We start from the raw sequence: 57,208 nt of genomic DNA, 5'->3' as shown, positions 1-57,208 counted from the left end.
GGGACGGCCTTTGGAAGACCACCGACGGCGGCCGCACCTGGCAGCTGATGGGGCTGCGCGAGACGCGGCACATCGCCCGCGTGCGCGTGCATCCGACCAATCCGGACATCGTCTACGTCGGCGCGCTGGGCCATGCGTTCGGCAACAATCCGGAGCGCGGCGTCTACAAGAGCGTGGACGGCGGCAAGAACTGGCAGCGCATTCTTTACCGCAACGACTCGACGGGCATCAGCGACCTGATCATGGATCCGAATGACCCGAACACGCTGTATGCGGCGTTCTGGCACGCGTATCGGCGGCCGTGGATGCTCAATTCGGGCGGCCCGGGCGGCGGCATCATGAAGACCACCGATGGCGGCGCGACGTGGACCGAGCTCACGGCGAACCGCGGCCTGCCGCGCGGCGTGTGGGGCAAGGTCGGGCTCGCGGTGTCGCCGGCCAACTCGCGGCGCGTGTGGGCCATCATCGAGAACGACTCGGGTGGCGTGTACCGCTCCGACGACGGTGGCCAAACGTGGGAATGGCTGAACCGCGACCGCTCGCTGCGGCAGCGCGCGTGGTACTACAGCAAGATCTACGCGGATCCCAAGGACACGAACGTCGTCTACGGCTTGAACGTGCAGTTCTTCCGCAGCACCGACGGTGGCCGCACGTTCCGGCAGCAGATCCAGGTGCCGCATGGTGACAACCACGACATGTGGATCGCGCCGAACGATCCGATGCGCATGGTGCAGGCGAACGACGGCGGCGCGAACGTGAGCTTCACGGGCGGCCGCACGTGGACCGACCAGGAGTTCGCCACGGCGCAGATGTACCACGTGTCGACGACGAACCACTTCCCGTACTGGGTCTGCGGCGCGCAGCAGGACAACTCGACGCTCTGCGGACCGAGCCGGAAGGAAGGCAACATCACGATCGCCGACTGGCAGGATGCGGGCGGTGGCGAGTCGGGCTACGTGACGGCGAACCCGGCGAATCCGGACATCATCTTCGCGGGCTCGTACTCGGGCTATCTGACGCGCAAGGACATGCGCACGGGCCTCGAGCGAAACATCAATGCCTGGCCGCTCAATCCGATGGGCCACAGCTCGGAAGACATCCAGTACCGCTTCCAGTGGACTTTCCCGATCGTGGTCTCGCAGCACGACCCGTCGGTGCTCTACGTCGGCGGCAGCCGGCTCTTCAAGAGCACGAACGAAGGCCAGAGCTTCACGATGATCTCGCCGGAGCTCGCGCGTCGCGATCCGCGTACGATGGGTGCGTCGGGCGGTCCGATCACGAAGGACCAGACGGGTGTCGAGACCTACGGTACGATCTTCACACTGGCCGAGTCGCCGAAGAACCGGAGCATCCTCTGGGCCGGCACCGATGATGGATACATTTGGATCACCCGCGACGCCGGCGCCAACTGGACGAACATCACGCCGCGCGACATCGGCGACTTCGCGCGCGTGAGCATCATCGATGCGTCGTCGTTCGACGAAGGCACGGCCTACGTCGCGGCGAACCGATTCCAGCTCGACGACTTCCGCCCGTCGCTCTGGAAGACCACGGACTTCGGCGCGACGTGGACGAAGATCGTCACGGGCATCGACGCCGAGCACTTCACGCGCGTCATCCGCCACGACCCCGAGCGCCGCGGCTTGCTCTACGCCGGCACGGAGCGCGGCGTGTACGTGAGCTTCAATGACGGCGCGATCTGGCAGCCGCTGCAGCTCAACCTGCCGCCGGTGCCCGTGCACGACCTCGTCGTGAAGGAAGGCGATCTCGTGGCGGGCACGCACGGCCGCTCGTTCTGGATCCTCGACGACCTGTCGGCGATCCGGCAGTACACGCCGCAGATCGCGGCGAAGCCGGCGCATCTGTTCCAGCCGCGCGATGCCTACCGCATCAACTGGGGCGGCGGGGGCTTCGGCGGCGGCGGCAACCAGCAGGCGGCGGCGAGCCGGCCCGGGCAGAATCCGCCGAGCGGCGTCGTGGTCTATTACCACATCAAGGACGCGAACCAGCCAGTGAAGCTGGAGTTCCTCGCGGCGAATGGCAGCGTGATCAAGAGCTACGAGAACGACGGCCAGCCCGTGCGTCCCGCCGAGGGTGCGCCTGCCGGACCGGGCGGTGGTCGCGGCGGGCCCGCCGCGGCGCAGCGCCCGGGCAATGCCGTGGGCCTCAACCAGTTCGTCTGGAACATGCGCTACCCCGATGCCGTGACCTTCCCGGGCATGATCATGTGGGCGGGCAGCACGACGGGGCCGGTGGCTCCGGCGGGCACGTACACGGTGCGCCTCACCGTCGGCAGCGAGACGCAGACGGCGCGCGTGAACTTGCTCAACGATCCGCGCACCACGGCGACGGCGGCCGACCTGCAGGCGCAGTTCGACTTCCTCATCCAGGTGCGCGACAAGACCTCCGAGGCGAACAACGCCGTGCGCACGATCCGTAACGTACGCGCGCAGATCGAGGCGCGCGTCGCGGCCGTGCCGCGCCTGCGGCGCAACGCCGACGAGCTGCTGCGCTCGCTCGCGGCGATCGAAGAGGAGATCTACCAGGTCCGGAACCAGAGCTCGCAGGATCCGCTCAACTTCCCGATCCGCATCAACAACAAGATCGCGGCCCTCGCCGGCGTCGCGGGCTCCGGCCCGTACCGCCCGACGGACCAGACCATCGCCGTCTACAACGAAGTCTCGGCGATGCTCAAGGTGCAGACGGACCGGCTCGACAAGGTCCTGCGCGAGGATCTCGAGCGCTTCAACCGCCAGCTGCGTTCGGCGCGCCAGGAGCCGATTGTCCCGAGCACGGACTTGCCGGAGCCGGCGCGCGGACCGGTGGCGGACGATGACATCGTGATGGACGACGACCATGCGGAGGCGGCGGCCGCGTGAGCGGGTTCGCGCTGAGACCTGGCACCGCCGCCGATGCGGCGGCGGTGCTGGCCCTCAACAACGCGAGCGTGCCGCACGTCAACGAACTCAGCGCCGACACGCTGGCGCAGATCGTCGCGATGAGTGCGCACTACACGGTGGCCGAGGATGCCGAGGGCATCCTCGGCTTCGTGATTTGCATCCCCTCCGGCCGCTCGTATTGGAGCGACAATTACAACTGGTTCGGCGAACGCTTCGACGCGTTCCTGTATCTGGACCGGGTGGCGGTGGCCGCGCGCGCGCAGCGGCGCGGGATCGGGCGGGCGCTGTATGATGACCTGCACGCCCGGGCGGCAGAACGATGGCCGCGCATCGCCCTGGAGGTGAATCTCCGGCCGCCGAATCCCGGGTCCGTGGCATTTCACGCCGCCATGGGGTACAGCGGAGTTGGGCTGCGCGAGTACAACGACGGCGACAACGCCGTCGAGATGTTCACCAAGGAGCTGCGATGACCGAGCAGGAGTTGTTCACGAGGTTCTGGACGCACGAGACCAAGACCACGTTGCGCGTCATCTCGCGGATCCCGGAGGGCTCGACGTACCGGCCCGATCCGAAGTCGCGTACCGCGCAGGAGATCGCGTGGCAGATCGTGAACGAGGAGCGGATGATCATCGACGGTGTCGAGACCGGCGTGATGAAGCCGCCAAGCGCGCCGGCCGTCCCGGCAACGATGCGCGAGGTGATTGCTGCGTACGAGGAGCTGGCGAACACCTTGCCCACGCGCTGGGCGCAGGTGCCGGCGGATCGCTGGAACGGCGAGATCGATTTTTTCGGTCGCAAGCGCCCGGCGTCGCCGATGGCCTGGAGCTTCCTGTTCGACCTCGTGCATCACCGCGGGCAGATCACGACGTACTTGCGGCCGATGGGATCGACGGTGCCGCAGATCTATGGCCCGAGTGGCGACGAGCCCTGACGGCAAGGGCGGGCGCCGGGCGCTCCCGTCGTCCGCGCTGCTGCTGGCGCTGGCCTGTGCGCTCTCGGCCGCGCAGCCGCGCGTTGCGACGTCGCAGCGCGCGCCGACGGCACCTGACTCGGTGCTGACGGCGGGGCCGCGCGACACGGCGTTCACGCAGTGGCGCGCCGAGGTACGTGAGCATGGGCGCTTCGGCTCGTCGTTCCTGTTGATGGGACAGCGGTATCAAGTGCTCGTCGTGACCCCGATGGCCTTGGACGTGCTGGCGCCGGACAGCTTGGTGGTGCGGCATGCGCGCGGATGCCAACCCGTGCTGCAGTACCCCGATGCGGTCATCGATTCGGCGGCGGCAATGCGCCCATGGGCAGCGTTCGACTCCGCCGCCGCCGCGCGACCCACGGTCGCTTTCACGATCCTCCCCGCCGATCCGGTGCGCATCGACTGCGCGCGCGGGCAGCTCGCGCGCTTCGCGGCCATCACGCGCGGTGCGGTGTTCGGCGTGCCGCCGGCGTACAATCCGGTCTACGATGCCACGCGCGCGGAACTCCGGCGCGACGGCGAGCTGATTCCCGAGGTACTTCTGGGCAGCGCGCCGGTCCGGAAGCACGCCATCGGTGCCGTGGTTGAGGACGACACGCGCCAGGTTCGGCTGTATGTGCCGGTCGACGCATTCGCGCCGTACGATGACGGTCGCACGGCCGATCTCTCGCTGTTCGTGTCGAGTCCCGTGGACGATGCCCCGGATATCCTGCGCGTCCCGCCGGAACTCGCCCGCGCGGTATGGGCACAGTTCCAACCGTGGCGTGCGCGTCAGCTCGGACATGACGGCGCGCGGCCGCTCGATGCGCTGACGCTCGAGTTCCCCGAGCCGCGCGATACCGTGCTGCGTCGTGCGCACGCGGAGTTTCGCGCGGGCGCGTGGGGGCTCGCGACGTCAACCGTGCTCGGTCGACTCGCGCGCACGCCGCTGCCGCGCGCGCCGGAGGTGCGGGATGGCATGGTGCTCGGCGCCGCGACCTTCGTGGCCTACGGCTACGACGAAGACGCCACGGCCTTGTTGACGGATGTGGCCGCGTTCTATCCCTGCCTCCGCATGACGGCCGGTGCGCCGGACGAGATGCACCGCATCCTCGATCGCGTACGGCCGCAGGCGCGCTGCACGTCGCTGCGCTTGCCGCTTGTTGCCGCCGCGGGTCTGGTGCCGGGCGGCGGCCAGATCATCACGCCCGGTCGCCGCGCCTTCGGGCAGACCTTGCTGCTGGCGACGGTCGGCGCGTTCGCGGCAGCGCAGGGCCTGCATGCGTACTCGCGCAGCGCCTACGACGACTACCTCGCGAACACCGGCTCGACGAGCACCCCGGCCGCGGCCGACTACCGCCGGGCAGACCTCACGCGCAACATCGGCAACGCCATGACGATCGGCGCCATCTCGGTCTGGAGCTACGCGGCCATTGAAGGCGTGTTCATGGAATGGCGCCACAAGCGTCGCATCGCGGACGTCCAGGACGTCGGCGCGCGTCGGAGGTCGCGGTGATGCGCCCGATGCTGCGACGTCTTGCGTTGCTGGTCGTCCTCTCGGCCTGCACGCTCGAACCGCCGTTCGAGCGCAGCAATCCCTTCGATCCGGGATCGCCGTACCCGATGCGGCTGGTCGGCGTCCCGGACACCGTCTTCGCCATCGGCCAGCGGTTCCAGGCCACCATTGAGCGCGATCCGCCGATCGACCAATCCACGCTGTCGATCCAATGGCGCGTGACGGACCCCAACGACATTCTCGCGCCCGCCACGCAGCTCCAACACCTCTTCAACGGCGAGTTCCTCGCGACCAACGCGATGTCGGCGGAGCTCAAGACCCTCGCCGTCGGCGCGCGCTTCAACGAGGAAGTCGTCGTTGGCCGCAGCATCGTGGTGGGGCAGCTCGTGGACACGCTGCGCCTCTCCTGCGGCAGTGTTGCGGCGCCGGTGGCCTGCAGCGCGGTGCCGCTGGCGGTCGGCGCAACCCTCAATGTGCGGAGCGCGTCGCGCGATGCGCGCGGGTTCGCCGTGCAGGGCCTGCAGCATGCGATGGCCCGCGCCACAGTCACGCTTCGAACGCCGGGTGTGCTGAGCAGCACCTTCACGCCGAACACGACGGGCACGTATACCTTTGCAGCGGTCGCCGCGGGCAGCACGTGGCTGGTGATCCGCTCCGACCGGGCCGTCGATTCCGTGCAGGTGACCGTCACTCCGTAGCGGGGGTCGTCCGATGCTGCGTCCGTCCGTGGTTGCGTGGCTGCTCGTGTTGGGCGTCTCGACAGCACTCGCGGCCCAGCGGCCGCAGCCGGCGGCCGGTCAGCGCGGACTCGTGCTTGGCGACCTCACGTGGCTGGAAGCCGAGCAGGTGCTCACGCGCGACGCGATCGTCGTGATCCCGCTTGGCGCCGAGGCCAAGGAGCACGGTCCGCACCTGCGGCTGGACAACGACCGGACGTTGGCAGAGTACTATCGCCGGCGCGTCCTCGCCGCCGCAGACGTGATCGTCGCGCCGACCGTGAACTACCACTTCTATCCATCGTTCGTGGAGTATCCGGGATCGACGACGCTGCGCTTCGAAACGGCGCGCGATGTCATCGTCGATATCGTGCGCAGCCTCGCCGCGTACGGCCCGCGCAAGTTCTACGTGCTCAACACCGGGGTCTCGACGCTGCGTCCGCTCGCCGCCTCGGCGGAGATCCTGCGGGCCGAGGGCATCCTGTTCGAGTACACGAACATCATCGAGGTCGCGGGGGAAGCCGAGGCACGCGTGAGCCAGCAGCTGCGCGGGACGCATGCCGACGAGTCGGAGACGTCGGCGATCCTATACATGGCGCCGGAACGGGTGGACATGCGGAAGGCCGTGAAGGATGACTCGCCGCGCGGTGAAGGCGGATTGACGCGCAATCCGAGCGGACGCGGCACCTATTCCGCGAGCGGCGTGTGGGGCGACGCGACGCTCGCGACGGTCGAGAAGGGGCGGGTGATCGTCGAGGCCAGCGTGGCTGGCATGCTGCGGGAGATCGAGGCGCTGCGCGCGCGCGAGGTGCCGCGCTGATCGACGGGCGCTCGCTCGACTACCGCTTGAGCCAGATGATGATGCCCCCTGGTTCCGGCGGGCAGGAGCAGCCCGTGCTCGGGGGGAAGCGCTGGCACATGGTGCGGGAGTTCTCGCTGCCGGGCTCGTAGAGCTCGACCATCTCGACCTCGTTGGCCCGGAAGTGGTTCAGCCATCCGCCGGCACGTGACGTTGGCAGGCCGGCGGCCCCTCCCCCGGAAACGCCCGCTGGTTCGATCGACGTCGGCGTCCGGCTCATCGACTGCGCACTCACGAACCCCGAACCGGCGGTCTGCGTGACAAGTGGCTCGTAGCCGTTCAAGAGCAGGCAGGCCGTCGGTAGGTTCTGGAGCATGAGGGCCGCGCGGCTGCCGCCCAAGGCGACCCCGAGCGGCGCGGTATCCCAGCGCTCGAGCTCGTCGCGGCCGATGACCATCGAGAGCGCACCGCGAAACCCGATGCGCTGGTTCGTCTCCAGCGCGACCTGCGCCGCGACTTCGGGCGAGAACCGATCGCCACGTTCGAGAGGACGTAGCTTGATGGTGATGTCGCGGTCGATCTGCGGCACCATGCGCAGGGCGTACTGCGAGACGCGGTAGCCGCTCAGGCGGAACTGCAGGATGTACGAACCCGGATTGAGGTCCGTGAGCAGGAAACGTCCGTCCTCATTCGTCGTGATGCGGCGATTCAATCCGAGGACGTCCACGAGCACGCCGGGAATCGGCTGTCCCGCGTCGGTGGTGACGAGGCCGGCCACTTGGTTCAGGATGGCCTCCCGAATGACCACGGCATCCAGGCGCTCCGCCGTGGGCACGAGTGCGATGCCGAGGTTGAGCGTGCGCTCGGCCGGTACCGTGACCGTGGCGATGGCGGGGCGGTAGCCGAGAAAGCGCACGACGACGTCGACGCTGCGCGCCGGGAGGCCCGCGAGCACGAAGCGTCCGGCCGAGTCCGTGCGCGTCTGTATGGCCAGCGCTTCGATGCCGACGCGGGCGTCGGCGATCGGCTGGCCACGTTCGTCGCGCACAACGCCGGCGATGGCCCCGCGCGGTATGGAATCGCGCGGGGCAGGCGTCTCCTGCGCCTCGGCGACGGCCGAGACCGCGAGGAGCGCGAGAGGGAACAGCAAGCGCTGCAGTTCACCGAGTGTCATGCGTGAGTCTCCAGATGCTGACGATACCCCGTAGGGCACGGAATGTCACGGAAGGGTTTGCGTCAGCGTTGCAGCCACAGCACGATGCCGGACGGCTCCGGCGGACACGAGCAGCCGGAGCTCGGCGGGAAGCGTCCGCAGAGCGTCCGCGAGTTCTCACTGCCTTCCGGGTACAGCTCGATCAGCGCGACCTCGTCGGCGCGAAAGAAGCCGAGCCAGCCACCTGCATTGAAGAGGTTGCCGGACCCGGGCGATTGCCGCGACGACTGTCGACTCGCACTGCCGATGGTCAGCGGTTCCGAGCCATTCAAGAGGATGCAGCTTCCGCCGACTTGATTGAAGACGAGCGCGGCTTCGGTTCCCGCCAGCGCGACGCCGAGCGGTGCGCTACCGTGGCGCTCCAGCTGCTCGCGCCCGATGATCACGGCGCGCCCTCCGCGAAGTCCGAGCCGCCGATTCGCCTCGTTCGCGACTTCGACCGCGCGCGGAATCTGCAGTTCGTCCTCGAGGGACGCGGTACGCAACCGGAACGTGAGGTCGCGCTCCATCTGCGGCAGCATGCGGAGGCCGAACTGCGCCACGCGGTACCCGAGCGCGCGAATCTGGAGCACATAGTTGCCCGGCGCGAGGTCCACCAGGAGAAAACGGCCTTGGTCCTGCGTCTCGGTCTTCACGCCCAATCCGACGATTTCGATGACTGCGCCGGGAATCGGGCGTTCATAGACGTCCGTGACCAGTCCCGAGAGTTCGTTGAGCACGTAAGCCTGCACCACGACAGGGTCGAGCTCGACGGCCAGGCGGCGGAGGTCGATGCGCAGGTTCAACGTGCGATCGGCCTCGACGTCGATGTCGGTGACCGCGGGGCGGAAACCGATCTGCCGCACGAAGAGCTGGTGCCGGCCGGAGGCGATGCCGCGCAGGAGGAAGAACCCCTCGGCGTCCGTCGTGGCGCGCGCGGCGGCGGTGGGGATGACGACGGGGACGCCCTCGAGCGGGCGCCCATCGGTGTCGACCACGTATCCGGCGACGCTTCCGAGGCGCGGCACGATGCGGACGGAGCTCTGCGCAGAGACCGTCGGTGCAGGCGTGAGGGAAAGCACGCCAAGCAGCATCGCCAGCATCGGGTGGAGTCGCATCGTCACCTCCCGACATAGGCTACACCGCGGACACGCGGATGTCACGGCTTCGGATTACACTTCGGCGTGCAGCGTCGCGACGGACTGGACCTTGTCCTGCTCGGTGCCCTGTGGGGTGCCGCGTTCCTCTTCATCCGCATCGCGGTCCCGGAGTTCGGACCGATTGCGCTGGTGGAGGTGCGCGTGCTCATCGCCGCGGCGCTGTTGCTTGGCTGGATGGCGGCACGCGGCGAGCTCAGCGCCTTCCGCGGGCGCTGGCGGCAGCTGTTCATGATCGGCGCCATCAACACGGCCGTGCCGTTCGCGCTGTTCGCCTATGCGACGCGCACGGTGCCCGCGGGATTCGCGGCGGTGCTTAACGCCACGGTGCCGCTCTGGGGCGCGTTGATCGGGCGGGTCGTGTTCGGCGAGAAGCTGGGCATCGATCGCGGCGTGGGGCTCTTCGTCGGATTCGTCGGCGTCGTCATCCTTGTGGCGCCGAAGCTCAGTGTCGGCGGCGAGACGCTCGCCATCGCCGCTGCCTTGACCGGCTCAACCCTCTACGCGCTCTCGGCGCATCTCACGCGGCGCCTGCTGCCGGGCATGAGTTCGCTGGCGATCTCGGGCGGGTCGTTGCTCGCGTCGGTGGTCTTGCTTGCCATCCCGACGCTCATGTTGCGTCCGACGACGATGCCGAGTGCAGCGGCGTGGGGCAGCGTCCTCGCGCTGGCGGTGGGCGGCACGGCGCTGGGCTACGTGCTGTACTTTCGCCTCCTCGCCAATGCCGGGCCGACGAGCGCGATGGCCGTGACCTACCTGATCCCGCTGTTCGGGATGATCTGGGGCTGGCTCTTCCTCGACGAATCCGCGACCGCGACCATGCTCGTAGGCTGCGGGTTCATCCTCGGCGGCGTGGCCGTGGCGACGGGCATCGTGCGGAACTGGATGCCGGCCCGTCGCCTCGGCGATTGATCTGCGTTAGGCGCCGAATGTCGGTACGGTGGCGCCATCCACCGCCATGCCCATGGAGTGGTAGCCCTTGTCGACATACACCGTCGCGCCGGTGATGCCGCTCGCGAGCGGTGAGCACAGGAAGGCCGTCGCGTGGCCCACCTCGACGGCTTCCAACACCTCGGGCAACGGCGTGTTCGTCTGGCAGTACTTCACCATGTTGTCGATGATGCCGATCGCGCTCGCGGCGCGCGACGCGTAGGGGCCCGCCGAGACGGTGTTGATGCGGATGCCGTACTTGCGCCCCGCTTCGAACGCGAGCACGCGCGTGTCGCTCTCGAGCGCGGCCTTCGCCGAGCTCATGCCGCCGCCGTAGCCGGGAATCGCGCGCTCGCTGGCCATGTACGTGAGCGACGCGACGCTGCCCCCGCGGCGCATCAGTGGCCCGAAGTGCCGCACCATCGAGACCAGCGAGTAGGCGCTGGCGCTGACCGCCGCGAGGTAGCCCGCGCGCGAGGTCTCCATGAGCGGCTTCTTCACTTCCGGGCCGTTGGCCAGCGAATGCACGAGGATGTCGAGCGGCTGCGCCCCGAAGTCCGCCTGCACGCGTGCGGCGAGTCCGGCGATGGAGAAGTCCCCGACGTCCTTGTAGCGCTTGCTCTCGCGCAGCTCCTGCGGTGCGTCCTCGAGCGTGTCGAAGACGGCGTCGAGCGGATAGATCTTCTCGAAGTTGAGCAGCGTGCCGTCCTTGAGCTTGCGCGACTCATCCATCTTCCCGCGCTCGAGCAGGTTGAGGAAGATGTTGAGCGCCGGCGGCCAGGTGGCGACGCAGACGGTCGCGCCCGCTTCGATGAGCGCCTTGGCGATGGCAAAGCCGAAGCCGCCGTCATCGGCGACCCCGGCGACGAGGGCACGCTTGCCCGTGAGATCGAGAGTCAGCATACCCTAGAAACTACATGGGATGGGCCGCGCGTGTGAGGCGATCGCGGAGGGCCTCCCACGCGGGCTCGTCCGGCAGGTCTTCGACCAGCAACAGCGTGCAGCCCGCGGCGTCGGCGTCGTGCAGGGCGTCGTACAATGCCGCCGCATAGCCCTCGGGCGCGTCTGGCATGCGTCGTGCGAAGGCGAGACCCGCCGGCACGGCATGCGAGTGCACGAGGCAACCAATCGCTGCCGCGCCGCCGGCCTGCCGCGCTGCATCAAGCGCGGCCTGCATACGACCGATGGCCACGCGTTCGACGCGCGCGCGCGGCGCGTAGTGCCGTGCAATCATGCCCGGCGCCGGGCGTGCCGCATCGTCGCGACCGCCGCCGCGGTGGCGCGACACCGGACCGACGATGGCCTCGATCTCCTGCTGCGTGATCATCCCGGGGCGCAGCAACACGGGCCGACCACCGCTCACATCGACGACCGTGCTCTCGATGCCCACGCGCGTGTGTCCGGCGTCGAGGATCATGTCTACCGCGGAGCTGAGTCCCCGCGCGACCTGTGCGGCCGTGACGGGCGAGACTTCCGTGAAGCGATTCGCACTCGGCGCCGCGAGCGGCACGCCAGCGGCACGGATCAGGGCCAACGCGACCGGGTGATCCGGCACGCGCACGCCGAAGGTGTCGAGCCCGGCCGTTAGCTCCGACGGGACGATGGCCTTTCGACGCACCACCAACGTGAGGGGGCCCGGCCAGAACTTCGCGGCCAACGCGCGCGCCATCTCGGGCCACTCCGCGGCCAGCGTCTGGGCCTGTGCGGCGTCGGCCACATGGGCGATCAGCGGATTGTACGCGGGACGCCCCTTCGCCGCATAGATGCGCGCGATGCTTGCGGGATCGAGTGCGTTACCCGCGAGGCCATAGACGGTCTCCGTCGGCATGGCGACCAAGCCACCGGCGCGGATGATGGCCGCTGCGCTCGCGATGGCTTCCGGCGACGCGGCGACGATCATGCTGCGGAATGCAGGGCTGCGCTGGCGCGGCGCGCGCTCTCTGCCAGCACCGCCGACGCGAGCAGCAACGAGTCCTCGTCGGGATTGAAGCGCGGCGTGTGCACGCCATGCCGCTCACGGCCCTCTCGCCAGGTGCCGATGCGCATGAAGCAGCCTTCGATGCGCTCCGTGTAGAACGCAAAATCCTCGCCGCCCATGTTGGCCAGCGGCAGCTTCCGCAGCGCGTCGTCCCCGAGGAGCTCGCGTACCGCGTCCTGCGCCCACTCGGCGGCGCGCGGGCTGTTCATCAACGGCGGCGTACCCTGCGTGACCTGCACGGTCGCCGTCAGGCGATGCGCCGCGGCGACGGCATGCGCGAGGCGTTCGATCTCGGCAACGAGCAGCGCGCGCGACTCCGGTGTCGTGGCGCGGATGGTCCCGCCGCACGTCGCGGTTTCCGGAATGACGTTCGGCGCCGAGCCTGCGTGCAACATGCCGACCGTGACGACGCCGGGCAGCGCCGGATCGAGCCGGCGCGAAACGATGGTTTGGACGTCGCTGACGAAGGCCGCCATGCCGACGATGGGGTCGTGCGTGTCCTGCGGGCGCGCGCCGTGGCCACCCTTGCCGTGGAACGTGATCTCGAAGGTGTCCGTGCTCGCCGCGAGCGGCCCGGGCGTTGCGACCACCTGGCCGACCTCGAAGCGCCAGTCGACGTGGCCGCCGAAGATCGCCCCGACGCCCTCGAGTGCGCCGTCAGTGAGTACGCGCGGTGCGCCTTCCCCCAGCTCCTCGGCGGGCTGAAGCAGAACCCGGACCTCGCCCACCGCGGGCTGCTTGGCGATCAACAGGCCCGCGCCCACGGCCCACGCCGCGTGCATGTCGTGTCCGCAGGCGTGCATCACGCCGGCGTGCATCGACGTGAACGGCAGTCCGGTCTCTTCCTGGATCGGCAGGGCATCGATGTCCCCGCGGATGGCGACCGCCGGGCCGGATACCGAGCGACCGGGGATGTGCGCGACGAGCCCGGTGCTTGCCGTCTCACGGATGTCCGTGATGCCGATGTCGAGCAGCGCTTCGCGCAGGCGCGCCTGCGTCTGCGACTCCTTCCAGGAGAGTTCGGGTCGGCGGTGCAGCGAGCGGCGCAGTTCGATCAGCAGCGTTCGCTCGGCATCGGTGAACTGCGAGGTGATGGATTCCGGCAGGGCAGGGGTCACGCGCGAAGCTCCTCCGTGCGCACGGTCAGTGCGCGGATGCGGGCGTCGTCCACGGCGACACCGAGTCCCGGGGCGTCAAGCGGGACACGCACCATTCCGTGGGCGTCCATGGTCCATTCGGGTGTGACGACGTCCTGCGTCCAGTAGCGAGCGCTGGGTGAGAGATCGCCCGGCAGGGTGAAGTTGGGCAGTGAGGCCAGCGCAACGTTGTACGCGCGGCCGATGCCGCTCTCGAGCATGCCGCCGCACCACACGGGGATGCCGTGTTCCTCGCAGAAATCATGGATGGCGACGCTCTGCGCGAAGCCGCCGACGCGGCCCGGCTTGATGTTCACGATGCGCCCCGCCCGCAGCGTGTGCATGTCCTGCGCACGCTCGAGCGAGGTGATGGATTCGTCGAGGCAGAGCGGCGTGCGGAGCCGGCGCTGCAGCTCCGCATGCCGCACGAGGTCGTCGTGGGCCAGCGGTTGTTCGATCATCATCAGGTGCAGCGCATCCAGCTGCGCGAGCCGGTCGGCATCGGCGAGCGTGTAGGCGTTGTTGGCGTCGGCCATGAGATGCGCATCGTCACCGACGGCGTGGCGCACCGCGGCCACCCACTCGACGTCGCGGCCGGGCGCAATCTTGATCTTCACCTTCTGGTACCCCGCAGCCAGCGATTCGGTCGCCTTGGCCACGAGCGTGTGGATGTCGCGCTGGATGCCGAGCGAAATGCCGGTGGCGATCTCCGTGCGCGTGCCGCCGAGGAGGCGCGCGAGTGGCAGGCCGGCCTCCAGCGCCGCGAGATTCCAACAGCCCATCTCGAGGGCGGCCTTGGCCATGTTGTGCCCACGCACGTCGCGCTCGAGCAGCGCGTGCACGTCGGTGTGCGCGACCGATGCGCCGAGGAGCCGCGGCGCGAGCCAGCGCACGATCGTCGGCCACGCGGTGTCGATGGTTTCCGACGAGTAGTTGGGCGCGTCATCCACGACGCATTCGGCCCATGCATGTGCACCGGCAGCGTCAAAGAGTTCGAGCAGCAAGATCCGACGCTCGCGCATCTCGCCGGACGAGATGCGGAACGGCTCGCGCAGCGGCAGCCGGATTTCGCGGAGGACGATGCGGTCGAGTCGGATCACGGGGCCGTCCGGGAAATCAGGTAACTGCCGCCGTCATCATCGGCGACGAAGCCGGCCACGTGATAGCCGTGGCCGAGGTAGTGCTGAAAGGCAGCGCGCGTGCCGAAGCGCCAACGCCGCGCGGCGTCGAGATCGGTGGCGGCGAGTGCGGTGATGTCGCGCGGGGCGCGCACGACGACGTGCGTTGCGTCCGGCCACGCGGCGGCGGGATTGCCGGCGGCATCGACGGCTTGCACGGCCTCCGCAGGCAGGCCATGGAGCGGCGCCGCCGCATCGACGGGATCCACTGCCCAAGCCACCACGAAACGGTCGGTCGGCATGTCGCCCTGCAGCGGCGAGTTCGTGCCTTCGCCATACATGGCCGGCACGAACTCGCGCACGCGTGCGCCCATGCGCGCGAGGTTCAGGTGCGCGTTGCGTGCGACGAGCGGATCATACGTCCAATAGATGTGCTTGATGCCCAGCGCGCGGCAGTGGTCGCGCTGGAAGGCCTTAAGCTGCTCGCCGAGGTGCTGGCCGCGGGCGTCGGGATGCACCGCCAGCATGTCGGACCAATGCATGAGCTCCCCGTCCTGCACACCGGTGACGCCGAACACGAAGCCGAGCATGCGTCCGTCGGCGTCGAAGGCGCCGGCGCAGACGCCGCCCGTCTTCTGCGCGACGAGCAGCATGGCGGCGGGAATCTTCTCGGTGAAGCCCTGGCCCCAGGTGAGTTCCTGCAACGCCACGCACTGGGCGCGGTCGGTGTGCGATGCGAACGGACGGATGGTGTACGGGGATGGCACATAGCTAAACTAGGCAACGTGAATCGCCTCCGCCTCCTGCTCGCCCTCGTCTGGCCGCTGAGTGCCGCTGCCCTCGGTGCCCAAGCCGCTCCTGCGGATTCCGCGCCGCGCCCTTCACCGGCGTTCGGGGCGCCGGAGCTCCGTGGCTTTGCGGTGGCGTTCGCCGCGGGCGGGCTGGCGTACTTCGCCGACCAATCGGCGCGCGACGCGGTGCGCGGCAGCGGACCGCAGGGGTCCGCTGTGCTCGACGGCATCGCCGGCTTCGGGAATCCCTATGGCTCGCCGGGCGTGATGGCATTGAGCGCCGCGCTCTACGGCGGCGGGTTGCTGGCAAAGCGTCCCGTGATCGCGGCGAGCGGTTTCCGCGGGCTCGAGGCCATCGGCGTGAGCGGCCTCGTGACGGCCACGATCAAGGGCCTCGCGGGCCGCAAGCGTCCGGAGATCTCGCCGGACGACCCGGCGAGCTTCGCATGGCTGCGCGGCATGCGGGAGGGTGGGGACTATCAGTCCGTACCGTCGGGGCACGCGACGGCGGCGTTCGCGTTCGCCACGGCTGTGCACCTCGAAGTGAGGCGTCGCGCCCCGCAGCACGCGCGCCTCGTCGGCATCTTGGTCTACAGCGGCGCCGTGGCGACCGCGTACGGCCGCATGCACGACGACCGGCACTGGCTCAGCGACGTCGTCACGGGGGCCGGCATCGGCAGCGTGACGGCCGCGGCAATCCATCGCTGGCATGCGACGCGCGCGGCGGATCCCATCGACGGGTTCTTTCTCAAGCCCGTGCTCTCGTCGCGGCAGGGCGGCGTCGGCGTGGGGTTCTCGGCCAGCTTCCGGTGAACGGGATCTTCATCACGACGGAGCTGGAAGGCGCGCTCGCCGAGCGCGTGCACGCGCTGCAAATGGAATTCGACCCGAAGATGGCGCGGGCGTTGCCGCCGCACATCACGCTCACAGGATCCTCAGGAGCCGGGCCGTTGCCGCCGGATACGCCGGTGGCGCTGATGCGCGAGAAGCTCGAGCCGGTGGCCGCGCGCACCGCGCCGATCACGCTGAGCTTCGGGCCGCCGGAGCGCTTCATCGGGCGCAACATCGTGTCGCTGCGCCTCGATCCGCACGGCCCGCTGCGGGCGCTGCACGAGGCCATCAAGCAGTGCGGGTTGCCGTTCCAACCGGCGCGCTGGCCGTTCACGCCGCACTGCACGCTGAACCTGTATCCCGAGCTGACGCAGGAGAAGTTGCGCAAGATGATGGCCGTGCGGATCGACGAGCCATTCACGGTGCGCACGCTCAAGGTGTATCACACGCGGGAGCCGCAGCCGCCGACGCTACTGTTCCAGCTGCTCCTGCGCGGCTGACGGCACGGGCAACGGCTGCCACAGAGGCACGGAGACACAGAGGTTGCACGGAGAACGGCAACTACTCCTCATCGCGGAGACAGGAAACGCGACTGAAAAGCTTCAGGGGGCCGCGCCGATGGCTCGGTGCGGACCCCCTGTTCTTACGGTGCTGTTCTCTGTGAAGAACTCTGTGCCTCTGTGCCTCTGTGGCAAGGTAGTTCGACGGCTTACCGAACCACCGATGCCAGCGCCCGCGCGATGTCCTGATCGCCGCCCACGCCGCCGTAGACGACCTTGCCGTCCTTGTCGAGGATGACCACGTAGCTCGTCGCCGGCACGTCGTAGTTGGTCACCGCCTGGCCGCGCCGGTCGTAGAAATGCGTGAAGCCGCGCAGATGCTCGGTCACGTAGCGCTTCACGCGCTCCGACGACTGGTTCACGCTGACCGCGACGCCGACGAAGCGCACTTGGTTGCCGTAGCGCCGCTGCGCGGCATCGAGCGCCGGTTCGAGCTGGCGGCAGTTCGGGCACCACGTGGCCCAGAACTCGATCAGCGTCGGCTTGCCGCCGCCGACCACGCTGCTGAGGTTGGCGGCGGTGCCGTCCAGCGTCTCCAGCGCGGCGGCCGGGCCGACCGTGCCGATCGGAAGGCCGGTGTCCTGCGCGGCGACGGACGACGCGCCAAGCAGCAGAAGCGCGCCGAGGGCGCGACGGAACATCGAGAGCGTACGCATCAGAACACCAATTTCCCCATTTCGATGAGATAGTACTCGGCCACCGCGATCATCACGACGCCGAACCCCTTCTTGATCCAATTCATCCAGTTGCCCGCGCGCGGGAGGCGCGCCAGCGCACCGCTCGAGAGACCCACGACCACGAGCAGCGTGCACATCCCGAGCGAGAACACCAAGAGATACACGAAACCGAGCGCCGGGCTCCCTTGGCTGCCGACCCAGGTGAGAATGGCCGCCATCACCGGCGCGCCGCAGGGTGCCGCCACCAAGCCCGACATGGCGCCCATGATGAGCGCGCCTCCCACGCGGCCCGCCGTGCCCGCCGTCGCCGCTCGCGCCTGCAGCGATGCGGGAATCGGCACGGGCAGCACGTCGAACATCATCAAGGCCGAGAGGATCAGCACGTTGGCCATGGCGAAGTACAGCCACGGGTTCGTGCTGATCGTGCCGAACATCGTGCCGGTCACGCCCGCGATGATGCCGAGCGTGGAGTACACCGCCGCGAGCCCGACCACATACGCCATCGTCAGCAGCAGCGTGCGGAAGCGCGGCGGCTTCGTCTCGCCCAATGTCTGCCCCCCGACGATCGCCGCCGTGATCGGGATCATCGGATAGATGCAGGGATTCAGGCTCGTCAACACGCCGGCCAGGAACACGAGCCCGACCGCAGTGAGCGGGCTCGAGGACAGCTGGGCGGAGAGGCCGGTGAAGTCCATCAAGGACGAGGTGGCGGGACGGGATGTGGTGCGACGGCAGCAATGATGAGCGCGGTGCCGGCTGTCACGTCGCCCGCCTTCCGCTGATGTAACACTAACCCGGCCTCGGCGGCACGGATCGGCTGACGCTCGCCAGTAGAACTCGTGAACTGGCCCAAGAGTTCGTCGGCGGCGACGCCGGCCCCCGGCGCGACGGCCGGTTCCCAGCGCCCGGCCGCGGGCGCGATGCTGACGGCACGCCGGGCGAAGAGCCGGGAGGGCGCGGCGGTGGCGGGGGCCGGCGGGCCGACCACGGCCCCCACGCCGCTGTCGGCGCCGAGGACGCCGAGGCTGCGGAGGGTGGCGAGGGAACCGCGCACGAAAGCCGCCGTGGCGGCGCTGTCTTCGCGCGTGGCGCCCGCCTCGAACACGGTGATGGCCGGTACGCCGCTCAGGTGTGCCGCGGTCTGCAGGAACCGGGCTTCGGCCAAGGTCCGCGGGCCGGCGTCGTCCCAGACGATGACTGGCGTGCCCCAGGCCTCGGCCAACGCCTTGGCCGCGCTGTCGACCCGTGGATCCACGCCTGGCCGCGCCGCATAGGCGAAGCGTCCGACCGCCTCGTCGCCGTCCGATCCGTGCAGGTCCACGAGATAGTCGCTTCGCGATACTATATCGCGCATGATCTTCGCGGCCAGCGCCTCCGTCGGGCGGCCGTCGGCACGGCCGGGGAACACGCGATTCAGGTTCAGCGAGTCGTGCGGGGAGATCTGCGCGAGGCCCGCGAGGTACCCCGCCATGTTCGCCGGGCCGACCAGCAGCACGCGGCCGCGGAGGAGGCGGCCGGTCAGCTCCCCGCGCAGCACGTCGAGCGCGTGGATGGCGGCCACCTTGCCGCCGTGCACACCGGCGACCAGGGCCACCGTCGCGCCCGGCGTCGCGGATGTGACCTCGGACACAGCCAACGTCGGTTGGAAGCGGTACGCTGCACTGTCTTGGCGCGCCTGGGCGCCGGCGGGCAGCCCGAGCGTGACCGAGAGGGCGAGCAGTGGGGTAGCACAAGGAAACCAAAGGCGCCCCCTGCGCGTCTTTGCCATGTACGTCGTCACGTCCCTTCTCAGGAGCCGACCCGTGTTCAGCCGCATCCGTGGAATCTATGACGCGTTGACCAGCACCCTCGAAGCGGCCTGGATGCCGCTCGCGGTTGGGCTCGCGGCCATCGTTCTCCTGGCACGCGTGGTCTGACGGGGGCACGGGTCGCCGCCCTCGGCGACCCGCGGGAGGGCACTATCTTTCACGGCTGGATGCGCGGGTGCGCATCCAGCCGTTTGGTTTTTCCCGATCAGGAGACGCTCCGCGTGGCCCCGCAGTTCATCTATGTGATGAAGGCGCTGAAGAAGGTGATCCCGCCTTCGCGCATCATCCTCGACGATATCTGGCTTTCGTTCTATCCCGGCGCCAAGATCGGCGTCCTCGGCCCCAACGGCGCGGGTAAGTCCTCGCTGCTGCGCATCATGGCCGGGGTCGACACGGAATTCCAAGGCGAAGCCTGGGCGCACAAGGGCACGCGCATCGGGTACCTGCCGCAGGAGCCTGAGCTGGACCCCAAGCTCGACGTGCGCGGCAACGTGGAGCTCGCCGTGAAGGCGCAGCGCGACGCGCTGAACGAGTTCAATGAGATCTCCGCGAAGTTTGCCGAGCCCGATGCGGACTTCGACAAGTTGATGGACCGGCAGGCGAAGCTGCAGGAGTACATCGACCAGCACGACCTCTGGAATCTCGACAACAAGATCGACGTGGCCATGGACGCGCTGCGCCTGCCGCCGTCCGATTCGCCCGTGACGAACCTCTCGGGCGGCGAGAAGCGTCGCGTGGCCCTCTGCAAGGTGCTGCTCGAAGAGCCCGATATGCTGCTGCTGGACGAGCCGACGAACCACCTCGATGCGGAGAGCGTGGCGTGGCTGGAGCACTTCCTCGAGACGTTCCCGGGCACGGTCGTGGCGATCACGCACGATCGCTACTTCCTGGATAACGTCGCGAAGTGGATCCTCGAGCTCGACCGCGGCAAGGGCGTGCCCTACGAGGGCAACTATTCCGGCTGGCTTGAGCAGAAGCAGCAGCGGCTGGCGCTGGAGGAGAAGCAGGCCAGCGCGCGGCAGAAGACGCTGCAGAAGGAGCTCGAGTGGGTGCGCATGTCGCCGAAGGCACGGCAGGCCAAGAGCAAGGCGCGTTTGCAGGCCTATGAGCAGCTGGCCAGCGAGGCGCAGAACGATCGCGTGATGCAGAACGAGATCGTGATTCCACCGGCACCGCGCCTCGGCAACGACGTGGTGCGCGCCAAGGGCCTCAAGAAGGCCTTCGGCGACAAGCTGCTGTTCGACAACCTGAACTTCGACTTGCCGCGCGCGGGCATCGTCGGCATCATCGGCCCCAACGGTGCCGGCAAGACGACGCTGTTCCGCATGATCAACGGCCTCGAGAAGCCCGACGGCGGCGAGCTCACGATCGGCGAGACGGTGGTGATCTCGTACCAGGACCAGCACCGCACGTTGGAAGGCAAGCGCACGCTGTGGGAAGAGATCTCCGGCGGCCGCGAGTTGATCACGGTCGGCAAGAAGGAGCTCAACAGCCGCGCCTATGCGTCGAGCTTCAACTTCAAGGGCGCCGACCAGCAGAAGCTCGTCGCGAACCTCTCGGGCGGCGAGCGGAATCGCCTGCACCTCGCCAAGACGGTGATGCAGGGCGGCAACCTGCTCCTGCTCGACGAACCCACCAACGACCTCGACGTCGATACGCTGCGTGCGCTGGAGGAAGCGCTGCTCGATTTCTCCGGCTGCGCGGTGATCATCTCGCACGACCGCTGGTTCCTCGACCGCGTGGCCACGCACATCCTCGCCTTCGAGGGCGACTCGGAAGTGGTGTGGTACGAGGGCAACTACCAGAGCTACATCGAGGATCTCAAGCGTCGGAAGGGGCCGGATGCGGACCAGCCGCATCGGCTCAAGTACAAGCCGTTGGTGCGTTGAGCTAGTGCCCGTGCATCCCGGTCATCGTGCCGTTGGCGATGCCCAGGTGATGCGGCGCGTGGTGGTCGCCGAGCGCCACGACCCCGATGAACCCCAGCCCACGGATGCGCGCGACCGCGCGCGCATCCGTCGGGTTGCCGGCTAGCGCGACGAAGCGCACACCGCCGTCCACGTCGCTCACGCTCATTCGCACCGAGCCGTCCGCCGTGCCGGTCGCCGCGCGCGAGCGCGTCATGCGGCGGATGGCCTCCAATGTGCGCCCGCTGCCCGTGACAATGAATGCCGCGCCGCCCTGGACCTCCTCGGCGCGCACGTCTGCCCGCATCGTCACCTCATCCATGTCGATGAGATGCTGCCGCAGCGCCTCGACGTTCACCTTGCTCCAGTCGGTACGCGGATCGGCGTCGAGCAGCCTCACGATTTCGGCGATGGCGGCGAACGCCGCCTGACCGCCCTCCTTGGGCTGCGGACCCGCCGCCGGATGCTGCATCCCGGGCGTGTGCTGGTGATCCTGGGCCGCGAGATTGGGCGCCAACAGCGCGAGAACCGGGAGAACCGCAAGGACCGCGAAACGACGCATGGAACTCTCCGTAGGGGATTCGCCGGGTGCTGTCGCCAGCACGCCGCATGGTGCAACTTAGCACCCCCACCCCAACGGACCTGACGCACATGTTCCGCCGTACCGCTGTCGTCGTCGCTTCCTTGCTGCTGACCGCCACCGCTTCGGTCGCGCAGGAGATCACGCTCACCACCGACGTCCTCGATCGCTACGTGACGTCGTACGACAAGGAGCGCGAGGAGATCGCCGCGCTCGACCCCAAGCTCCGCGAGATCGACCAGCGCATCCGCCGCTTCCGCGAGTGCAAGATCGCGTTCGAAGCCGCCGGTTCCGCGACGCGTAGCCGCCTCGGTGCACTCGCCGCCCGCGCCGGCATCCGCGCGCGCTGCGGCGCCAATAACGAATCGGACATCGAACGCGAGAAGACCGCGCTGCGCGAGCAGGCCACGCGCACCGCGGCGCAGGCCGGCAACTTCACCGTGCCGCAGTTCCAGCGCCTCGGCATCCGGCTCGAGCGCATCTACGCCTACGGCGACCGCGCGGGCCTCTCGGCACCGGAGGTCGAAGCCGTGAACGCGCGTCGCGAACGCTTCGGCAGCATCTACGGCGTGAATGCCGCGGCGCTCGAAGCCGCGCTCGGCGGCCTTGGGCGCGGTACCGGCGGCGTCCCCGCCGCCGGGCAGTGGACGGCCGACTACACCTGGCTCTACATCGGCCAGCTCTGGGGCATGATGTATGGCACCGGCGCCAACGTCTTCGACGAAGACTACCAGCCCGGCCAGTGGACGCGCTGGGAGCTCGGCGGCAACGACGATGACGACAAGGCGATCGTCGAGCGCGCCTTCCTCAGCAAGGACGAGGAAGGGAAGGAGTGGTGGCGCTACAAGTCGGTGATGGGCGGCGATACGATCGTGCTCGAAGGCCTCTTCAAGGATGCCGGCGACGGCCTGCAGGAACTGGTCCGCATGCGTGGCCGCATGCCCGGCGAGAAGGAACCCAACGAGATGATGGTGCCCGAGAACATGACGATGCTGCAGGCCTGGGGCATGTTCCGCTCGCGCCCGACGAAGGAGAGCGTGGACGGCGCGACGGTCGGCACCGAGAACGTGACGACGCCTGCCGGGACGTTCAGCGCCAAGCGCGTGCACTTCGGCAGCACGGGCGGGCGCCAAGAGTGGTGGCTGAGCCCAACCGTTCCGGGTGGCTGGGTGCAGTACACGGTGAACGCCGAGGACAAGGAGGACGGCTTCCGCATGCGTCTCATCGCCCACGGCAGCGGCGCCACCAGCGAACTCGGCTCGCGCTGAGCGCTCGACATCGCCGGAGGCCCGAGCGACATTCGCTGCATGCGAATCGTCGCTCGGGCCTTCGGCCTTCTCGGACTCTGCGTCTCTGCCATCGGCGCGCAAGACACCAAGCTCGTCGTCCTCGGCACCGGCACGCCGAACGCCGATCCGGAACGCAGCGGGCCCGCGCTGGCCGTGGTGCGAGGGACGCGCTCGTATCTGATCGATGCGGGTCCAGGTATCGTGCGTCGCGCGAGCGCTGCCGCCGCGCGCCACGGACTTTCGGCCCTAGAACCGCCGCAGCTACGCACGCTGTTTCTGACGCACCTGCACTCAGATCACACCGTGGGACTGCCCGATGTGATCCTGAGCGCGTGGACGCTGGAGCGCAACGTGCCGCTCGTCGTGTACGGACCGCCGGGGACGAAGGCGATGGTCGAGCACCTCCAGGCGGCGTATGCGGCAGACATCCGCAATCGCATCGATGGGCTGGAGCCGGCGAACACCGAGGGTTGGAAGGTCACGGTGCATGAGATCGCGCCGGGGCTCGTGTTGGATGATGGCAACCTGCGCGTGACGGCGTTCGCCGTGCCGCATGGCGATTGGGAGGTGGCGTTCGGCTATCGCTTCGATGCCCCGGATCGGTCCATCGTCATCTCCGGCGACACGCGCGCGAGCGATGCGGTGGTGACCGCCTGTAACGGCTGCGACCTGCTCGTGCACGAGGTGTACTCCGCCGAACGGCTCCGCACGCGGCCGCCTGAGTGGCAGCGGTACCACCGGAACGCACACACGTCGACGGAAGAGCTGGCGCTGCTCGCGACGCGGGCGCGACCGACGCAGTTGCTGCTTTACCACCAGCTCTACTGGGGCACGGATGATGTGGGGCTACTCGCCGAGTTGCGGCAGGCGGGCTATGCCGGCCGCGCGCGGTCGGCGCGCGACCTCGAGGTGCACTGACGCGCTAGGGCCGCTGCGTCCACACCCACGAGAGCACAAGCGTGTGATTGAACTCGTGCGTCTCGCGCGGCGTGATGCGATTCCATTGGTGCAGATAGCCGAACTCGATGCGTTGCCGGTCATCGAGCGGCAGGCCAAGCCCGAGTTGCGCGCGATTCTGCAGGCGGCGCTGCGCGCCTTCGGAGTGGCCGACGGGCAGGAAGAACTCATTGGCCGCAAAGCCATAGGTTCGCACGCCAACCGGCCGCTGCGCCCGCACGGCGTAGCGGAGGCGCTGCTGGTAGCGAAGGGGGCCGAGGTCGTCGTCGGCGAGAACAGGTGCGCTCCACCGCTGTTCCACTCGGAGGCGGTGCGACAGCGAAAGGTTGAGCAACGTGTGTGACGCGGAGACCTGCTGCCAGAGGCGGTGCTCGCGCACGGGCCGCGGGTTGGGCGACTCGCCGTAGGGCGCGGTGGCGATATAGGCATAACCACCGCCCGCCCGGACGCGCGGCGAGAGCGTGACCTGCACGCCGGGCCGGAGCAGGACTTGCTGCGGTGGCCCCCCGAGATCCATGCGCCGCCAGTGCCCATCGAACCAGAGGGCGGCCCGATCGCTGACGGCGTGGTCGACGAAGGTGTTCACCCACAGGGCCGACTGCTGCACGACCTGCCAGTCTTCCTGCGCCGCTGCGAGTCCAGGAATCCCGAGCAGCGCCGCGCAGGCGAGGCGATGGACAAGGCAAAGAGAATCCGCGAGATTCGCGCGCATGCGCCGCTTCCTTGCTCCCTTGGTGTTCAGTGCCGTCGCGTGCTCGGATCCTGTGACCCAGGGCGCGACGCAGGTCAAGATGCTCGACAACGCCTACAACGCACCAGTCGTGCGGATTCCGGTGGGGGCCGGCGTCGCGTTCACGAACGCCGGGCGCAATCCGCACAACATCGTGCCGATCGATGCCACGAAGTGGCCGGCGATCGATACCTCCGCCGTCGCGCCGGGCAGCAAGCTGGCCGTGACGCTCGCCGCGGCCGGCGTCTACGAATTCTACTGCTCGTACCACGGCACCAAGGATGGGTTCGGCATGGCCGGTGCCGTGGTCGTGGGAGACGCGGAGTACACGGGAGGCAAGCGGGGCCAGCTGCAGGCGGTGGCACAGGCCAGCGGAACGGTGCGCCGCGTGCCGGAGCAACACGCGAGCATTCAGGCCGCCGTGGATGCGGCGGTTCCCGGGGATCTCATCCTCATCGCGCCCGGCATCTACAGAGAAGAGGTCACCGTCACCACGCCGTCGCTGGTGATCCGGGGCCTCGACCGCAACACGACGATCGTCGACGGCGAGTTCATCCGGCCCAACGGGTTCAACGTCTTGGCCGATGGCGTGGCACTCGAGAACCTCACCGCGCGCAACGCGACGCTCAATGGGTTCTTCTGGACGGGCGTCACGGGCTACCGCGGCCGCTTCCTCACCGCCTACAACAACGGTGACTACGGCATCTACGCCTTCGATTCGAAGGACGGATTGTTCGAGGACTCCTACGCCAGCGGATCGCCCGACGCCGGGTTCTACATCGGCCAGTGCTTTCCCTGCCGCGCGCTGGTGCGCCGCGTCATCAGCGAGCACAACGCCGTGGGTTACTCGGGCACCAACGCAGGCGACGAGCTGTACATCGTGAACTCGATCTGGCGCAACAACCGCGGTGGACTCGTGCCGAACACCCTCGACACCGAGTTGTATCCGCCGCAGCGCGCGACGACCATCCGCCGCAACCTCATTCACGACAACTCGAGCCGCAGCGGACCGGGCAAGGGCCTCTCGCCGCTCGCCTGGGGCAACGGAATCGTGCTCGGCGGCGGGCGCGAGAACGTGGTCGAGGACAACATCATCTTTCACCACGCGGGTCACGGTGTCATCGTCGCGCCGTTGGCCGACGCGAACTTCTGGCCTGCGAAAGGGAATCGCGTCGCCGACAACCGCATCACGGCGAGCGGGCGGGCGGACGTGTCCGTCGGCGGGCCGATGAGCGAAGGCAACTGCATCGCCGCTCAGCGCGGTGACGTGTCACTGGCGCCAGCGTCGCTGCGCTGCACAAGCGGGCGCGCTGGTGGTGAGGAGAACGACCTGACCCCGACGCTCGCGCTCGCGTTGCGTATCTGGCGCCTCAACAGTGTGACGTATCCGGACTGGAAGACGCAGCCGATTCCCCCGCCGCAGCCGACCATGCCGGCGCCTGAGTCGGCTCCAGCGGTACCGGCCGTCGGCGAGTTCGATCGCGTACGCGCCGACACGGCCGGCGTGCCGATGCCCGCCGCGTGGGATTCGCTGTTCGCCGCCGCGCAGGCGCTGCCGCTGCCGGGCCCCGCGCCGCGATTGGCGCGCGTGCAAGCGCTGCTGCCGCTCTCGCCGCTGCGCCTGCTGGCATTCGCAGTGCTCGTGCTGGCGGCCGCGCTGACGTTGCGGCGCGCGCGCCGCACGAACGCTCCCACCGCACGCGCGCGGCTGGCGCTGCGCAGCCTGCTGGCGGTCGCGGCGCTCTGGGTAGGTCTCGCCGTCACGATTGCGAGTCTCTACAGCGGCATCTGATGCCGACGCGGCGGGAGTGGTTGTTCGGCGTGGGCGGGGCCGCGGGCGCACTCGCGGTCAGCGCAATGCTCTCGCGTCGGAGCTCCCGGAACGCCGCACGTCACGACGCGTCGCTCGACGACGCAACCATGCTGCACGGGCCGTACGGCCACAGCGTCGAACCTCCTGCGACGCTCGGACCGACCGCGCTCGATGACCTCACGATTCCGCCGCTCGCGCGCGCCGGCCGCGTCGCGCGCACGATCACCATCACGCAGCAGCGTGTGCAGGTGGGTGCCGGCCGCGAAATGGACGCGTGGACCTTCGACGGGCGCATACCCGGACAGATCCTCCGCGTGCGAGAGGGCGACACCCTCGCGCTCACCGTGCGCAATCTCACGCCGCATCCGCACAACCTGCACACGCATGGCGCGCACGCGCCGACGCAGGACGGCTGGGAGCCGATTCCGCCCGGCGAAACGCGCACGTACGAGTTCGCGCCGCGGCCTGCGGGTCTGTATCCGTATCATTGCGATCTGCTGCCCAGCGCCCAGCATCTCGGGCGCGGGCTCTACGGAGCGCTGATCGTCGATCCCGTGCTGCCGCGCCCGAGCGCCGAGGAGCGCGTCCTCATCCTCGGCGGCTTCGACACTGATGACGACGGTCGCTCCGACCTCTATGGATGGAACGGCGTCGCGGGATTCTTCGCGCGCCATCCACTCAAGGTGCCGGTCGGAGCGCTCGTGCGACTGCACGTGCTGAATCTCGTCCCCGACGAGCCGGTTGCGACCTTCCACCTGCACGCGCAGACCTTCGATGTGTTCCGCTCGGGCACGCGGCGCGTTCCGGATGAACACTCGGACGTCGTGCCGCTCACGCTTGGCGAGCGCGCGATGCTCGAGATGCGCTTCGATGCGCCGGGGCGGTACATGTTCCATCCGCACCAGCCGCGGCTGGCGGAGCGCGGCGCGATGGGGTGGATCGTCGCCGTCTGAGCTTCAGGTAGCGGCGACGGTCGCCGAGAGAATGGCGTACTCGAGCAGTCCGCGGCGGCGCAGTGCCCTGATGCTTGCCTTGGCGATGCGCAGCTGCAGCCCGCGCGCTGGCGCGTGCGCGGCGAAGCCGTCGAGGACGGACCGGCCGCACGGTTCCAGCCGAACATCCGAGCGCATCACCTCACGCAGCGCCTGCTGCAGCACAGACGTCGGCACGAGATTCTCGGTTGGAATGCCCATCATCCGCGCGAGCGAACGGCCAAGCACTCCCACATGACGGCCATTGGCGATGCAGAGGTCACTGCAGGCGATGCGCGCGCCCGGTGGCAGGTCGGCGCCCAGCATGCGCCACCATGCAAGGCGCGAGCGGAAGTGATACGCCGCATCCACGGAGACCACGGCGGTGACGTCGGCAGCAGCCGCACGCGGCGGCAGCGCCTCGGCGCGCGAGCTCACCACGGACACGCGGTCCTGCAGACCCCAGCGGGCAACGCGCGCGCGGACAGTCTCGCACACGGCGGGATCGGGTTCGACGCCGACTACCCGCCGCACGCCGAAGTGGTCAACCCAAAGGCGCAGCGAATCCCCGAAGCCGCAGGCATAGTCCACCACCACATCGCCGGCGCGCAGGGCCGCCGCGGCGCCAACGTGCGTGGCCAGGGCACGTGCCGCGCTGCCGTAGTCGCGGGACGCCTGCCAATCGCCAAGGTTCGTCCACATCGCATCGGTCGCCCCTGCGTTGAGCAGGGTGGGATCGACCGGTGGACGTGGGTGCGAGCGCGACACGATGCCACTAACTTCGCGATATCACCCTCGGGGAGCCATCCTGTGCGCCGCCTGATCGTCATCGCGAGTGTCCTGTTGGTCGCCGCCTGCGGCGGCAAATCCGAAGAACCCGCGCCCACGCGCACCAAGGAGCAGCAGCGGGCGGTCGATAGCACCGTCGGCGCGTCCGCGCTCGCTGGTGCCCGCGGCGTGCAGGGGGCCATGAAGGCCGCCGACTCGGCGGCCGCGCGCAACCGCGAGCTCGATTCGCTGTCGAAGCTGCCTTGAGCTTCACGCGGTACGTCGCCATCGGCGACTCATCCACCGAAGGGCTGGAGGATCCCGGCGAAGGCGGCCGGCACCGCGGCTGGGCGGATCGGCTGGCGCTGCACGTGGCGCAGGCGCAGGGCGCGCCGTTGCTGTATGCCAATCTCGCGATTCGCGGTCGCAAGACCCGTCAGGTCCGCGAGGAGCAGCTCGCGCCAGCTCTCGCCATGCAGCCGGACCTCGCGTCGGTCTTTGCCGGCACCAACGACATCATCCGCAGCAAGTACGACGCGGGGCAGGTGATGGACGACCTCCGCGCCATGCACGTAGCCTTGCGATCGGCAGGCGCGACGGTCGTGACGATCACCATGCCCGACCTGAGTGAAGTCGCACCGTTTGCCGCACGCGCACGGCCGCGCCTGCTCGCATTCAACGAATCCGTGCGTGCGCTCTGCCGCGAGACCGGTAGCGTGTTGCTCGACGTCGCGCAGTTTCCGGCGGCCTGCGACCCGCGCCTGTGGCACGAAGACCGCCTGCACGCGAACGCCGAGGGACATCGGCGCATCGCGGCGGGGCTGGCGTCTCGGCTCGGGTTGCCGGGTTTCGATGATTCGTGGGCTGCGCCACTGCCGCCGCGGCCGGCACCGACGCTGTGGGAACGCGCACGCACCGAGGCACACTGGATCGCGACGTATCTCACGCCCTGGCTGTGGCGGCGGCTGACGCGCCGTTCCTCCGGCGACGACGTCACCGCTAAGCGTCCAGCGCTCACGCCGATCGGGCCGTGAAGCTGCCACTGGCAGACTGCGGGGTAACCTGACAGCATTCGACATGAGCACGATCTACGAGATTCCCGTCCCGACCATGGACGGCCGCGAGGAAACGCTGGCCGCCTACCGCGGTCAGGTGATGCTCATCGTGAACACGGCGAGCCAGTGCGGGTTCACGCCGCAGTACAAGGGACTGGAAGCGCTGCACCGCGAGCTCGGTCCGAAAGGGTTCGCCGTGCTGGGATTCCCCTGCAACCAATTCGGCGCGCAGGAGCCCGGCGACGCCGACGAGATCAAGCAGTTCTGCTCACTCACCTACGACGTGACCTTCCCGCTCTACGCGAAGGTCGAGGTGAATGGCCTGCACTCGCACCCGCTGTGGGCGCATCTCAAGAAGGAGAAGCGCGGCGTCCTCGGCACCGAGGCCATCAAGTGGAACTTCACCAAGTTCCTGGTTGCGCGGGACGGCACCGTGCTCAAGCGCTTCGCACCCAACGACACGCCGGAAGAGATTCGCGGCGAAGTCGAATCAGCGCTAAGCTGAGTACTAGCGCACGACCACGGTAGTCGACACCGTCGTCATCGAATCGGCTGATACCACACTGCCACCGATTGAGCTGACGCGGCCTCGAACGACAATAGTGCCAATCCCAGCATTAGCGAATGAGACACGTGCGGTGCGCGGAAGGCGGACTATGGCCATAGTGCACACGCGGCCACCATCATCACCCGACTCATCATAGGGTGTAATCTCAATTGTCATACCGCTCGTTGATTCGCGATACCCGGCTGCGCGCCAGCAGCCGTTGTTGCCAAATGTTCGGACGATCGCATCAAAAGCAACTCCCGCTGTGACGGTATCGGGCACCTCGAGAACCGGCGAACTCCCGCAACACCCGTCAACCGATGTGCCGACTTCGGGTAGCTGGTGCGAAACGCTAGCGATCGGCAAAGGGCTGTCCACGAACGCGATAATACCTACTCGCGAGTCGCCGTTACCCACCTCAAGTAGCGAGCATCCCGTGGCCAGTGCGAGGGAGGCCGTGAGGGAAACGATAGAAGCGCGCATTGGACTGACCCCTCGGTAGGAAGAATGCTGGTGTCGACGAGCGAGGGACACCTAGTTCAGCAGCTAAATGTTCCGCTGCCACTGACTGTAACGGGAAGCACAGCGAAGCCGACCCGCCCATCCGCATCGGTCAGTGTCAGCTCGAGAGAAAAGCCTGCCGTGCCCGTATCGAAAGTCGAATAGTTCGCGCCGGACGAAACCGGAATGCCGTTGACCGCCCAGTTGAGTGAGATCGGCTGAGTCCATCCCGATGCAGTGTGGCTCCATGAGCAAGAGACGTTTTCGTGAACCAGGTCAGGCCCAACAATGCTCACGCGCGGCACGAAGAATGAGTGCAGTAAGCGATTGGGGGAGCCCGCGCCAATGTTCGTCAGTACATTCGGCGTGGCATTGACGACGAGCGCCGCTGCGGCGTCACCAGGCGGATTGTTCTCCGAAATACTGATCCTGGCCAACGCCGATTGAGATGCCAGGCGCAAAGAGGTCCACGCAGCCGCCGTAGCTGCTCGCCCACAAAGAATTACTCACTCGTGAGTCGTTTGGGTCTGAAGCACCGACGGCGAGCGATGCGAAACTCGCCGGGTAGTGATCGCAAGCGTCAGATCCGTCGTTGCCGGCCGAAGCGATCACCGGCACTCCGCGACTCTTCGCGTAATTTACCGCGTCCTGCAGCGAAGAGGCACACCACGGATAGTACCAAGGACACTGGCCACCGAAGCTAGCATTGATAATGGCTGGCTTCGGTGAGTAGTCCGCAATGAAGTAAATGGCACTGGCGGCAGCTGCGCTGCTCATCGCGCCGGAGTTACAGTCGTCCGATACGCGGGCAACATTGATAGTCGCACCTTTTGCTACACCATATGTGGTGCCAGCGGCGACAACAGCCGCTGGGGTCCCGTGCCAGAAGCACGGCGCGAACGGATCTGTCCAGTTGTAGGTGAAGTAGTAGAGTTGGTCCACGCGACCGACCAAGTCCGGATGCGAAGGGTCCACACCGGTGTCAACAATCCAGATGCGCACACCGGCCCCGGTGTATCGATAAGAGTACACTCCATTGGGACTTTGCTGCTGCTGGTCGATGCGATCTAAGTGCCATGCGTTGGCTGGCACGTTCTGATGCTGGACAGCGGCATCGGGTAGTAAGCGAACGCTTTGCTCGACATAGCGGACCGAAGCGTTCCGAAGCGCACGTCCAAGTGCCACGGAGTCCAATCGAGCGACGAACCCCCTGTTGCCGCCCAAGCTTGCGATGACCCGGCCGTGAGAGTCCCTCAAAATTTCGCGCTCGACGACTGTTTCGTCTTCGGCACCGTCCCGCAGCCGGACAATGAACTCGCCTGGAATGCCGGCTTCACGGTCGGCTAGCCGCAACTCCGCGAGCTGCGGTCCCTCCGCTAGCCGAGCCGGCGGGGGGGGGGGGCATTGAGATCGACACAGCCGCCGACCGCCAGTGCGAGAAAGAAAACGGTGCCGGCGCGAGAATGAGACTTCATGAGCTCTTGTCCCCGATTGTGAAAGGTTCGAGCCAGCACCTCACCGGCTACGGTTAAGACGAGGTGCGGAGACCTGTCAAGTGGGGGACGTAACGAAGCAAACAATAATCGAGTGGTTTGTCACGTGCCGGTGACAATACTGATCCGTAGCCGCACCTTCATCACGTCTCCCCATGATCTGCGTGATGCAGTGCGAACCGCACGCGCGAACGGCGGAATAGTCGCGTGCGATTTGATTAGCGCATGCCGGCCCTCACGTCGGGCACGGTCCGCAGGCCGTCCACCGTCGGCCCCGGCCGCTGTCGCGGCCACTGCTCGGCCAAGGTCATGCCGTCATAGAGACGGCCGTTCTTCATCACGCCGCTGATGCTGTTGGTGTTGCGCAGGTCGGCGATCGGATCGCGATCGAGAATGACCAGATCCGCGAGCTTGCCCGGCTCGAGCGAGCCCAGCTGACGGCCGAGTCCGATGGCATCCGCGCCGACGATGGTGGCGGCGCGCAGCACGTCGTGATTGGACCAGCCGCCTTCCTTGAGCAGCCACATCTCCCAGTGGTAGCCGAGCCCCTGGAACTGGCCGTGGCTGCCGATGCCGACGCGACCGCCTGCCTTGAAGATTTCGTAGGCGTCGGCGGCATGCTTGGGGAAGGCGTACTCATCGTCGGAGAACCAACCGCCCGGCGTGCCGTCGGTCGGGCGCCGCGCGACGCGGCGGCGCGTGTTCGCGGCGAGTTCCTGGTACGGCATCCAGCGCCGCACCTTGGGATCCTCATACGGCTTCTCGCGCGTGTAGAACCAGTTCTCGCCCCAGGGGCCGCCGTAGTTCACGACCAGCGTCGGCGTGTAGGCGATGCCGGTCCACGCAAAGAAGCCCGTGACATCGCGGTAGAGCGGCGTCACGGGAATGTTGTGCTCCTGGCCGCTGTAGCCGTCCTGCGCCATCGAGAGGTTGAGGCGGATGTCGAGCGAGCCTTCGGTGGTCGGCATGATCTCCTGCTCGCGCGCGGCCTGGATGATCCACTGCCGCTGCTCGCGATTGCCGGCCACGTACATCTTGATGGTCTTGGTGTCGTAGTAGCTGCTGTAGCGGCGCAGCACGCGGCGCGCGTCCTCGAGGTTGCGGACGTTCTCTTCCCAGAACACGCCGGGGCCGGTGCTGTACACGCGCGGACCCATCGAGAGGCCGCTCTCGACCATGTCGCCGTAGGTCAGCACGTCGGTGGTCGCCGTCTGCGGGTCGCGCGTGGTGGTCACGCCGTACGCCAGGTTGGCGAGATACATCCACGGCTGTGCCTTGTGGATGCCCCACGAGGGCCACATGTGCGCGTGCGTGTCGACGAACCCGGGCACCACGGTGCGACCGGAGATGTCGCGGATCGTCGCGCCTGCCGGAACCTCGACGCTACCGCGCGCGCCGATGGAGCGGATGCGGTTGTTGACGATGACGATGTCGGCGTTCTCGATGATCTCCGTACCGCGCATCGTGACGGCGCGGCCGCCGCGCAGCACGATGGCGCCTTGCGGAACGTCGCGGGCGATGCGCACGGTCACTCGCCGTTCGTCGGGCGTGTAGGGCTTGGGCTTGAGCGTGGTATCGTTGCGCCACGAGGCCGTGTCGCGCAGCGCGAGTTCGCGCGTGCGTGCGGAGTCGAGGTCGAACTGCACGACGGCGTTGCCGATGCCCCAGAGCACGGCGCGGCCGCTGGCCACCCACGAGGGGAACTGCCCGCCGATGTCGGTGAGCTTACGCGAGGGGAACGCGGCGTTGTCGGCGTTCGCCACGGAGATCGTGACGGCCTCACCGCTCACCTTCGGCACGGTGACCACGTAGAGATGGTTGCCGACCGCGGCCAACGCCTGGTCGCCGCGCGGCGCCATCACGGTCAGCGCGGCGGGCGGCGGCGGATTGTCCTCGCGCGGATCGTCGCTCTCCGCCTCGCAGTACACGTGCGACTCGATGCACTCGATGCTCGAGCCCGGCGCGACGGGACCCGTCACCCGCACGATGCGCCGCTCGTCGGTGCCGTCCCAACGGATTGACGACAGCCCCTGGCCGCTGGAGAGTAAGATGCGGTCGTTGTCCTGCGTGAAGTGCGGACGCGTGCGGCCCTGCGTCTCGGCGATCACCGTCGCCGCGCCGCCCGTAGCGGGGACCCACACAAACTCTGTCGCAGCGCCAGGCGCGCCCTGCGCGGTCGCGTCGGCGAAGGCGCGTGCCGGTCCGCGGATGGCGACGATGCGGCGACCGTCGGGCGACCACGCTGGCTGCTGGTAGAACGCGGGCTCGGGCGTGAGTGCAGCGGGTGACGCCGTGCGCTGGTCGAGTGCGATGCGCATCAGGCGACCGACGCTTCCTTCCCAAGTGACATACGCAAGCTGACGGCCATCGGGCGACCACGCCGGCTGCGCTTCGACCACATCGGCATTGGTGACGCGACGCGGCGTGCCGGCCGGCCAATCCATCACGTACAGGCGGTCCAGCACGGTGAAGGCAAGTCGACGCCCATCCGGCGACAGCACGGGATCGCGCAGCTGCCGCGCGACGAAGGTCGAGGAATCCGACACGGCGTACTCGAACTGCACGCGCGGACCCGCCGCGACCGTTGCCTCAACGCGGAACGGAATCTCCGCCTGGCCGGAGCCGTCTACGGCGATGCGCCAGAGCTTGCCACCGTACGACGCGAGCAGGTGCCGCCCGTCCGGCGTGAACGCCATGCCCGGCAGGGCATCGAGCGCGGCACGCGACTCCATGTCATCGCGCTGCGTGGGGAAGGCGAGCCAGCGATCGTCACCCGTGCTCAGATCGCGGATGCGCAGGCCGGTCTGCGCCTCGAAGCGCGAGCCGTAGACCACATAGCGATTGTCGGGCGAGAGCGTCGGGCGCGCGGCGGACCCGTAGGCGAAGGTCTGCGTCACGCTGCGCCCGGTCTCGCGGTCATAGCGCACCAGCTGATACTGCGGGAAGTTCGCGTTGTAGTGCCAGGCGCCGTTGCGCTCGGCGAACCACACGTAGCGGCCGTCGCGGCTGACGACGGGACCCGCGTGTGCCTGCGTGGAGGCCGTGCCGGGTGTCGCGATCAGCTGCGTACCGTTGCCGCCATCGCGGTGATAGATCCAGAGCTTGGTCGTGCCGCCGCGGAACGGCGCCCGCGCCGCGACGAGGTACTGGCCGTCGGGCGTCCAGGTGGGCGATACGTAGCGATTCGTCTTGCCGCGCGTGAGCTGCGTCTTCTTGCCTGAGGCGACTTCGAGGAGCCAGAGGTTGTCGCCGCCGTCCTCGTCGCTCACGTACACGATGTGTCGGCCGTCGGGCGAGAAGCGCGGTTGGGCGTCGAAGGGCATGCCACTCGTCAGCGCCCGCGCCGCGCCGCCGGCGATCGGCATGCTGTAGAGGTCGCCGAGCATGTCGAAGACGATGGTCTGCCCGTCGGGCGACACATCGACCGACATCCACGAGGCTTCCGTGGTCGAGAGCGACCACGAACGGGTGGCCTCGAGCGGCAGGCCCGTGCGACGAGCCGGGCGTGTGCCGCTGCTGTCCTGTGCGGCGAGACTCAGGGGCAACAGCGCGAGTGCAGTGAAGACGCAGATACGAACAAAAGCGGGAACACGCATGACGAGCGCTCCAATAGGATGTGTGCCTGGCGCCGAGTGCGGGACGCGGCGCGGCAGAGAACTTCTCTCCCCGACGCCGGATTGTCCACTCGTGAGCGACCTCAGCCAACCTCCCGTCCCCTCGAGCGTGCAGCGACTGCGCAAGCATCTCACGGTCGCGAACGTGCTCACCGTGGCAATCCTGCTCTGGGCCGCGCCACGGCTGCTGCCGCACCTCGGCGCCGTGGTGGGGGTGGAGTCCGGACCGGCGACCACGCCGGCCTATCGCTTCGTGGCTCTCGACGGTCGCGAGCTGAGTGCAGAGACGCTGCGAGGCAAGGTCGTGCTCGTGAACTTCTGGGCCACGTGGTGCACCCCGTGCCGGGTGGAGATGCCCGCGCTGCAACGCATGCACGATCGACACGCGCCCGATGGCTTCGTGGTGGTCGGCCTGGCGGTGGATCGGGCGAGCACAGACGCAGTGCGCGCCTTCGTGCAGGAGCGCGGGGTGACCTACCCGATCGCCCATGTCGGGGGCGAGGCCGAGGTGCTGTTCGGCGGCGTGCGGGGCTATCCGACGTCGTTCCTGCTCGACCGCAGCGGGAAGATCCGGCACACGGTCATCGGGCCGGTGGCGCCGGTGAGCCTCGAGCCGGCGGTGCGCCGGCTTCTCGATGAATGATTAAATAGCATTACACTCACAAGGCGGATCGATGGGCACGTACTACGCCACCATCAAGTGGAACCGCGGCAGCGACGAGTTCCTCAGGCAGAAGTACTCGCGCGGCCATACCTGGCATTTCGATGAGGGCATCACGGTGCCCGCCTCGGCATCGCCGCTGGTGATGCGCGCGCCGCTGTCCGTGGCGGCGGCGGTGGACCCCGAGGAGGCGTTGGTCGCCGCGCTCAGCAGCTGCCACATGCTCTTTGCGCTGTCACTGCTCTCCAAGCTCGGTGCGGTGGTCGAGTCGTATGAGGACGCCGCCGAGGGCGTGATGGAGAAGCGCGCCGACGGAAAGACGGCGCTGACGCGCGTCACGCTCCGACCGGTGATCACCGTGAGTGCCAACGCCCCCGATGCCGAGTCCTTCGCCAAGATCCATCACGATGCGCACGAGGAGTGCTACATCGCGAACTCGGTGAACTTCCCCGTGCTCGTCGAACCGCAGCTCGTCCTGCGCTAGTCGGCGACGAGGATCGCCCGCACGTCGCGGGCGATCACGCCGGTGATGTCCTCGAGCGGCAGGTCGTTGATGTCCGTGCCGAAGGGCTCCTCGATCTCGCCCGCGAGGAGCTCCAGGCCCATCGTCGCGAAGAACGTGAACATGGACGCGATTACCGTGCCGTAGCCGAACTCCTTCACGAGCCCGAACGGCATGATGAAGGCATAGAGCACGACGAATTGCTTGACGTAGCTCGAGTACGAGAACGGGATTGGCGTGTTGCGAATGCGTTCGCAGGCCCCGAGCACATCGTCGAACTGCTGGAGCGGTGGGGCGAGGCGGAGCAGGGCATCGGGGCCGAGTGCCCCGGACGCCGCATCGGCGCGGATTTCCCGGTGCAGGTCGCTGAGGATCTGGTTCGGCACATGCGGCCCGCCGACCCCGCGTTCGCGCCGCAAGTGCGCGGTCAACGCGCCCGGGAAGTCGGCGAGCAGCGTCGCGTACTGCGCGCGTCGCTCCAAGGGGGCCGCCGCCAGCTGCCGCGCGAAGCCGCGCGAGACGTTCACCAGCTGGCCCCAGAGCCGCCGACCTTCCCACCACCGGTCGTAGGCGGTGTTCGTCCGGAAGACGAGCAGCAAGCCAAGGATGATGCCCAGGATCGAGAGAAAGGCGGGGCCGAGCGGCACCGCGACGCGCAGCCATTCGGTTTCGACCCAGACGACCAGCGCCGCCCAGGCGCCGGCGCCCAGCACGTCGAGGAACAGGGTCTTGAACACCGGGCTGCGCGGGAAGTCGAACAGCACCCGTAGCCACTTCTTCGGGTCGTAGGCGATCATATGCGGATATAATACGAAGATGCGCACAATCCTTCTCGCCGTCCTTGGCCTCGCCGGGTGCATGCCCGGCGGATCGGCCCCCGCTCCGAGCACACCGGCTCCGGCCGCCGCCTCCACGCCCGCCCCGGCGCGTCGCACCGTGCCGATGGACTCGGCGCGCGCCCGCCAGCTCTACGTCAGCAACCGGCCGGAGGACCATCCGGTCGCCGACTACGCCGAGCACATGGCCGCAAAGGCCCGCACGGACAGCATCTTCGCCGCACGCAGCCGCGGCGTCATGCGCTACGAAAAGATCACGTATCGCTCGCAGGTCGACGGGCTCGAGATCCCGGCGTACGTGTTCTCGCCCCTCACGCCGCGCGCCAAGGGACATGCCGCGATGGTGTGGGTGCACGGCGGCGTGCACGGCAACTGGGACCAGAACTACCTGCCGTTCATCATCGAGGCGGTGCAGCGCGGTTACGTGATCCTCGCGCCGGAGTACCGCGGCTCCACCGGCTACGGTGAAGCGTTCCATCGCGCCATCGACTACGGCGGCAAGGAACTCGATGACGTGGAGACGGCGTACGCCGTGCTGCAGGCGCGGCCCGAGGTCGACCCGTCGCGCATCGGCATCATGGGCTGGAGCCACGGGGGGTTCATCACGGCCCACCTGCTGCAGCGCGGCGCGCAGACCAAGTTCGTGGCCGGCGTCGCGATGGTGCCCACGACCAACCTGGTCTTCCGCCTCTCGTATAAGGGGCCCGGCTACCAACGTTCGTTCAGCACGCAGGATGGCCTACGCGGCCTGCCCTTCGAGCGCCGCGATGAGTACATCAAGCGCTCACCGTACTACTCGGTCGATTCGCTCGCGCGGCCGATCCTCGTGCATGTCGCCACGAACGACACCGACGCCGACTTCGTGGAGTCGCAGCCGTACATCGATGCGCTGCGCGCCCGCAAGCCGGACCTCGCGGAGACCAAGGTCTACGTGAACCCGACGCCGGGTCCGACGAGCGTCGGGCACACGTTCAGCCGCCGCGTGAACCGCCAGACGCTCGAGCGCGAGGACTCGCCCGAGCAGATCGACTCGTGGAACCTCGTCTGGGCGTTCTTCGAGAAGTGGCTGAAGCCCTGAGCGCGTGAGCACGCACACCGCCGAGCACCGCGCGAGCTTCGACGACCGCGTCCGCTTCCTCACGGAGCTGGCGCGACGGCTGCATCTCGTGGGCGTGTCTGCCTCGCGCCTCGAGGGCGCGGTGCGATCCGTCGCCACGAGCATCGGCGTGCGCGCGGAGATCTGGTCCACGCCCACCGGCCTGCTGCTCTCGCTGAGCGACGGCGCGCGCGCGAACGCCACGCAAGAGACGCGGGTGCTGCGCCTCGAGCTCGGCGACATCCAGCTCGGGGCGCTGGCGAAACTCGACGCAATCGCCGAGCAGGTGGTCGCGGGGACGATGTCGCTGGACGAGGCCTGGGCGGCGATGCACGCGCTGGACCGGCCGTTCGACACGCGGCAGCAGCTGATGACGGTGGGCGCGTTCGGTCTCGCCGCCGCCGCAGTGGCCGGGTTGCTGCGCACGGCGTGGATCGATGTGTCCGTGGCGGCGGTGATTGGCCTGCTCATCGGGTGGCTGGCGATCCTCAGTGGCACGCGTCCGCATCTCGCGGCGGCGTTCGAGGCCGTCGCGGCGCTGGTCGCAACGGCGTTGGCGACGGCGTTTGCGCACTTCGTGGCGCCGCTGTCGTTGCAGACGGTGATTGTCGCAGCGCTGATCGTCTTGATGCCGGGCCTCTCGTTGACGACGGCGGTTTCGGAGTTGGCATCGAACCAGCTCGTGACGGGCACGACGCGCTTCGCCGGCGCGATGACGGTCTTGCTCAAGCTCACCTTCGGCTCGGTGGCGGCCGCGCAGCTGATGCTCGCTATCGGCTGGACGCCGATGCCCGGTACGCCGGAGGCCTTGCCGCCGTGGGTCGAGCTGATTGCGATGGTCGCGGCGGCCGCGTCGTTCGCGGTGCTGTTCCGGGCGTCTCGCCGCGACATCCCGCTCGTGATGGGCGCGGCCATCCTCGGCTACGTCCTCACGCGCCTCGGCTCCGGGTGGCTCGGCCCCGTCGCCACCGGGACCTTTGCCGGATCGGTATTCTTTTCCAGCCTCGTGATGACGGCGCTCTCGAACGTGTACGGACGCTGGAAGCGCCGGCCGGGGCAGTTGGTGCGCGTCCCAGGCATCATGCTGCTCGTGCCGGGCAGCGTCGGTTTCCGCGCGCTGAGCTTCGTGATGGAGCGTGACTACACGCTGGGATTCGACACGCTGGTCGCCGTGCTCAGTGCCATTCTGGCATTGGTCGCAGGTCTCTTGTTCGGGTCCCTGTTGGTCCCGCCGCGGCGTTATCTATAGATGGACAGGGGTCCCGGACGGCCTCTTGCAGGGTAGATTGCAAGGCGCCCCCGGAAGGTCCGTGGGCCTCCCAGACCGACCCAAGCACTCGATGCAGAAGCTGCGCACTTTCCTCGCTGTCCTCGCCGTCGCCTTGCTGGCGAGCAGCTGCCTCGAAGGCAAGTTGTTCGTGCCGGACATCGAGAACGTGTACTTCGAGCCGTCGTTGGGCGTAAACCTCGCGGCGTCAACGAAAACCGCGTCTGGGTTGTACTATAGGGACATCACCGTGGGTGCCGGCACCCAGGTGTTGATGGTGGACGGTGATTCGGTCGGCGTGCGCTACCGCGGCTACCTGCGGAACGGCGTCCCGTTCGATTCGAACACCACAGCGGCGTTGCCGCTGCGCTTCAGAACGGGCAGCAACGCGGTCGTCGACGGATTCGACGAAGGCGTGCGCGGGATGCGGGTCGGCGGTCGCCGCCAGCTGATCATCCCCCCGGGGCTCGGATATGGGAGTCAAGGCTCTGCCGCGATTCCGTCCAACAGCATCATCGTGTTTGACGTGACGCTCCAGTTCCTGTACGACTCCGATTCCACCCCCGCCCCCCCGAGCCCGTGAAGAACGCCAATCCCGTCGTGAAGGAATCCAACTGGCGCGAGACCGTGTCGCGCTACGCCGGTCCCGACGTCCGCCTCTCGCTCTGGCAGCTCTTCAGCACGTTGTTCATGCTAGGTTCCGCCGTCGTCATCGCCTACTGGCTGATGGACTACGCGCTGTGGGCCAGCCTGCTGATGATCCTGCCGATCGCCGGCCTGCAGACGCGCACGTTCATCATCATGCACGACTGCGCGCACGGGTCGTTCTTCCCGTCGCAGAAATGGAACGACGCCGTCGGCTTCATCACCGGCGTGCTGACCTTCACGCCGTACCAGCAGTGGCGGCGCGAGCATGCAATCCACCACGCGTCCTCCGGCGACCTCGATCACCGCGGTTATGGCGACGTGACCACGTTGACGGTGGCCGAGTACCGGGCGCTGTCGACCTGGGGCAAGCTCAAGTACCGGCTCTATCGCAATCCGCTGGTGCTCTTCGGCCTCGGGCCCTTGCACCTCATCCTCTTCCAGCGCTTCCACTTCATGATGACCGGTGAAGGCAGCGCGAAGCAGGTGTGGAACGTGTGGTTTACGAACATCGCGCTGGTGGCGATCGCCATCATCGGCTACATGGTGTTCGATTGGCGCTCGGTGTGGCTGCTCTACGTTCCGGCCTTCTACGTCGCGGGCGCGGTGGGCATCTGGCTGTTCTACGTGCAGCACCAGTTCGAGGAAGCGTACTGGGAGCGCAACCAGACCTGGGATTACGCCACGGCTGCGATCACCGGCAGCTCGTACCTCAAGCTGCCCGCCGTGCTGAACTGGTTCACGGGCAACATCGGCCTGCACCACGTGCACCATCTGGGCCCGAAGATCCCGAACTACAAGCTGAAGAAGGCGCACGAGGAGAACCCCGTGTTCCAGGAGGCGCCGGTGATCACGCTGAAGACCGCGTGGCGCTCGCTGCGCCTGGCGCTGTGGGACGAGGAGCGTGGGCGCCTGATCGGGTTCCGCGAGCTGCGGACGCAGTAACGAATCATCCGCAGCGGCTGAACGAGTCCAAGGGGCGTCCAGAACAGGACGCCCCTTTGCGCGTTCGGGCGGTCGTTTTGATCACGAGCTGATGCCGGCGGGGCGGCGCAGTTGATGAAGCGCTGACGCCCCGCTCGTACCTCTCTGCAGTCCGCTGCCGCCAGCGTCACGGCGGCCAGTCGCATCTGCTACCCGAGGTACTCGTGTTGACCCGTCTTCGCACCCGCACGTTGGTCGCTGTCCTTGCACTCACCGCTGCCGCGTGCGAGGAAATCACGGACCCGGACTCCGGAGGTTCCGGATCGACAAGCTCGTCCGGCTCGCTTTCGGTCGGCGGCTCGATTTCCGGGCTAAGCGGATCTTCGGGCCAAAGCCGTCGGTACTCGTTCTCTTCGTCCGGCCCCGTCACCGTGCGTCTCAGCGGCGGCTCCGGCGATCCCGATCTCTTCGTGCGCGTCGGATCGCAGCCGAGCCAATCCACCTATGATTGCGCGTCGCGGGGTTCGAGCACGACCGAAAGCTGCACGGTCGGGAGCGGCACGGTTCATGTCTTGATCTACGGCTACAGCGCGTACAGCGGCGTGACGCTGTCCGCGTCGTCCGGGAGTACCAGTGGAAGCCCAACCAGCCCGACGAGCCCGTCGGGCAGCTTCGTGTGCCCGGGCACGCTGCCGTCTGGCTACCAGTGCGTGTCGCGAAACGGAGTGCAGGCCCCCGTCCGATTCAACCTCCCGACGCTACACGGCACGTGGGTGGACACCAGCTTCGAAGTCTGCATGACGCTCAACAGCTCCGGCACGTCGAGCTTCCGGTATCGCGGCAGCACTGAGTCGAACCGTCGCTGGGGTGCGCTCGTGAGCTCGACCGGTGCCCTGCAGCCGAACAGCAGCAACTACTACGTCTACACCGGGTCGAGCGACGCGCAGATCGCGCTGCTCACGTGGACGGGTTCTGGATTCGCGGGATTCAACTTCCGCCGGATCTCGTGCCCGTACTAGTGCGTCGGTGCAGGAGGTGACAGCGCCTGATGACGCAAACGGGCCCGGCGAAATCGCCGGGCCCGTTTCCACTTCCTCGGCAGTACAGTTGCGTCTATCGCGCGCCGAACGGATACGAGACGACCAACCGCGTGAGTGTCCGTTCGAAGTCCGAGTAGATCGTGCGCGAGCTGAGCGTCGCGGTCAGGCGGCTGCCGATCCGGAGGCCCAGCCCCAGCTCCGAGAGACCCGAGTACTCGTAGTCATCCATGAAGTCGTCGGTGTAGCCGTTGAAGCCGAGCGTCGCGAACGGCACGACGGCCACAGAGCCCAGGACGAAGTCGTGGCCGAACGACAGCGCGTAGTATGTGTCGATGGCGCTGTTGCCGTCCTCGGAGACGTCGCCGTCGAGGCCGAACACCAGGCAGGTCGAGCGGGAGAACGCGCTCTTGCCAGGGAATCCCGTGAAGAACTGCAGGTCGATGTACTGCGACTCGACGTCGATGTCGTTGGTCCACGTGCGGGCGCCCAGATGGAGACCGAAGGCGCCGGTCTTCTTGTTGCTCAGCACGTATCCCACGCGCCCGCCGACCGCGTCGGCGAAGTCCGCCTGGTCGACTTGGGCAGCCACGTAGAAGTTGCCCTTGCCGGCCGGCGGCAGAGCGAATGAACCGACGCAGTTCTGCGCCTCGGCAACGGCAAGCGGGGACGCAACCAGCAGGGCGAACAGGGGGAGACGCAGGTTCATCGAGGCTCCAAGAGTGGTCTTGAGGGATGGAGGCAATGTGGCGTCGACCCCGCCCTCGGCGAAAGGGGATCCGCCTAGCGTCCCCGCAGGCCCCGTGGGATGTTTGTCGCGATGAGTTCCCTCCTTACCCGCCTGCAGGACGCCCTCGGCCCCGGTTTTGAGGTCGAGCGCGAACTCGGCGGCGGCGGCATGTCGCACACCTTCGTGGCGCTCGAGACGGCGCTCGGGCGACGGATCGTGGTCAAGCTGCTGCCGTCGTGGATGGGCACGCCGGTCTCCGTGGAGCGCTTCCGCCGCGAGATCCAGTTCGCAGCGCGGCTGGCGCATCCACACATCGTGCCGCTGCTCAGCGTCGGCGAGGTCGACGGCCTGCCGTTCTACACGATGCCCTTCGTCAAGGGCGAATCGCTGCGTGCCACGCTGACCCGCGAGAAGCGACTGCCGTTCAGCGACACGGTGCGGGTGCTACGCGACGTCGCTGCCGCACTCGCCCACGCGCACGCCGAAGGCGTGGTGCATCGGGACATCAAGCCCGACAACGTCATCGTCTCGGGCGGCGTCGCCGTCGTGACGGACTTCGGCGTCGCGAAGGCCCGCGATAACGCCGCGGTGCCTTCGAACGGCGATCAAGGGCCTGCGTGGGTGACGTCGGTTGGCATGGCGCTGGGCACCTTCGCGTACATGAGTCCCGAGCAGGCCACCGGGGCACCGGACCTCGACCATCGCGCCGATCTCTACTCGTTCGGTTGCATGGCCTACGAGCTGCTCAGCGGGCACGTCCCGTTCGCGCCGAACAACCTGCAGAAGGTGCTCGAGGCACATGTCCACCAGCCGCCGGTGCCGATCGAAACGCTGCGCGAGGACGTGCCGGCCGCACTCGCCGAGCTGGTGATGCGCTGCCTGGAGAAGAAGCCGGCGGATCGGCCGCAGAACGCCGACGAGGTGCTCGCGGCGCTCGATGAGATGACCACGCCGACGGGCGCGATGCCCGTGCTCCGCCCCGCATCGAGCGGTCGGCGATGGCTGTGGGTGGGCGCGATCGCTGCGCTCGCCGCCGTCGGTGCGGTATACGCACTCACGAAAGGCGCGGACGGCGGAACGGCCCCCTTCGTCTTGGGTGCCACGGTGCAGGTCAGCGCCGAGCCGGAGCTTGAGCTCGATGCGGCGATCTCGCCGGATGGGCGCTTCGTGGCGTATGCCGCGGGGGTGTTCGGGCGCCTGCGCATCTATGTGCGCCAAGTGGAAGGCGGTGGACGCGTGGCGCTGTCCGACGCGCTGCCGGGCAGCCATCGCGGGCCGGCGTGGTCGCCGGACGGCGCGCGCCTCGCGTTCACGGGCCCCGACGGCATCTACGTCGTGTCCGCGCTCGGTGGCGCGATCGATCGGGCGGTCGCCGAGCCGGGCCGTACGCTGATCACGCCGGCGTGGTCACCGGACGGCAATGCGCTGGTCTACGCCGACGAGCGCGGCATCTGGACGCGTGCCGTATCCGGCGGCGAGCCTCAGCAGTTGGTGGCCGCGCGCGCCGCGCACTCGCCGGTGTTCTCGCCGGACGGGCGCTGGGTAGCATACGTGGACGAGAATGCCACGTACATCGGCGACGTCGGCAACATCGCACCGAGCGCGATTGCCATCGTGCCGGCGGCGGGCGGTGAATCGCGTCAGCTGACGGCGGCGACGCACATGCATGCGAGTCCGCGCTGGACTCCCGACGGGCGCAGCCTCCTGTTGGTGGCCGACCTCGGCGGCGTGCGGGACATCTACCAGCTCGCGCTCACTCCGGACCTCACGCCGCAAGGCGAACCGACGCGGCTCAGCACCGGACTCGGCGCGTACTCAGTCAGCCTCACGGCCGACGCGTCGCGCATGGCGTACAGCATCCTCCGTCTCCGCTCGAACGTCTGGGTCGCGCCACTCTCGCGCGACGGCCCGACGCCGTCCAGCGCCGCGCGGCAGTTCACGACCGGCGCGCAGGTCATCGAGGCGATGGATGTCTCGGACGACGGCCGCTGGCTGCTCTACGATTCGAACCGACTCGGCAACCAAGACATCTTCAAGCAGTCGCTCGAGGGGGGCGAACCCGTACCGCTCACGCGCGAGTCCGCCGACGACTTCGGCCCGACGTTCTCGCCGGATGGTCGCGAGATTGCCTTCTACTCCGTGCGCAACGGGACGCGCGACCTGTTCGTGATGGATGCCGATGGCCGCAACCTCCGGCAGGTCACGGCGGGCGATGGCCAGGATTACTTCCCGGACTGGGCGCCCGATGGGCAGCAGCTCGCGTTCTCGGGGACGGCTCCGCAGGCGGCGCGCGAGGTGTTCACCGTTGCGCGCAATGCGGACGGCCTCTGGGGTGAACCCGTGCAACGCACGTTCAGCGGCACGCGCACGGCGGCGTACCAGCGCTGGTCGCCCGACGGGCGATGGATCGCTTGGGCGGATCGCGATGGCGTTGCGCTGCTCGATCTGAGCGTGCCGTCCACGCCGGATGGGGTCGGCCTGCGCATCGTCGGCGGGCGCGGCGAAGGTGCCGTGCGCAGCGTGGCGTGGGGGCGCGGGGCGCAGGAGGTCTATTACCTCACGGCCGATCCGACGCGCGGGAACGCGATCCGCGCCGTGTCCGTGGGCGGCGGTGCGTCGCGCCTGGTGATGCGCCTGGATGGCGCGGGGTGGGTGCAGCGCATCCAGCGCTTTGCTGTCGACGATCGTCGGGTGTTCTTCTCGTTGGCGGACGACGAGGCGGATGTCTGGGTGATGGCGCTGGAGCGCGGGCCGCGCTAGGTGTCGGTTCTAAAGAGGTTGTTCACTGAGGCATAACTGAGGAAGCTGGAGGTGCGAGCCACCCAACCTTCAGCCAGAGGCCTCAGTGAACATCCACAACAATGCGCGATTGACCGCCTGGGGGCGAGCCGAGCTCGTCCGCCGGGTGGTCCTCGACGGCGAGCCGGTGCGCGCCGTCGCCGCGGCCCTCCACATCAGCCCGAGCACGGCTTACAAGTGGCTGCGCCGCTTCGCGGCCGGGGGCTGGGCGGCGCTGGCCGACCGCTCCTCGCGCCCGCATCGCTCGCCGACCGCCACGCGGCCGGCGCTCATCGAGCGGATTCTCCGCCTGCGCGCGACGCGGCTCACCGGGCCGGAGATCGCGGAGCGGCTCGGGCTCGCGGTCTCGACCGTGGGCCGGGTCCTCACGCGCGCGGGCCAGGGCCGGCTGAAGGGCCCGGGGGCGACGGGCGGGCCGCGCTACCAGCGCGAGACGCCCGGCGAGCTCGTGCATGTCGACACGAAGGCCCTCGATCGCTTCGTCACGGCGGGCCATCGCGCGCACGGCAACCGCTCGAAGGTCGGCCGCCGTCGGGGGCTCGGGCAGGACCATCTCCACGTCGCGGTCGACGACGCGACGCGGCTCGCGTACGCGGCGCTGCTGCCGACACAGGACGCGGCGGCGTGCACCCGCTTCCTCGAGGCGGCGCGCCGCTGGTTTGCGCAGCTGGGCATCGCCGTCACCGGTGTGATGACCGACAACGCCAAGGCGTACACGAGCCACGCGGTGCAGGCCGCGCTGGCCGCGCACGGGATCCGGCACCTGCGCACCAAGCCCTACCGCCCGCAGACGAACGGCAAGGCGGAGCGCTTCATCCAGACCGCGCTCCGCCGCTGGGCCTACAAGAAGCCATACCGGACCTCGGCGCACCGCAACGCGGCGCTGCCCGACTTCCTAGATTGCTACAACGTCGAACGGCCGCACCGGTCGCTCGGCCGCGTCCCGCCGCTGCTCCACTTCCTCATGCAGCGTGAACAACGTCCTTAGAACCGACAGCTGTAATGACCTAGCACGTTGTTGACAGGTAGAGGGCGAGTCGCTGGGCCGGGGTGCGATCGCCGAGCGCGCTGTGGCGGCGCTCGGTGTTGTAGAAGGAGAGATAGTGCGGGAGCGCGCGGGTCCGCCAGCCGGAGCGGCCGTACGGGCGTTCATAGGCCCACTCCGCGAGCAGCGTGCGGATGAAGCGCTCCGCCTTGCCGTTCGTCTGCGGCCGATACGGGCGCGTGAAGCGCTGGCCGACGCCGAGCGTGAGCGCCTGCTCCGCGAAGGGGAGCGCGCGGTAGCAGCTGCCGTTGTCGGTGAGGATGCGCTCGACGACGATGCCGAGCGCCGCGTACCAGGCGACCGCGCGCGCGAGGAAGGCCGCCGCGGTCGGTGCCGTCTCGTCAGGCAAGACCTCGACGTACGCGATGCGCGTGTGGTCGTCGATGGCGACGTGCACGAACTCCCAGCCGCGTCCGCGCGTGCGGCGGGTGCGGTCCCCGTGGATGCGGTGCCCGACGACGCCGATGCGCCCGAGCTTCTTGACGTCGAGGTGCACGAGCTCGCCGGGCCGCGCCCGTTCGTAGCGCACGAGGCGCCGCGGGGGCTCGACACGCGGCAGGCGCCCGAGCCCCAGGCGGCGCAGCTCGCGGCCGACGCTCGAGAGTGGCAGGCCCGTGTGCTGCGCGATGCGGCGGCTCGACCACCGCTGCCGCCGCCGCTTGAGGATCTGCCGGCGGTAGCGGCGCTTCAGGCGCGTCGGCGAGTGATGCGGCCGCGACGAGCGCGTCTCGACCTCCGCGCGGCGGCGCAGCCACTTGTAGATGGTCTGCCGCGACACACCGAAGGCGCGGGCGACCTGGGCGACGGGCGTACCGGCCCACACGCGGCGGCAGGCCTCCCGTCGCGCGTACGGGGTGAGTCGTGCATTCTTGTGGGTGTTCACAGGGCCTCTGGCGTTGCCGGTTGCGTGTCTCGACAACCCCAGCTTGGTGAGGCTACGCCCTGTGAACAACCTCCTGAGCAATAAGACCTAGGAGCTCAGAATCGGCTTCGAAGGCGAGAGCGGCATCAAACTCTGTCGCCGTCACGCGCAGGCTAGGGTCGAGCCGGCTGTTCAGCCTCTCCGACAAATGGAGCAGCCGCGGCGTCAGGTCTTCACCGTGGAAGGCAGGTCGCGACTTAATCAGCCGAGCGAGATGAAGGACTGCATCTCGGCTGTCGCGAGGTGGAGCCTCGGCAAGCGCGGCAACTTCGGAGTGCCGGCGCGGCGCCCTTACAAAACGAGAATGTTGAGTTGTTGCAGGCTCGGCCACGATGCGATGATGGATGTCAACCTAACGTGTGCTTCTGCTGTGGACGCTTCAATAGAATGCGGGGGTGGGGCGGTCGCCAGACCGCACCGTCCCCGCTCGCCCCGGGGCGACCGCCCCAGCCCCGCTACCGCACCCGCGACCATCAGCAGCAAGCGACGTTACTGCGCAGACGCCGGCTGAAACGCACGGTCGGTATTGGCATCGCGGCTCCCCGCTCGATCCTAAGGGAACGTCGAGCGTCCCCTATTGTCCGCGGCGTCCCGACTTCGCGCTCGTGGCCTGCGGCTTCACCGCTTGCCGATCGAGCGGGCGGGAGCGCGCCAGCGGTCCGGTGCCAGCGGGCGGGGTAGGGCCACCGCGCGCGGCGCTTCCGAACTTCGGAACAACGGTCCGTCGTTTCTTTGCCATTAGGTAGTCGCAGTAACGTGAGCTTCTGCTGCGGACACTCCAATAGAACGCGCGGGCGCAGCCCGCGCTACCGAAAAGTGGCCGTCGGCAGCAAGCGTCGTTATACCGGCCCCGTCGGTGCCGAGAGCCGTTTGTGCCAGTAGTCGGGCTCGCGCCGGCCGTGCGCGACGGCCACGATGAACAAGGTGTCGTCCACTACGAGATAGGCGAGGGCGTACGGGAACGTGCGGGGGAAGAGCCGACGAACCCCTGGCACGGAGTAGGGCGATCCCATCTGGGGGAACGCGCGCGCGAGCTCGACCAGCTCGCGCACCTCTCGGGCCATCGCGCGCCCCAGCCCGTCGCGCTCTGCCTCGTACTCAGCGACCGCGGCGCGGAACTCGATTCGGGCTTCGGGATGGAAAACGACCGACCGCAGCACGGCCGGGCTTATCGGTCGAGTACTTCCGCGAATACTTGCTCCGCGGGGATGCCGGCCACGGTCCCGCTGCGCAACTCGTCCACGCGGCGCGCGATCTCTGCTTCCCAAGCGGCCTCGACCTCGGCAGGCGAGGCCGCGGCCTCTTCCGCGTGGAGGCTCGCGAGCAGCACCTGTGCCAGCCGCGCACGGTCGGCCTTCGGCAGGTGCAGGAGTTCGCGTTCTAGGGTATCGGGGGAGCGCACCATAGGTCTCGTCCGGTGTCGAGGCGTCGAATCAAGATAGCCCAATAGCTGTCCGCTTGCACGGCTCGGTATAACGTGTGCTTCTGCTGTGGACGCTTCAATAGAATGCGGGGGTGGGGCGGTCGCCAGACCGCACCGTCCCCGCTCGCCCGAGGGCGACCGCCCCAGCCCCGCTACCGCACCCGCGACCATCAGCAGCAAGCGACGTTACTGCGCGCGCATTCACATACTAAGTGCACAGGCTTCTGCCGTTCCCGAACTGGGTGAGGTGACCTGGGGCAGGCTAGGCTTCAATCCTCCGCCAAGAGAAAGGAAGCCATGACCTACACCCAGATCACCCACGAAGAAAGGTACGCCATTTCGGCCCTGCGGAAGCTGGGCTACTCCTGCGCCGCCATCGCACGGGAGCTCGGGCGTGCCCCCAGCACCATCAGCCGCGAGGTGCGCCGCAATGCCTGGCGCACGGATGGTCGCACGTACTGGGTCGACCGCGCCCAGTCCTACACCAACGAGCGGCGACGCGCCTCGCGCCGGAACGCGCGGATCACCGCCGAGGAATGGGCCTTCGTCGAGCACTGGATCCGCGAGGACTGGAGCCCCGAGCAAATCGTGGGGTTCCATGCGCGCTTCGGGATTCGCACGCCGAGCCACGAGTCGATCTACCGGCACATCCACGCCGACCGCGAACGCGGCGGGACGCTGTACACGCACCTGCGCGTGATGACGAAGAACCTGCGCAAGCGCTATGGCACCTACGACAGCCGCGGACGCCTTGCGGGGAAGCGGCACATCTCGACGCGGCCGGCCGGCGCCGAGAATCGCTCGCGCTTCGGGCATTGGGAAGGCGACACGGTGATGGGGAGCACGACGGACACCGCGTGCATCCTGACGCTCGTCGAGCGGAAGTCAGGCTTCATCGCGATCGGGCAGCTCGACTCACGCCAGGCGCCGGAGACGAACGCCCGCCTCCGGCAGCTCATTGAGGCGCAGCCGCGGCCGGTCCGCACGCTGACGCTCGACAACGGCACGGAGTTCCACTCCTATGAAAAGCTCGAGGCGGTCGTCGACGCGAAGTGTTACTTCGCCACGCCGCATCACTCGTGGGAGCGCGGCAGCAACGAGAACGCCAACGGATTGATCCGGCAGTACCTGCCGAAGCGTCGCTCGATGAAGGGGCTGACGCAGCGCGACTGCCAGCGCATCGCGGACAAGCTCAACCGTCGGCCACGCAAGCGACTCGGCTTCAAAACGCCGGCGGAAGTCTATGCCGCCTAACCCTCACCGGTGCACTTCAAAGTTGACTCTACAGCGCAGACGCCGGCTGAAACGCACGATCGGTATCGGCATCGCGGCTCCCCGCTCGATCCCAGGAGCGCGTCGAGCGCCGACTATTGTCCGCGGCGTCCCGACTTCGCGCTCGTGGCCTGCGGCTTCACCGCTTGCCGGTCGAGCGGGCGGGAGCGCGCCAGCGGCCCGGTGCCAGCGGGCGGGGTAGGGCCACCGCGCGCGGCGCTTCCGAACTTCGGAACAATGGTCCGTCGTTTCTTTGCCATTGGGTAGTCGCAGTAACGTGTGCTTCTGCTGCAGCCGCTCCAATAAGAAGGGTTGGGCGGGGCGTCCGCAACCAGCCTAGGTGTAGTGGCTCAGCACGTTGTTGACAGGTGCTGGGCGAGCCGCATCGCCGGGGTCGTGTTGCCGAGGGCGCTGTGCCGCCGCTCGGTGTTGTAGAAGGAGAGATAGTGCGCGAGCGCCCGGGTCCGCCAGCCTGAGCGCGCATACGCCCGGTTGTAGGCCCATTCAGTGATCAGCGTGCGGATGAAGCGCTCCGCCTTCCCGTTCGTCTGCGGCCGGTAGGGCCGCGTGAAGCGCTGGCCGATGCCGAGGGCCAGGGCCTGCTCGCCGAAGGGCAGCGCGCGGTAGCAGCTGCCGTTGTCGGTGAGCACGCGCTCGACCGTGATGCCGAGCGCCGCGTACCACGCGACCGCCCGCGCGAGGAAGCCGGCCGCGGCTTCCGCGGTCTCCTCCGGCAGCACCTCGACGTACGCGAGGCGCGTGTGGTCGTCGATCGCGACGTGCACGAACTCCCAGCCGCGGCCGTGCGTCCGCCGGGTGTAGTCACCGTGGATGCGGTGCCCCACGCGCGAGATGCGGGCAAGCTTCTTGATGTCGAGGTGCACGAGCTCGCCGGGCCGGTCCCGCTCGTAGCGGACGATGCGCCGCGGCCCGTCGACGCGCGGCAGGCGGCCCAGGCCGAGGCGGCGCAGCTCGCGGCCGACGGTCGAGAGCGGGATGCCGTAGTGCTGGGCGATGCGGCGGCTGGACCAGCGCTGGCCGCGGCGCTTGCGGATCTGCCGCCGCCAGCGGCGCGGGATCCGCGTCGGCGACCGGTGCGGGCGCGACGACCGGGTCTCGACGTCGTGGGGGCGCTCGAGCCACGCGTAGATCGTCTGGCGGGAGACCGCGAGGTCGCGGGCGACCTGCGCCACCTTCGCGCCGGCGGCGACGCGGCGGCAGGCCTCCCGTCGCAGATAGGGCGTCAGGCGTGCATTCTTGTGGGTGTTCATGGGGCCTCTGGCGTTGCCGGTTGAGTGGACTCGACAACCCCAGCTTGGTGAGGCTACGCCCTGTGAACAACCTCCTGAGTCACTACACCTAGGCCATCCCGGACGCCCCGCCCAACCCAATCCGCACCTGCGGCTGTCGGCAGCAAGCGGCGTTATGGCGCGACGCGCAGGAACCTGAAGATGGCCGGGTCGACGTCGACGATCAGCCCGTCGGCCACGGCGGTGAGTGGGTAGCGGGCCACGCAGTCTTGGACGCCCGTGCATTGATCTACGAAGTCAAGCCACGTGGTGCCGTTGCGGTGCGCGACGCGGACGACGATTGATTGCGTGGCGAGCGGAAGGGGCGCTGCGCCGGCCGGCGTCGTGTCACGTACGCTAGTCCACGTGCCGCGGCCGTCGACGCCGAGTTGCAGGGTGTCGGCAACCACGACGAAGTTCGGCGCGAGCGTTCTCGGCGGCGCGACGTCGTTGAGCGCGACCATCGCGTAGAGACCCGCGAGCGGCCGCGGGGAGAACGGCTCCGTGCAAGCGAGGCCCGCCAGCCCAGCGAGGGACAACAGGGCGCCTGCGGCGGCGCGTGACGAAGCGGAGGGGTTCATGTTGTGAGAATCCTCGAGGTTTCATCTGAGCTGTCACCAACGTCCGATGAATTCAAGCAATCAATGCAACAGCTTCGTCGAAGACTTCTGCCGGGGTGCGGAAGTCGAGCGTCTTGCGGGGCCGTCCATTGAGCTGAGCCGCGACGGCATCGAGCTGCCGCTGCGTAACGTTGGCGAGGCTCGTGCCCGTGGGGAAGTACTGCCGCAGGAGGCCGTTCGTGTTCTCGTTGGTGCCGCGCTGCCACGGACTGTACGGATCGCAGAAGTAGACCTGCACGCCGGTGGCGACGGTGAAGCGCTGGTGGTGCGCGAGTTCCTTGCCGCGGTCCCAGGTGAGCGAGCGCGCGACGTGCGCCGGCAGCCGCCGGATCTGGCGGATGAGCGCGGGCACGACGCGGCCCGGCTCCTTGCTCTCGACCTTCACGAGGATCGTGAAGCGCGACGTGCGCTCCACGAGCGTGGCGATGTGCGTGTTGCCGCCGCCGGCGAGGAGGTCGCCCTCCCAGTGGCCGGGCACGGCGCGGTCCTCGACCTCGGCCGGGCGCGCGCTGATGGGAATGGCATCGACGATCTGCCCGCGCCCCTGGCCCTTGCGCGTCGAGGCGCGGGCGCGCCGCACCACGCGTCCCGTGCGCAGGTGCCTCAGCAGTTCCTTCTTGAGCACGCCGCGCGCCTGGACGTACAGCGAGCGGTAGATCGTCTCGTGCGACACGTGCAACTCCGGCTCGTGCGGGTAGGTGCGGCGGAGCCACGCGCTGATCTGCTCCGGTGACCAGCGCAGCTTCAGCTTCGCTGCAATGAGATAGCGCAGGCGCGGCCGGGACGCGAGGCGGCAGGCCTTCGGCCGACGCGCGGACTTCCACGCGACCGCGTCGGCGCGGACGGCCCGATACTTCGTCGGGCCCCCATGACGTGCGACCTCACGACTGATGGTCGATGCGGCACGGCCCAGGGCGCGGCCGATCGCTCGGTAGGATTCGCCGGCGGCGAGCCCGCGCGAGATGCGCTCCCGTTCGTCGAGCGACAGCGCCAACGCCGATCGTGCACGCAGGCGCGGCGAGATGCCCCCTTGCTTGCGAATCACGCCGTGAAGTGCGCCGGGATCCTTGGCGAGGTCGCGGGCGATCTCGCGGACCGAGTCACCGGCGCGATAGCGCGCCCAGAGTTCAGCGCGCTGCTGCCACGTGTAGCCGTGCGGGCTGGGGATGAACATCGCGACAACCTCCATATAGAAGGAACTATGGAAGGTGTTGCATCGACCCTCTGAATCCAGTCGCCATAACGTGTGCTTCTGCTGCGAGCGCTCCCATAGTTGGTATGAAGCGGCGGCTGGACCTCCGCCCATCGCGGGGTGCAAGGTTCTGCCCCATACCATCTACCGTGCTCACCGTCTCGCGACGGGGCACACTGCGGAGGCCAGCCGCCATGGATATGATAGGGATTGATCTCCACAAGCGCGAGAGCCAACTCTGCATCCTCGACGCGGAGGGGCACGCGACGGAGCGGCGCATCGTCACGAGCCGTGACCGCTTCACGGCGGTGCTGGGGTCGCGTCCGCCCGCGCGGATCCTCGTCGAGGCGTCGACCGAGAGCGAATGGGTCGCGTGTCACCTGGAGGCGCTCGGCCACGCGGTGATTGTCGCCGACCCGAACTTCGCGCCGATGTACGCCACGCGGAGTCGGCGCGTGAAGACGGACAGGCGCGATGCGCGCACCCTCGCCGACGCGCTCCGGCTCGGCGCCTATCGGCCAGCGCACCGCGTGTCGGCCGCGCGCCGCCACGTGCGCGCCGAGCTGGCGGTGCGCGAGGCGCTGGTCCGCACGCGCACGCGGTGCATCGCGCTCGCCAAGGCGCTCGTGCGCCGCGACGGCCTGCGCGTGCCGAGCAGCACGGCCGCGAACTTCGTCGAGCGACTCACGGCGCTCCCCCTCGGGTCGACGCTGGCGGCCGAGCTCGCGCCGTTGATCGCGGTCCTCGGCCCGCTGAACGTCCAGATCGAGGCCGCGGACGCGCGCATCGCGGCACTGGGGCGCACGGACCCGATCGTGGCGCTGCTGCAGACGGCCCCCTCCATCGGGCCGGTGACCTCGAGCGGCCTCGTCGCGATTGCGGATGACGTCGGCCGGTTCCCGTCGGCGCACCAGTTCGAGGCCTTCCTCGGGCTGGTGCCCGGGGAGCGGAGCTCAGGCGAGAAGCGCCGGGTCGGGCACATCACGAAGGCGGGCAACCGCCGCGCGCGCTATCTCCTGGTCGAGGCGGCGTGGCGCATCCTCCGCTCGAAGGCGGCCGACACCGCGGTGCTGCGCGCGTGGGCGCAGCGCATCCTGCATCGGCGGGGCAAGAAGATCGCGGCGGTCGCGCTGGCGCGGCGGCTCGCGGGCATCCTGTATGCGATGTGGCGGGATCAGCGGGCGTATGACGCGGGCCAGCTGCGGATGCCGCCGAGCGAGCCGGTGCACGCCGCGTAAGCACCGCGGGCATGCAGGACCTGCGTAGGATCGAGATGACTGAATCGGGCGTGGTGAGCGCGACGCATTTTATGGCCGCTGGTGAGAGCCGACCCATAGTTGGCGCCACCACTCCTTCGCAGACCCCAATGCGCCGAGGCCGCGGGCCTCACGAGTGAGCGCGAACAGAAGGATGAGCAGCACCTCGAGCCGCGCGGGCACAATCGAGAGTTGCAACAGCGTCAGCACATCTGGGGCTTGACGCGGGCCGCCGCTTCACAGAAAAATGCGGTTGTGGGGCCTCGGCGAACCTTTCGAGAAGATGGAGCCGAGGCCCCACAACCGCCACCACACCCGCGCTCGTCGGCAGCAAGCGTCGTTATGCCGCAAGTCGCGACCGCTAGTCGCCCAAAATGCATCAACTCTCGGGGAGCGCTTGGAATCGAAAGAGAACCACAGTCTCTACATCATCGGCATCGCGGGCGACGCCAATCAAGTAGCCACGGCCGATCTCCAGTGGTCTCAGTGAACGCGGCGCTACTACCCGCGCTACTTGGCGGCCTGAGGACGAGATGACTAGCCACGTCGCGTATGGAGAGAGATAGTTGTCGAATGTCCGTACCCATATGCGATTCTCTGAGTCCGCGGCTATTTCAGCAATCATTGGCAAATCGCGCGCCGGCCCAAGTTCAGCCAAAACTGAGTCGAGAATCAACCTTGTGCGCTGCAACGGCTCGCGTGCTTTTCGCTCGCTCACACTTCTATTCCAGTGCGCGCGCGACGCTTCAACACGACGGAGACCCAGCACGAGTGTAGAGGTGGGGACTCCATCGAGATCGAGAACTCGAATCGAATCTGATCCACTCTCGACGACGAATATGCGTGAAGATCCCACGGCAGCTAGGGTCGTTGGCCGGAGAGGAACATCTGCGTACGCACCCGGCATTCGCCGAGAGAAATAGAAAATGCGGCCTTGGCCAGAGGCGAGCGTGTCTAGGTCGCGGCCATGGACTGCGCGCACCACCGCAGTTGGCTCGTTCGCGAAGCGGCCGGGAGGGAGTGCAGTGGCTGGTCCTTCAAGCACGAATAGCATCGTGTCCGGATGGATACATGCCAGTGGTTGCTGAAAACTGAGCCGCGACGAAAGTGACCGGACTATCGGCGGCTCAGCGCGTTGCGACAGCGATGTGACCGACGGGGACCCGCCATCGAATGCCAAGAGTGCCCTACCGTGAACGCAGCGCCCGAGCCACCGAAGGAAGCGAAACTCACCGGGCCCGTCGCCGTCTCGTCCAGCAATTCTCCGAAGGTCACCGTCGGCGCCGAAGAAGAGCACTCGCTGCAGTGATCCATCAGCGACAGCAACTCCGCCGTCTGGCAGGAGGGTTGCCCCAACGACCCCCGAAAGGAGTTGCGCTTCGGGGCCGTGGGGCGATCCGACAACGAGCCGAGGGGGGCCGAGAAGCGAAATCGTACGTCCCGGTCCCGGCATTCGCGAGCTGGGCCACTGTACGCTCGCGGGAATATCCTGCGCTGCGGCGAGCGTAGCCGGAACCGCTAAGCATACTGCGGCGCGTAGCGCCACGCGGCGCCAGCCAGCCGCCGCGTGCTTCGTGTGGTACGAGGCGACTGAAGTGCGCAAGTCCAGCGCGACCGTTAGGCGCGCGTCATTCCGCGCTGGGGCACACGCACTTCTTCCCGGTGACCCCTCTGCAGGACAAGAGGGGTTCAGCCGTGCACCGGCACGAAGCGGCACAGCTGCCATCAGCGCAGGCTACTTCGGCGGACACTTCGCGCGGGATGAATCGAAAACCTGAAACGCCAGCACCCAGCGATAGTGCCAAGACGAGGTACAGGAATCGAGTCTTTGAGGTGCGCATGAAATCGGCTCCAGGTTGCTGAGGGAAGCTTAAGTGCCCAGCGGATATGCTACGTCCATTCAGCAGGGACCGCAACCACAGCGGCACACCCGAGGGCTGGTGTGCCGGCATAACGTATGCTTCTGCTGCGAGCGCTTCCATAGTTGGTATGAAGCGGCGGCTGGACCTCCGCCCATCGCGGGGTGCAAGGTTCTGCCCCATACCATCTACCGTGCTCACCGTCTCGCGACGGGGCACACTGCGGAGGCCAGCCGCCATGGATATGATAGGGATTGATCTCCACAAGCGCGAGAGCCAACTCTGCATCCTCGACGCGGAGGGGCACGCGACGGAGCGGCGCATCGTCACGAGCCGTGACCGCTTCACGGCGGTGCTGGGGTCGCGTCCGCCCGCGCGGATCCTCGTCGAGGCGTCGACCGAGAGCGAATGGGTCGCGTGTCACCTGGAGGCGCTCGGCCACGCGGTGATTGTCGCCGACCCGAACTTCGCGCCGATGTACGCCACGCGGAGTCGGCGCGTGAAGACGGACAGGCGCGATGCGCGCACCCTCGCCGACGCGCTCCGGCTC

At 68.2% G+C, this 57,208-nt stretch carries 53 protein-coding genes (2 of these 53 only partly in view); 29 read left to right on the top strand and 24 right to left on the bottom strand.

Going from position 1 to position 57,208, the window contains the following annotated elements; genetic code table 11:
- The 6 genes in view from Strain318_RS14685 to Strain318_RS14660 are tightly spaced (at most 13 nt apart) and all read left to right on the top strand, a layout consistent with a single transcriptional unit that may run on beyond the window.
- On the top strand, positions 1-2,879 hold the 3' portion of the coding sequence (locus tag Strain318_RS14685; protein ID WP_367886434.1) for a WD40/YVTN/BNR-like repeat-containing protein. It extends 370 nt beyond the left edge of the window; 2,879 of the gene's 3,249 nt are visible here — the last part of the coding sequence; the start codon falls outside the window, past its left edge; the stop codon is at positions 2,877-2,879.
- Positions 2,876-3,370, top strand: a complete 495-nt coding sequence (locus Strain318_RS14680; RefSeq protein WP_367886433.1) for a GNAT family N-acetyltransferase — start codon at positions 2,876-2,878, stop codon at positions 3,368-3,370. Before Strain318_RS14685 ends, Strain318_RS14680 begins: the two co-directional genes overlap by 4 nt.
- Positions 3,367-3,831 carry a DinB family protein gene (locus tag Strain318_RS14675; RefSeq protein WP_367886432.1) on the top strand — a complete coding sequence of 155 codons (465 nt, stop codon included), beginning with the start codon at positions 3,367-3,369 and terminating at the stop codon, positions 3,829-3,831. The genes Strain318_RS14680 and Strain318_RS14675 overlap by 4 nt, the downstream gene beginning before the upstream one ends.
- On the top strand, positions 3,815-5,365 hold the full coding sequence (locus tag Strain318_RS14670; protein ID WP_367886431.1) for a hypothetical protein: 1,551 nt from the start codon (positions 3,815-3,817) through the stop codon (positions 5,363-5,365). The genes Strain318_RS14675 and Strain318_RS14670 overlap by 17 nt, the downstream gene beginning before the upstream one ends.
- Before the next feature lie 8 nt (positions 5,366-5,373).
- Entirely contained in the window at positions 5,374-6,063 is a 690-nt protein-coding gene (locus tag Strain318_RS14665) for a hypothetical protein (RefSeq protein WP_367886430.1), read from the top strand.
- 13 nt (positions 6,064-6,076) lie between these two features.
- Positions 6,077-6,901 carry a creatininase family protein gene (locus tag Strain318_RS14660; RefSeq protein ID WP_367886429.1) on the top strand — a complete coding sequence of 275 codons (825 nt, stop codon included), beginning with the start codon at positions 6,077-6,079 and terminating at the stop codon, positions 6,899-6,901.
- 19 nt (positions 6,902-6,920) lie between these two features.
- Here Strain318_RS14660 and Strain318_RS14655 read toward each other — a convergent pair whose 3' ends face one another.
- Both Strain318_RS14655 and Strain318_RS14650 read right to left on the bottom strand, forming a co-directional pair.
- A complete protein-coding gene (locus Strain318_RS14655) occupies positions 6,921-8,054 on the bottom strand; it encodes a carboxypeptidase regulatory-like domain-containing protein (protein ID WP_367886428.1) in 1,134 nt (377 codons plus the stop codon).
- A gap of 62 nt (positions 8,055-8,116) precedes the next feature.
- Positions 8,117-9,190, bottom strand: a complete 1,074-nt coding sequence (locus Strain318_RS14650; protein ID WP_367886427.1) for a carboxypeptidase regulatory-like domain-containing protein — start codon at positions 9,188-9,190, stop codon at positions 8,117-8,119.
- A 66-nt stretch (positions 9,191-9,256) separates the two neighbouring features.
- On the opposite strand from Strain318_RS14650, the gene Strain318_RS14645 reads away from it, so the two are divergent.
- Positions 9,257-10,141, top strand: coding sequence for a DMT family transporter (locus Strain318_RS14645; protein WP_367886426.1), 885 nt, complete (start codon positions 9,257-9,259; stop codon positions 10,139-10,141).
- A gap of 6 nt (positions 10,142-10,147) precedes the next feature.
- Here the strand turns inward: Strain318_RS14645 and Strain318_RS14640 are convergent, their stop codons facing one another.
- The 5 genes from Strain318_RS14640 to Strain318_RS14620 are packed head-to-tail and all read right to left on the bottom strand — an operon-like array spanning position 10,148 to position 15,158.
- Positions 10,148-11,062 carry an enoyl-[acyl-carrier-protein] reductase gene (locus Strain318_RS14640; RefSeq protein WP_367886425.1) on the bottom strand — a complete coding sequence of 305 codons (915 nt, stop codon included), beginning with the start codon at positions 11,060-11,062 and terminating at the stop codon, positions 10,148-10,150.
- 10 nt (positions 11,063-11,072) lie between these two features.
- On the bottom strand, positions 11,073-12,059 hold the full coding sequence (locus tag Strain318_RS14635) for an L-threonylcarbamoyladenylate synthase (protein ID WP_367886424.1): 987 nt from the start codon (positions 12,057-12,059) through the stop codon (positions 11,073-11,075).
- Entirely contained in the window at positions 12,056-13,255 is a 1,200-nt protein-coding gene (locus tag Strain318_RS14630) for a M20 metallopeptidase family protein (protein WP_367886423.1), read from the bottom strand. The genes Strain318_RS14635 and Strain318_RS14630 overlap by 4 nt, the downstream gene beginning before the upstream one ends.
- Positions 13,252-14,373: an o-succinylbenzoate synthase gene (gene menC / locus Strain318_RS14625; RefSeq protein WP_367886422.1), complete on the bottom strand. Its 1,122-nt coding sequence runs from the start codon at positions 14,371-14,373 to the stop codon at positions 13,252-13,254. The genes Strain318_RS14630 and menC overlap by 4 nt, the downstream gene beginning before the upstream one ends.
- Complete coding sequence (locus Strain318_RS14620) at positions 14,370-15,158, bottom strand: GNAT family N-acetyltransferase (protein ID WP_367886421.1); 789 nt, start codon at positions 15,156-15,158, stop codon at positions 14,370-14,372. Before Strain318_RS14620 ends, menC begins: the two co-directional genes overlap by 4 nt.
- An 18-nt stretch (positions 15,159-15,176) precedes the next feature.
- Between Strain318_RS14620 and Strain318_RS14615 the strand changes: the two genes are divergently transcribed.
- Both Strain318_RS14615 and Strain318_RS14610 read left to right on the top strand, forming a co-directional pair.
- The gene (locus Strain318_RS14615; RefSeq protein WP_367886420.1) at positions 15,177-15,995 is read left to right on the top strand and encodes a phosphatase PAP2 family protein; all 819 of its coding nucleotides are present in this window, start codon (positions 15,177-15,179) and stop codon (positions 15,993-15,995) included.
- On the top strand, positions 15,992-16,513 hold the full coding sequence (locus Strain318_RS14610; RefSeq protein WP_367886419.1) for a 2'-5' RNA ligase family protein: 522 nt from the start codon (positions 15,992-15,994) through the stop codon (positions 16,511-16,513). Before Strain318_RS14615 ends, Strain318_RS14610 begins: the two co-directional genes overlap by 4 nt.
- Before the next feature lie 209 nt (positions 16,514-16,722).
- On the opposite strand, the gene Strain318_RS14605 is transcribed toward Strain318_RS14610, so the two are convergent.
- Genes Strain318_RS14605 through Strain318_RS14595 form a run of 3 tightly spaced genes read right to left on the bottom strand, consistent with a single transcriptional unit; the run spans position 16,723 to position 18,880 of the window.
- Positions 16,723-17,229 (bottom strand): TlpA family protein disulfide reductase, encoded by a 507-nt coding sequence (locus tag Strain318_RS14605; protein WP_367886418.1) that lies wholly within the window; start codon positions 17,227-17,229, stop codon positions 16,723-16,725.
- The gene (locus tag Strain318_RS14600) at positions 17,229-17,945 is read right to left on the bottom strand and encodes a cytochrome c biogenesis protein CcdA (RefSeq protein ID WP_367886417.1); all 717 of its coding nucleotides are present in this window, start codon (positions 17,943-17,945) and stop codon (positions 17,229-17,231) included. Before Strain318_RS14600 ends, Strain318_RS14605 begins: the two co-directional genes overlap by 1 nt.
- Entirely contained in the window at positions 17,945-18,880 is a 936-nt protein-coding gene (locus Strain318_RS14595) for a M14 family metallopeptidase (protein ID WP_367886416.1), read from the bottom strand. Before Strain318_RS14595 ends, Strain318_RS14600 begins: the two co-directional genes overlap by 1 nt.
- A gap of 399 nt (positions 18,881-19,279) precedes the next feature.
- Between Strain318_RS14595 and ettA the strand changes: the two genes are divergently transcribed.
- Positions 19,280-20,947 carry an energy-dependent translational throttle protein EttA gene (ettA, locus tag Strain318_RS14590; protein WP_367886415.1) on the top strand — a complete coding sequence of 556 codons (1,668 nt, stop codon included), beginning with the start codon at positions 19,280-19,282 and terminating at the stop codon, positions 20,945-20,947.
- A 1-nt stretch (position 20,948) separates the two neighbouring features.
- On the opposite strand, the gene Strain318_RS14585 is transcribed toward ettA, so the two are convergent.
- A complete protein-coding gene (locus Strain318_RS14585) occupies positions 20,949-21,527 on the bottom strand; it encodes a hypothetical protein (RefSeq protein ID WP_367886414.1) in 579 nt (192 codons plus the stop codon).
- An 89-nt stretch (positions 21,528-21,616) separates the two neighbouring features.
- Between Strain318_RS14585 and Strain318_RS14580 the strand changes: the two genes are divergently transcribed.
- Positions 21,617-22,813, top strand: coding sequence for a hypothetical protein (locus Strain318_RS14580; protein ID WP_367886413.1), 1,197 nt, complete (start codon positions 21,617-21,619; stop codon positions 22,811-22,813).
- A gap of 39 nt (positions 22,814-22,852) precedes the next feature.
- Positions 22,853-23,752, top strand: coding sequence for an MBL fold metallo-hydrolase (locus Strain318_RS14575; RefSeq protein ID WP_367886412.1), 900 nt, complete (start codon positions 22,853-22,855; stop codon positions 23,750-23,752).
- 4 nt (positions 23,753-23,756) lie between these two features.
- On the opposite strand, the gene Strain318_RS14570 is transcribed toward Strain318_RS14575, so the two are convergent.
- On the bottom strand, positions 23,757-24,503 hold the full coding sequence (locus tag Strain318_RS14570) for a DUF2490 domain-containing protein (RefSeq protein WP_367886411.1): 747 nt from the start codon (positions 24,501-24,503) through the stop codon (positions 23,757-23,759).
- Between Strain318_RS14570 and Strain318_RS14565 the strand changes: the two genes are divergently transcribed.
- Entirely contained in the window at positions 24,502-26,313 is a 1,812-nt protein-coding gene (locus tag Strain318_RS14565) for a right-handed parallel beta-helix repeat-containing protein (protein WP_367886410.1), read from the top strand. The two genes, Strain318_RS14570 and Strain318_RS14565, sit on opposite strands and share 2 nt — an antisense overlap.
- A complete protein-coding gene (locus Strain318_RS14560) occupies positions 26,313-27,287 on the top strand; it encodes a multicopper oxidase domain-containing protein (protein WP_367886409.1) in 975 nt (324 codons plus the stop codon). Before Strain318_RS14565 ends, Strain318_RS14560 begins: the two co-directional genes overlap by 1 nt.
- 3 nt (positions 27,288-27,290) lie before the next feature.
- Here the strand turns inward: Strain318_RS14560 and Strain318_RS14555 are convergent, their stop codons facing one another.
- Positions 27,291-28,073: an SAM-dependent methyltransferase gene (locus tag Strain318_RS14555; RefSeq protein WP_367886408.1), complete on the bottom strand. Its 783-nt coding sequence runs from the start codon at positions 28,071-28,073 to the stop codon at positions 27,291-27,293.
- 42 nt (positions 28,074-28,115) lie between these two features.
- Here Strain318_RS14555 and Strain318_RS14550 point away from each other — a divergent pair, with 42 nt between their 5' ends.
- The 3 genes from Strain318_RS14550 to Strain318_RS14540 are packed head-to-tail and all read left to right on the top strand — an operon-like array spanning position 28,116 to position 29,633.
- On the top strand, positions 28,116-28,340 hold the full coding sequence (locus Strain318_RS14550) for a hypothetical protein (RefSeq protein ID WP_367886407.1): 225 nt from the start codon (positions 28,116-28,118) through the stop codon (positions 28,338-28,340).
- Positions 28,337-29,107 carry an SGNH/GDSL hydrolase family protein gene (locus Strain318_RS14545; RefSeq protein ID WP_367886406.1) on the top strand — a complete coding sequence of 257 codons (771 nt, stop codon included), beginning with the start codon at positions 28,337-28,339 and terminating at the stop codon, positions 29,105-29,107. Before Strain318_RS14550 ends, Strain318_RS14545 begins: the two co-directional genes overlap by 4 nt.
- Before the next feature lie 43 nt (positions 29,108-29,150).
- Entirely contained in the window at positions 29,151-29,633 is a 483-nt protein-coding gene (locus Strain318_RS14540; RefSeq protein ID WP_367886405.1) for a glutathione peroxidase, read from the top strand.
- A gap of 581 nt (positions 29,634-30,214) precedes the next feature.
- On the opposite strand, the gene Strain318_RS14535 is transcribed toward Strain318_RS14540, so the two are convergent.
- The 3 genes from Strain318_RS14535 to Strain318_RS14525 form a co-directional block, all read right to left on the bottom strand.
- On the bottom strand, positions 30,215-30,613 hold the full coding sequence (locus Strain318_RS14535) for a hypothetical protein (RefSeq protein WP_367886404.1): 399 nt from the start codon (positions 30,611-30,613) through the stop codon (positions 30,215-30,217).
- Positions 30,573-31,529, bottom strand: coding sequence for a S8 family serine peptidase (locus tag Strain318_RS14530; RefSeq protein WP_367886403.1), 957 nt, complete (start codon positions 31,527-31,529; stop codon positions 30,573-30,575). The genes Strain318_RS14535 and Strain318_RS14530 overlap by 41 nt, the downstream gene beginning before the upstream one ends.
- A gap of 358 nt (positions 31,530-31,887) precedes the next feature.
- A complete protein-coding gene (locus tag Strain318_RS14525) occupies positions 31,888-35,265 on the bottom strand; it encodes an amidohydrolase family protein (protein ID WP_367886402.1) in 3,378 nt (1,125 codons plus the stop codon).
- A 127-nt stretch (positions 35,266-35,392) separates the two neighbouring features.
- Between Strain318_RS14525 and Strain318_RS14520 the strand changes: the two genes are divergently transcribed.
- Together Strain318_RS14520 and Strain318_RS14515 are read left to right on the top strand one after the other, a co-directional pair.
- The gene (locus Strain318_RS14520; protein ID WP_367886401.1) at positions 35,393-35,926 is read left to right on the top strand and encodes a TlpA family protein disulfide reductase; all 534 of its coding nucleotides are present in this window, start codon (positions 35,393-35,395) and stop codon (positions 35,924-35,926) included.
- 31 nt (positions 35,927-35,957) lie between these two features.
- On the top strand, positions 35,958-36,428 hold the full coding sequence (locus tag Strain318_RS14515) for an OsmC family protein (RefSeq protein ID WP_367886400.1): 471 nt from the start codon (positions 35,958-35,960) through the stop codon (positions 36,426-36,428).
- Here Strain318_RS14515 and Strain318_RS14510 read toward each other — a convergent pair.
- On the bottom strand, positions 36,425-37,243 hold the full coding sequence (locus Strain318_RS14510; RefSeq protein ID WP_367886399.1) for a bestrophin family protein: 819 nt from the start codon (positions 37,241-37,243) through the stop codon (positions 36,425-36,427). The two genes, Strain318_RS14515 and Strain318_RS14510, sit on opposite strands and share 4 nt — an antisense overlap.
- A gap of 19 nt (positions 37,244-37,262) precedes the next feature.
- Here Strain318_RS14510 and Strain318_RS14505 point away from each other — a divergent pair, with 19 nt between their 5' ends.
- The 5 genes from Strain318_RS14505 to Strain318_RS14485 all read left to right on the top strand — a co-directional run bounded on the left by Strain318_RS14505 (position 37,263) and on the right by Strain318_RS14485 (position 42,233).
- Positions 37,263-38,360 (top strand): alpha/beta hydrolase family protein, encoded by a 1,098-nt coding sequence (locus Strain318_RS14505; RefSeq protein ID WP_367886398.1) that lies wholly within the window; start codon positions 37,263-37,265, stop codon positions 38,358-38,360.
- Positions 38,361-38,364: 4 nt separating this feature from the next.
- Positions 38,365-39,627 (top strand): threonine/serine exporter family protein, encoded by a 1,263-nt coding sequence (locus Strain318_RS14500; RefSeq protein WP_367886397.1) that lies wholly within the window; start codon positions 38,365-38,367, stop codon positions 39,625-39,627.
- A gap of 91 nt (positions 39,628-39,718) precedes the next feature.
- A complete protein-coding gene (locus Strain318_RS14495; protein ID WP_367886396.1) occupies positions 39,719-40,228 on the top strand; it encodes an FKBP-type peptidyl-prolyl cis-trans isomerase in 510 nt (169 codons plus the stop codon).
- Positions 40,225-41,235, top strand: a complete 1,011-nt coding sequence (locus tag Strain318_RS14490) for a fatty acid desaturase (RefSeq protein WP_367886395.1) — start codon at positions 40,225-40,227, stop codon at positions 41,233-41,235. The genes Strain318_RS14495 and Strain318_RS14490 overlap by 4 nt, the downstream gene beginning before the upstream one ends.
- A gap of 203 nt (positions 41,236-41,438) precedes the next feature.
- Entirely contained in the window at positions 41,439-42,233 is a 795-nt protein-coding gene (locus Strain318_RS14485) for a PPC domain-containing protein (protein WP_367886394.1), read from the top strand.
- Positions 42,234-42,327: 94 nt separating this feature from the next.
- On the opposite strand, the gene Strain318_RS14480 is transcribed toward Strain318_RS14485, so the two are convergent.
- The gene (locus Strain318_RS14480; RefSeq protein WP_367886393.1) at positions 42,328-42,960 is read right to left on the bottom strand and encodes a hypothetical protein; all 633 of its coding nucleotides are present in this window, start codon (positions 42,958-42,960) and stop codon (positions 42,328-42,330) included.
- 111 nt (positions 42,961-43,071) lie between these two features.
- Between Strain318_RS14480 and Strain318_RS14475 the strand changes: the two genes are divergently transcribed.
- On the top strand, positions 43,072-45,741 hold the full coding sequence (locus Strain318_RS14475) for a protein kinase domain-containing protein (protein ID WP_367886392.1): 2,670 nt from the start codon (positions 43,072-43,074) through the stop codon (positions 45,739-45,741).
- Positions 45,742-45,826: 85 nt separating this feature from the next.
- On the top strand, positions 45,827-46,768 hold the full coding sequence (locus Strain318_RS14470) for an IS481 family transposase (RefSeq protein ID WP_367886306.1): 942 nt from the start codon (positions 45,827-45,829) through the stop codon (positions 46,766-46,768).
- Positions 46,769-46,787: 19 nt separating this feature from the next.
- Here Strain318_RS14470 and Strain318_RS14465 read toward each other — a convergent pair whose 3' ends face one another.
- From Strain318_RS14465 to Strain318_RS14455, 3 genes are all read right to left on the bottom strand, one after another.
- Entirely contained in the window at positions 46,788-47,708 is a 921-nt protein-coding gene (locus Strain318_RS14465) for an IS481 family transposase (protein ID WP_367885738.1), read from the bottom strand.
- Positions 47,709-48,586: 878 nt separating this feature from the next.
- Positions 48,587-48,907, bottom strand: a complete 321-nt coding sequence (locus Strain318_RS14460) for a type II toxin-antitoxin system RelE/ParE family toxin (RefSeq protein ID WP_367885719.1) — start codon at positions 48,905-48,907, stop codon at positions 48,587-48,589.
- 8 nt (positions 48,908-48,915) lie between these two features.
- The gene (locus tag Strain318_RS14455; RefSeq protein ID WP_367885718.1) at positions 48,916-49,152 is read right to left on the bottom strand and encodes an addiction module protein; all 237 of its coding nucleotides are present in this window, start codon (positions 49,150-49,152) and stop codon (positions 48,916-48,918) included.
- A gap of 315 nt (positions 49,153-49,467) precedes the next feature.
- Between Strain318_RS14455 and Strain318_RS14450 the strand changes: the two genes are divergently transcribed.
- The gene (locus Strain318_RS14450) at positions 49,468-50,424 is read left to right on the top strand and encodes an IS30 family transposase (protein WP_367886391.1); all 957 of its coding nucleotides are present in this window, start codon (positions 49,468-49,470) and stop codon (positions 50,422-50,424) included.
- 368 nt (positions 50,425-50,792) lie between these two features.
- Here the strand turns inward: Strain318_RS14450 and Strain318_RS14445 are convergent, their stop codons facing one another.
- From Strain318_RS14445 to Strain318_RS14435, 3 genes are all read right to left on the bottom strand, one after another.
- Positions 50,793-51,713 carry an IS481 family transposase gene (locus tag Strain318_RS14445; RefSeq protein WP_367885752.1) on the bottom strand — a complete coding sequence of 307 codons (921 nt, stop codon included), beginning with the start codon at positions 51,711-51,713 and terminating at the stop codon, positions 50,793-50,795.
- A 152-nt stretch (positions 51,714-51,865) separates the two neighbouring features.
- Positions 51,866-52,312: a hypothetical protein gene (locus tag Strain318_RS14440; RefSeq protein ID WP_367886390.1), complete on the bottom strand. Its 447-nt coding sequence runs from the start codon at positions 52,310-52,312 to the stop codon at positions 51,866-51,868.
- 52 nt (positions 52,313-52,364) lie between these two features.
- Complete coding sequence (locus Strain318_RS14435) at positions 52,365-53,525, bottom strand: IS30 family transposase (protein WP_437436301.1); 1,161 nt, start codon at positions 53,523-53,525, stop codon at positions 52,365-52,367.
- Positions 53,526-53,743: 218 nt separating this feature from the next.
- On the opposite strand from Strain318_RS14435, the gene Strain318_RS14430 reads away from it, so the two are divergent.
- Positions 53,744-54,781 carry an IS110 family RNA-guided transposase gene (locus Strain318_RS14430; RefSeq protein ID WP_367885697.1) on the top strand — a complete coding sequence of 346 codons (1,038 nt, stop codon included), beginning with the start codon at positions 53,744-53,746 and terminating at the stop codon, positions 54,779-54,781.
- A gap of 2,121 nt (positions 54,782-56,902) precedes the next feature.
- Positions 56,903-57,208 carry the start of an IS110 family RNA-guided transposase gene (locus Strain318_RS14425; RefSeq protein ID WP_367885697.1) on the top strand. It continues 732 nt past the right edge of the window, so only the first 306 of its 1,038 coding nucleotides appear in the window; it begins with the start codon at positions 56,903-56,905; its stop codon lies beyond the right edge, outside the window.

The sequence above is a fragment of the Pseudogemmatithrix spongiicola genome, from assembly GCF_030623445.1.
Classification (GTDB): Bacteria; Gemmatimonadota; Gemmatimonadetes; order Gemmatimonadales; family Gemmatimonadaceae; genus Pseudogemmatithrix; species Pseudogemmatithrix spongiicola.
The sequence above is the reverse complement of the archived record's forward strand: the minus strand, read 5'-3'. Positions and strand labels throughout refer to the sequence as shown.

Excerpts from the sequence above, each read along its gene's own strand:
- Strain318_RS14675 (WP_367886432.1), top strand. The coding sequence starts at position 3,367 with ATGACCGAGCAGGAGTTGTTCACGAGGTTCTGGACGCACGAGACCAAG.
- Strain318_RS14665 (WP_367886430.1), top strand. The coding sequence starts at position 5,374 with ATGCTGCGACGTCTTGCGTTGCTGGTCGTCCTCTCGGCCTGCACGCTC.
- Strain318_RS14660 (WP_367886429.1), top strand. The coding sequence starts at position 6,077 with ATGCTGCGTCCGTCCGTGGTTGCGTGGCTGCTCGTGTTGGGCGTCTCG.
- Strain318_RS14655 (WP_367886428.1), bottom strand. The coding sequence starts at position 8,054 with ATGACACTCGGTGAACTGCAGCGCTTGCTGTTCCCTCTCGCGCTCCTC.
- Strain318_RS14650 (WP_367886427.1), bottom strand. The coding sequence starts at position 9,190 with ATGCGACTCCACCCGATGCTGGCGATGCTGCTTGGCGTGCTTTCCCTC.
- Strain318_RS14640 (WP_367886425.1), bottom strand. The coding sequence starts at position 11,062 with ATGCTGACTCTCGATCTCACGGGCAAGCGTGCCCTCGTCGCCGGGGTC.
- Strain318_RS14635 (WP_367886424.1), bottom strand. The coding sequence starts at position 12,059 with ATGATCGTCGCCGCGTCGCCGGAAGCCATCGCGAGCGCAGCGGCCATC.
- Strain318_RS14605 (WP_367886418.1), bottom strand. The coding sequence starts at position 17,229 with ATGCGTACGCTCTCGATGTTCCGTCGCGCCCTCGGCGCGCTTCTGCTG.
- Strain318_RS14600 (WP_367886417.1), bottom strand. The coding sequence starts at position 17,945 with ATGGACTTCACCGGCCTCTCCGCCCAGCTGTCCTCGAGCCCGCTCACT.
- Strain318_RS14585 (WP_367886414.1), bottom strand. The coding sequence starts at position 21,527 with ATGCGTCGTTTCGCGGTCCTTGCGGTTCTCCCGGTTCTCGCGCTGTTG.
- Strain318_RS14580 (WP_367886413.1), top strand. The coding sequence starts at position 21,617 with ATGTTCCGCCGTACCGCTGTCGTCGTCGCTTCCTTGCTGCTGACCGCC.
- Strain318_RS14575 (WP_367886412.1), top strand. The coding sequence starts at position 22,853 with ATGCGAATCGTCGCTCGGGCCTTCGGCCTTCTCGGACTCTGCGTCTCT.
- Strain318_RS14565 (WP_367886410.1), top strand. The coding sequence starts at position 24,502 with ATGCGCCGCTTCCTTGCTCCCTTGGTGTTCAGTGCCGTCGCGTGCTCG.
- Strain318_RS14570 (WP_367886411.1), bottom strand. The coding sequence starts at position 24,503 with ATGCGCGCGAATCTCGCGGATTCTCTTTGCCTTGTCCATCGCCTCGCC.
- Strain318_RS14560 (WP_367886409.1), top strand. The coding sequence starts at position 26,313 with ATGCCGACGCGGCGGGAGTGGTTGTTCGGCGTGGGCGGGGCCGCGGGC.
- Strain318_RS14540 (WP_367886405.1), top strand. The coding sequence starts at position 29,151 with ATGAGCACGATCTACGAGATTCCCGTCCCGACCATGGACGGCCGCGAG.
- Strain318_RS14525 (WP_367886402.1), bottom strand. The coding sequence starts at position 35,265 with ATGCGTGTTCCCGCTTTTGTTCGTATCTGCGTCTTCACTGCACTCGCG.
- Strain318_RS14515 (WP_367886400.1), top strand. The coding sequence starts at position 35,958 with ATGGGCACGTACTACGCCACCATCAAGTGGAACCGCGGCAGCGACGAG.
- Strain318_RS14510 (WP_367886399.1), bottom strand. The coding sequence starts at position 37,243 with ATGATCGCCTACGACCCGAAGAAGTGGCTACGGGTGCTGTTCGACTTC.
- Strain318_RS14505 (WP_367886398.1), top strand. The coding sequence starts at position 37,263 with ATGCGCACAATCCTTCTCGCCGTCCTTGGCCTCGCCGGGTGCATGCCC.
- Strain318_RS14495 (WP_367886396.1), top strand. The coding sequence starts at position 39,719 with ATGCAGAAGCTGCGCACTTTCCTCGCTGTCCTCGCCGTCGCCTTGCTG.
- Strain318_RS14480 (WP_367886393.1), bottom strand. The coding sequence starts at position 42,960 with ATGAACCTGCGTCTCCCCCTGTTCGCCCTGCTGGTTGCGTCCCCGCTT.
- Strain318_RS14475 (WP_367886392.1), top strand. The coding sequence starts at position 43,072 with ATGAGTTCCCTCCTTACCCGCCTGCAGGACGCCCTCGGCCCCGGTTTT.
- Strain318_RS14455 (WP_367885718.1), bottom strand. The coding sequence starts at position 49,152 with ATGGTGCGCTCCCCCGATACCCTAGAACGCGAACTCCTGCACCTGCCG.
- Strain318_RS14450 (WP_367886391.1), top strand. The coding sequence starts at position 49,468 with ATGACCTACACCCAGATCACCCACGAAGAAAGGTACGCCATTTCGGCC.
- Strain318_RS14445 (WP_367885752.1), bottom strand. The coding sequence starts at position 51,713 with ATGAACACCCACAAGAATGCACGCCTGACGCCCTATCTGCGACGGGAG.
- Strain318_RS14440 (WP_367886390.1), bottom strand. The coding sequence starts at position 52,312 with ATGAACCCCTCCGCTTCGTCACGCGCCGCCGCAGGCGCCCTGTTGTCC.
- Strain318_RS14435 (WP_437436301.1), bottom strand. The coding sequence starts at position 53,525 with ATGTTCATCCCCAGCCCGCACGGCTACACGTGGCAGCAGCGCGCTGAA.
- Strain318_RS14430 (WP_367885697.1), top strand. The coding sequence starts at position 53,744 with ATGATAGGGATTGATCTCCACAAGCGCGAGAGCCAACTCTGCATCCTC.